The organism is Oceanobacillus iheyensis HTE831 (genome assembly GCF_000011245.1).
GTDB lineage: Bacteria > Bacillota > Bacilli > Bacillales > Amphibacillaceae > Oceanobacillus > Oceanobacillus iheyensis.
Window position 1 is genome coordinate 102,501 of sequence record NC_004193.1, and the last position, 57,671, is coordinate 160,171.

At 39.9% G+C, this 57,671-nt stretch carries 61 protein-coding genes, 9 tRNA genes, 3 rRNA genes, 1 pseudogene and 2 other annotated features (2 of these 76 cut by a window edge); all 74 genes and pseudogenes read left to right on the top strand.

All coding sequences use genetic code 11. The annotated features are described in order from the left end of the window. Positions 1–24 (top strand) — tRNA-Val (locus OB_RS00545); it begins 52 nt to the left of the window's first position. A gap of 1 nt (position 25) precedes the next feature. Continuing rightward, positions 26–101, top strand: a tRNA-Thr gene (locus OB_RS00550). 48 nt (positions 102–149) lie between these two features. Continuing rightward, positions 150–225 (top strand) — tRNA-Lys (locus tag OB_RS00555). A 4-nt stretch (positions 226–229) separates the two neighbouring features. Further along, positions 230–314: transfer RNA gene (locus OB_RS00560), tRNA-Leu, on the top strand. A gap of 17 nt (positions 315–331) precedes the next feature. Further along, positions 332–406 (top strand) — tRNA-Gly (locus OB_RS00565). A 5-nt stretch (positions 407–411) separates the two neighbouring features. After that, a tRNA-Leu gene (locus OB_RS00570) sits at positions 412–500 on the top strand. A 3-nt stretch (positions 501–503) separates the two neighbouring features. After that, positions 504–580: transfer RNA gene (locus tag OB_RS00575), tRNA-Arg, on the top strand. A gap of 1 nt (position 581) precedes the next feature. Then, positions 582–658, top strand: a tRNA-Pro gene (locus tag OB_RS00580). A gap of 19 nt (positions 659–677) precedes the next feature. Continuing rightward, positions 678–753 (top strand) — tRNA-Ala (locus tag OB_RS00585). Positions 754–954: 201 nt separating this feature from the next. Beyond that, positions 955–2,518, top strand: a 16S ribosomal RNA gene (locus tag OB_RS00590). A 235-nt stretch (positions 2,519–2,753) separates the two neighbouring features. Next, positions 2,754–5,675: ribosomal RNA gene (locus OB_RS00595) — 23S ribosomal RNA — on the top strand. A gap of 132 nt (positions 5,676–5,807) precedes the next feature. Further along, a 5S ribosomal RNA gene (gene rrf, locus OB_RS00600) occupies positions 5,808–5,923 on the top strand. Together the 16S, 23S and 5S rRNA genes with 9 tRNA genes alongside form the textbook arrangement of a ribosomal RNA operon. 120 nt (positions 5,924–6,043) lie before the next feature. Then, positions 6,044–6,742, top strand: coding sequence for an MgtC/SapB family protein (locus tag OB_RS00605; protein ID WP_011064492.1), 699 nt, complete (start codon positions 6,044–6,046; stop codon positions 6,740–6,742). A gap of 196 nt (positions 6,743–6,938) precedes the next feature. Further along, entirely contained in the window at positions 6,939–7,406 is a 468-nt protein-coding gene (locus tag OB_RS00610) for a CtsR family transcriptional regulator (RefSeq protein ID WP_011064493.1), read from the top strand. A 22-nt stretch (positions 7,407–7,428) separates the two neighbouring features. After that, complete coding sequence (locus OB_RS00615) at positions 7,429–7,986, top strand: UvrB/UvrC motif-containing protein (RefSeq protein WP_011064494.1); 558 nt, start codon at positions 7,429–7,431, stop codon at positions 7,984–7,986. Then, positions 7,983–9,047, top strand: coding sequence for a protein arginine kinase (locus OB_RS00620; RefSeq protein WP_011064495.1), 1,065 nt, complete (start codon positions 7,983–7,985; stop codon positions 9,045–9,047). Before OB_RS00615 ends, OB_RS00620 begins: the two co-directional genes overlap by 4 nt. A 144-nt stretch (positions 9,048–9,191) precedes the next feature. Next, positions 9,192–11,621, top strand: coding sequence for an ATP-dependent protease ATP-binding subunit ClpC (clpC, locus tag OB_RS00625; protein ID WP_011064496.1), 2,430 nt, complete (start codon positions 9,192–9,194; stop codon positions 11,619–11,621). Positions 11,622–11,814: 193 nt separating this feature from the next. Continuing rightward, complete coding sequence (radA, locus tag OB_RS00630) at positions 11,815–13,188, top strand: DNA repair protein RadA (RefSeq protein WP_011064497.1); 1,374 nt, start codon at positions 11,815–11,817, stop codon at positions 13,186–13,188. An 82-nt stretch (positions 13,189–13,270) separates the two neighbouring features. Further along, positions 13,271–14,362: a PIN/TRAM domain-containing protein gene (locus tag OB_RS00635; protein ID WP_041544400.1), complete on the top strand. Its 1,092-nt coding sequence runs from the start codon at positions 13,271–13,273 to the stop codon at positions 14,360–14,362. A gap of 123 nt (positions 14,363–14,485) precedes the next feature. Next, complete coding sequence (gene gltX, locus OB_RS00640) at positions 14,486–15,955, top strand: glutamate--tRNA ligase (RefSeq protein ID WP_011064499.1); 1,470 nt, start codon at positions 14,486–14,488, stop codon at positions 15,953–15,955. Between the two features lie 71 nt (positions 15,956–16,026). Then, positions 16,027–16,254 (top strand) — a binding site (T-box leader). Between the two features lie 321 nt (positions 16,255–16,575). Continuing rightward, entirely contained in the window at positions 16,576–17,256 is a 681-nt protein-coding gene (gene cysE, locus OB_RS00645; RefSeq protein WP_011064501.1) for a serine O-acetyltransferase, read from the top strand. Next, positions 17,237–18,643 (top strand): cysteine--tRNA ligase, encoded by a 1,407-nt coding sequence (gene cysS / locus OB_RS00650; protein WP_011064502.1) that lies wholly within the window; start codon positions 17,237–17,239, stop codon positions 18,641–18,643. The genes cysE and cysS overlap by 20 nt, the downstream gene beginning before the upstream one ends. Beyond that, complete coding sequence (locus OB_RS00655; protein ID WP_011064503.1) at positions 18,643–19,059, top strand: Mini-ribonuclease 3; 417 nt, start codon at positions 18,643–18,645, stop codon at positions 19,057–19,059. Before cysS ends, OB_RS00655 begins: the two co-directional genes overlap by 1 nt. Then, positions 19,049–19,795 carry a 23S rRNA (guanosine(2251)-2'-O)-methyltransferase RlmB gene (gene rlmB / locus OB_RS00660; protein WP_011064504.1) on the top strand — a complete coding sequence of 249 codons (747 nt, stop codon included), beginning with the start codon at positions 19,049–19,051 and terminating at the stop codon, positions 19,793–19,795. Before OB_RS00655 ends, rlmB begins: the two co-directional genes overlap by 11 nt. Beyond that, positions 19,795–20,304: an NYN domain-containing protein gene (locus tag OB_RS00665; RefSeq protein WP_011064505.1), complete on the top strand. Its 510-nt coding sequence runs from the start codon at positions 19,795–19,797 to the stop codon at positions 20,302–20,304. The genes rlmB and OB_RS00665 overlap by 1 nt, the downstream gene beginning before the upstream one ends. Before the next feature lie 137 nt (positions 20,305–20,441). Continuing rightward, positions 20,442–21,095 (top strand): RNA polymerase sporulation sigma factor SigH, encoded by a 654-nt coding sequence (gene sigH / locus OB_RS00670; protein ID WP_011064506.1) that lies wholly within the window; start codon positions 20,442–20,444, stop codon positions 21,093–21,095. Positions 21,096–21,264: 169 nt separating this feature from the next. Further along, positions 21,265–21,414: a 50S ribosomal protein L33 gene (gene rpmG / locus OB_RS18005; protein WP_011064507.1), complete on the top strand. Its 150-nt coding sequence runs from the start codon at positions 21,265–21,267 to the stop codon at positions 21,412–21,414. Between the two features lie 193 nt (positions 21,415–21,607). Then, a complete protein-coding gene (secE, locus tag OB_RS00675; RefSeq protein WP_011064508.1) occupies positions 21,608–21,781 on the top strand; it encodes a preprotein translocase subunit SecE in 174 nt (57 codons plus the stop codon). Between the two features lie 271 nt (positions 21,782–22,052). After that, positions 22,053–22,589, top strand: a complete 537-nt coding sequence (gene nusG / locus OB_RS00680) for a transcription termination/antitermination protein NusG (RefSeq protein ID WP_011064509.1) — start codon at positions 22,053–22,055, stop codon at positions 22,587–22,589. Positions 22,590–22,749: 160 nt separating this feature from the next. Further along, a complete protein-coding gene (gene rplK, locus OB_RS00685; RefSeq protein ID WP_011064510.1) occupies positions 22,750–23,175 on the top strand; it encodes a 50S ribosomal protein L11 in 426 nt (141 codons plus the stop codon). A gap of 186 nt (positions 23,176–23,361) precedes the next feature. Then, complete coding sequence (gene rplA, locus OB_RS00690) at positions 23,362–24,054, top strand: 50S ribosomal protein L1 (protein ID WP_011064511.1); 693 nt, start codon at positions 23,362–23,364, stop codon at positions 24,052–24,054. A 47-nt stretch (positions 24,055–24,101) separates the two neighbouring features. After that, positions 24,102–24,253, top strand: a sequence feature (ribosomal protein L10 leader region). A 68-nt stretch (positions 24,254–24,321) separates the two neighbouring features. Further along, positions 24,322–24,822 carry a 50S ribosomal protein L10 gene (gene rplJ, locus OB_RS00695; RefSeq protein WP_011064512.1) on the top strand — a complete coding sequence of 167 codons (501 nt, stop codon included), beginning with the start codon at positions 24,322–24,324 and terminating at the stop codon, positions 24,820–24,822. Positions 24,823–24,877: 55 nt separating this feature from the next. Beyond that, complete coding sequence (rplL, locus tag OB_RS00700) at positions 24,878–25,240, top strand: 50S ribosomal protein L7/L12 (RefSeq protein WP_011064513.1); 363 nt, start codon at positions 24,878–24,880, stop codon at positions 25,238–25,240. A 214-nt stretch (positions 25,241–25,454) separates the two neighbouring features. Beyond that, positions 25,455–26,061: pseudogene (locus OB_RS00705) on the top strand (class I SAM-dependent methyltransferase). A gap of 378 nt (positions 26,062–26,439) precedes the next feature. After that, positions 26,440–29,979 (top strand): DNA-directed RNA polymerase subunit beta, encoded by a 3,540-nt coding sequence (gene rpoB / locus OB_RS00710; RefSeq protein WP_011064515.1) that lies wholly within the window; start codon positions 26,440–26,442, stop codon positions 29,977–29,979. 110 nt (positions 29,980–30,089) lie between these two features. After that, on the top strand, positions 30,090–33,701 hold the full coding sequence (gene rpoC / locus OB_RS00715; protein WP_011064516.1) for a DNA-directed RNA polymerase subunit beta': 3,612 nt from the start codon (positions 30,090–30,092) through the stop codon (positions 33,699–33,701). Between the two features lie 378 nt (positions 33,702–34,079). Then, positions 34,080–34,493 (top strand): 30S ribosomal protein S12, encoded by a 414-nt coding sequence (rpsL, locus tag OB_RS00720; protein WP_011064517.1) that lies wholly within the window; start codon positions 34,080–34,082, stop codon positions 34,491–34,493. A 38-nt stretch (positions 34,494–34,531) separates the two neighbouring features. Beyond that, positions 34,532–35,002 carry a 30S ribosomal protein S7 gene (gene rpsG / locus OB_RS00725; protein WP_011064518.1) on the top strand — a complete coding sequence of 157 codons (471 nt, stop codon included), beginning with the start codon at positions 34,532–34,534 and terminating at the stop codon, positions 35,000–35,002. Positions 35,003–35,040: 38 nt separating this feature from the next. Continuing rightward, a complete protein-coding gene (fusA, locus tag OB_RS00730) occupies positions 35,041–37,119 on the top strand; it encodes an elongation factor G (RefSeq protein ID WP_011064519.1) in 2,079 nt (692 codons plus the stop codon). Between the two features lie 109 nt (positions 37,120–37,228). Further along, on the top strand, positions 37,229–38,416 hold the full coding sequence (gene tuf, locus OB_RS00735; RefSeq protein ID WP_011064520.1) for an elongation factor Tu: 1,188 nt from the start codon (positions 37,229–37,231) through the stop codon (positions 38,414–38,416). 462 nt (positions 38,417–38,878) lie between these two features. After that, positions 38,879–39,187, top strand: coding sequence for a 30S ribosomal protein S10 (gene rpsJ, locus OB_RS00740; RefSeq protein ID WP_011064521.1), 309 nt, complete (start codon positions 38,879–38,881; stop codon positions 39,185–39,187). A gap of 28 nt (positions 39,188–39,215) precedes the next feature. Beyond that, a complete protein-coding gene (gene rplC / locus OB_RS00745) occupies positions 39,216–39,845 on the top strand; it encodes a 50S ribosomal protein L3 (protein ID WP_011064522.1) in 630 nt (209 codons plus the stop codon). 26 nt (positions 39,846–39,871) lie between these two features. Next, on the top strand, positions 39,872–40,495 hold the full coding sequence (rplD, locus tag OB_RS00750) for a 50S ribosomal protein L4 (protein ID WP_011064523.1): 624 nt from the start codon (positions 39,872–39,874) through the stop codon (positions 40,493–40,495). Then, the gene (rplW, locus tag OB_RS00755) at positions 40,495–40,782 is read left to right on the top strand and encodes a 50S ribosomal protein L23 (protein ID WP_011064524.1); all 288 of its coding nucleotides are present in this window, start codon (positions 40,495–40,497) and stop codon (positions 40,780–40,782) included. The genes rplD and rplW overlap by 1 nt, the downstream gene beginning before the upstream one ends. 31 nt (positions 40,783–40,813) lie before the next feature. Next, positions 40,814–41,644: a 50S ribosomal protein L2 gene (gene rplB, locus OB_RS00760; RefSeq protein WP_011064525.1), complete on the top strand. Its 831-nt coding sequence runs from the start codon at positions 40,814–40,816 to the stop codon at positions 41,642–41,644. A 58-nt stretch (positions 41,645–41,702) separates the two neighbouring features. Continuing rightward, a complete protein-coding gene (gene rpsS, locus OB_RS00765; protein WP_011064526.1) occupies positions 41,703–41,981 on the top strand; it encodes a 30S ribosomal protein S19 in 279 nt (92 codons plus the stop codon). Between the two features lie 18 nt (positions 41,982–41,999). Then, positions 42,000–42,341, top strand: a complete 342-nt coding sequence (gene rplV, locus OB_RS00770; RefSeq protein WP_011064527.1) for a 50S ribosomal protein L22 — start codon at positions 42,000–42,002, stop codon at positions 42,339–42,341. Between the two features lie 3 nt (positions 42,342–42,344). Then, on the top strand, positions 42,345–42,986 hold the full coding sequence (rpsC, locus tag OB_RS00775; protein ID WP_011064528.1) for a 30S ribosomal protein S3: 642 nt from the start codon (positions 42,345–42,347) through the stop codon (positions 42,984–42,986). An 18-nt stretch (positions 42,987–43,004) separates the two neighbouring features. Next, the gene (gene rplP / locus OB_RS00780) at positions 43,005–43,439 is read left to right on the top strand and encodes a 50S ribosomal protein L16 (protein ID WP_011064529.1); all 435 of its coding nucleotides are present in this window, start codon (positions 43,005–43,007) and stop codon (positions 43,437–43,439) included. Continuing rightward, entirely contained in the window at positions 43,429–43,629 is a 201-nt protein-coding gene (rpmC, locus tag OB_RS00785) for a 50S ribosomal protein L29 (RefSeq protein ID WP_011064530.1), read from the top strand. The genes rplP and rpmC overlap by 11 nt, the downstream gene beginning before the upstream one ends. Before the next feature lie 25 nt (positions 43,630–43,654). Beyond that, positions 43,655–43,918, top strand: coding sequence for a 30S ribosomal protein S17 (rpsQ, locus tag OB_RS00790; protein ID WP_011064531.1), 264 nt, complete (start codon positions 43,655–43,657; stop codon positions 43,916–43,918). 43 nt (positions 43,919–43,961) lie between these two features. Then, positions 43,962–44,330: a 50S ribosomal protein L14 gene (gene rplN, locus OB_RS00795; RefSeq protein ID WP_011064532.1), complete on the top strand. Its 369-nt coding sequence runs from the start codon at positions 43,962–43,964 to the stop codon at positions 44,328–44,330. 34 nt (positions 44,331–44,364) lie between these two features. Then, positions 44,365–44,676: a 50S ribosomal protein L24 gene (gene rplX / locus OB_RS00800; protein ID WP_011064533.1), complete on the top strand. Its 312-nt coding sequence runs from the start codon at positions 44,365–44,367 to the stop codon at positions 44,674–44,676. 26 nt (positions 44,677–44,702) lie between these two features. Then, positions 44,703–45,242 (top strand): 50S ribosomal protein L5, encoded by a 540-nt coding sequence (gene rplE / locus OB_RS00805; protein WP_011064534.1) that lies wholly within the window; start codon positions 44,703–44,705, stop codon positions 45,240–45,242. 29 nt (positions 45,243–45,271) lie between these two features. Further along, a complete protein-coding gene (gene rpsN, locus OB_RS00810) occupies positions 45,272–45,457 on the top strand; it encodes a 30S ribosomal protein S14 (protein WP_011064535.1) in 186 nt (61 codons plus the stop codon). A 29-nt stretch (positions 45,458–45,486) separates the two neighbouring features. Next, positions 45,487–45,885, top strand: a complete 399-nt coding sequence (rpsH, locus tag OB_RS00815; protein ID WP_011064536.1) for a 30S ribosomal protein S8 — start codon at positions 45,487–45,489, stop codon at positions 45,883–45,885. Between the two features lie 31 nt (positions 45,886–45,916). Next, positions 45,917–46,453: a 50S ribosomal protein L6 gene (gene rplF / locus OB_RS00820; protein WP_011064537.1), complete on the top strand. Its 537-nt coding sequence runs from the start codon at positions 45,917–45,919 to the stop codon at positions 46,451–46,453. A gap of 30 nt (positions 46,454–46,483) precedes the next feature. Continuing rightward, on the top strand, positions 46,484–46,843 hold the full coding sequence (gene rplR, locus OB_RS00825; protein WP_011064538.1) for a 50S ribosomal protein L18: 360 nt from the start codon (positions 46,484–46,486) through the stop codon (positions 46,841–46,843). Between the two features lie 23 nt (positions 46,844–46,866). Then, complete coding sequence (rpsE, locus tag OB_RS00830) at positions 46,867–47,370, top strand: 30S ribosomal protein S5 (RefSeq protein WP_011064539.1); 504 nt, start codon at positions 46,867–46,869, stop codon at positions 47,368–47,370. A gap of 13 nt (positions 47,371–47,383) precedes the next feature. Then, positions 47,384–47,566 carry a 50S ribosomal protein L30 gene (rpmD, locus tag OB_RS00835; RefSeq protein WP_011064540.1) on the top strand — a complete coding sequence of 61 codons (183 nt, stop codon included), beginning with the start codon at positions 47,384–47,386 and terminating at the stop codon, positions 47,564–47,566. Between the two features lie 31 nt (positions 47,567–47,597). After that, positions 47,598–48,038 carry a 50S ribosomal protein L15 gene (gene rplO, locus OB_RS00840; protein WP_011064541.1) on the top strand — a complete coding sequence of 147 codons (441 nt, stop codon included), beginning with the start codon at positions 47,598–47,600 and terminating at the stop codon, positions 48,036–48,038. 1 nt (position 48,039) lies between these two features. Continuing rightward, complete coding sequence (secY, locus tag OB_RS00845; protein WP_011064542.1) at positions 48,040–49,332, top strand: preprotein translocase subunit SecY; 1,293 nt, start codon at positions 48,040–48,042, stop codon at positions 49,330–49,332. A gap of 31 nt (positions 49,333–49,363) precedes the next feature. Continuing rightward, positions 49,364–50,011 (top strand): adenylate kinase, encoded by a 648-nt coding sequence (locus OB_RS00850; protein ID WP_011064543.1) that lies wholly within the window; start codon positions 49,364–49,366, stop codon positions 50,009–50,011. 591 nt (positions 50,012–50,602) lie between these two features. Then, entirely contained in the window at positions 50,603–50,821 is a 219-nt protein-coding gene (gene infA, locus OB_RS00860) for a translation initiation factor IF-1 (protein WP_010652072.1), read from the top strand. A gap of 31 nt (positions 50,822–50,852) precedes the next feature. Next, positions 50,853–50,966: a 50S ribosomal protein L36 gene (rpmJ, locus tag OB_RS00865; RefSeq protein ID WP_010095733.1), complete on the top strand. Its 114-nt coding sequence runs from the start codon at positions 50,853–50,855 to the stop codon at positions 50,964–50,966. A 23-nt stretch (positions 50,967–50,989) separates the two neighbouring features. Next, complete coding sequence (gene rpsM, locus OB_RS00870; RefSeq protein WP_011064544.1) at positions 50,990–51,355, top strand: 30S ribosomal protein S13; 366 nt, start codon at positions 50,990–50,992, stop codon at positions 51,353–51,355. A 21-nt stretch (positions 51,356–51,376) separates the two neighbouring features. Continuing rightward, positions 51,377–51,766 carry a 30S ribosomal protein S11 gene (gene rpsK, locus OB_RS00875; protein ID WP_011064545.1) on the top strand — a complete coding sequence of 130 codons (390 nt, stop codon included), beginning with the start codon at positions 51,377–51,379 and terminating at the stop codon, positions 51,764–51,766. A 207-nt stretch (positions 51,767–51,973) separates the two neighbouring features. Then, entirely contained in the window at positions 51,974–52,918 is a 945-nt protein-coding gene (locus OB_RS00880; RefSeq protein ID WP_011064546.1) for a DNA-directed RNA polymerase subunit alpha, read from the top strand. A gap of 45 nt (positions 52,919–52,963) precedes the next feature. After that, positions 52,964–53,317 (top strand): 50S ribosomal protein L17, encoded by a 354-nt coding sequence (gene rplQ, locus OB_RS00885; protein ID WP_011064547.1) that lies wholly within the window; start codon positions 52,964–52,966, stop codon positions 53,315–53,317. A 520-nt stretch (positions 53,318–53,837) separates the two neighbouring features. Continuing rightward, the gene (locus tag OB_RS00890; RefSeq protein ID WP_011064548.1) at positions 53,838–54,677 is read left to right on the top strand and encodes an energy-coupling factor ABC transporter ATP-binding protein; all 840 of its coding nucleotides are present in this window, start codon (positions 53,838–53,840) and stop codon (positions 54,675–54,677) included. Next, positions 54,653–55,522, top strand: a complete 870-nt coding sequence (locus tag OB_RS00895; protein ID WP_011064549.1) for an energy-coupling factor transporter ATPase — start codon at positions 54,653–54,655, stop codon at positions 55,520–55,522. The genes OB_RS00890 and OB_RS00895 overlap by 25 nt, the downstream gene beginning before the upstream one ends. After that, the gene (locus OB_RS00900; protein WP_011064550.1) at positions 55,515–56,312 is read left to right on the top strand and encodes an energy-coupling factor transporter transmembrane component T family protein; all 798 of its coding nucleotides are present in this window, start codon (positions 55,515–55,517) and stop codon (positions 56,310–56,312) included. Before OB_RS00895 ends, OB_RS00900 begins: the two co-directional genes overlap by 8 nt. A 27-nt stretch (positions 56,313–56,339) precedes the next feature. Next, positions 56,340–57,101 (top strand): tRNA pseudouridine(38-40) synthase TruA, encoded by a 762-nt coding sequence (gene truA, locus OB_RS00905; protein ID WP_011064551.1) that lies wholly within the window; start codon positions 56,340–56,342, stop codon positions 57,099–57,101. Between the two features lie 163 nt (positions 57,102–57,264). Beyond that, positions 57,265–57,671, top strand: partial view of a 50S ribosomal protein L13 gene (gene rplM, locus OB_RS00910; protein WP_011064552.1) — the 5' portion only. 31 nt of this gene lie beyond the right edge of the window; 407 of the gene's 438 nt are visible here — the first part of the coding sequence; the start codon lies at positions 57,265–57,267; the stop codon falls past the right edge of the window.

Below are 57,671 nucleotides of genomic sequence, written 5' to 3' on the forward strand. Positions count from 1 at the left end.
GTTCGAGCCCTGCATCCTCCACCACGCCGGCCTAGCTCAACTGGTAGAGCAACTGACTTGTAATCAGTAGGTTGGGGGTTCAAGTCCTCTGGCCGGCACCACTTTTTCTAACAGAATATTAACGAATGGTGAATAAATTTAAGTTGTACGAGCCATTAGCTCAGTCGGTAGAGCATCTGACTTTTAATCAGAGGGTCGAAGGTTCGAATCCTTCATGGCTCACCATTTTGCGGGTGTGGCGGAATTGGCAGACGCGCTAGACTTAGGATCTAGTGTCTTCGGACGTGGGGGTTCAAGTCCCTTCACCCGCACCATTTAGAAATTTGCCAATGCGGAAGTAGTTCAGTGGTAGAACACCACCTTGCCAAGGTGGGGGTCGCGGGTTCGAATCCCGTCTTCCGCTCCAACCCTGCCGGGGTGGCGGAACTGGCAGACGCACAGGACTTAAAATCCTGCGGTAGGTGACTACCGTACCGGTTCGATTCCGGTCCTCGGCACCATTCGCGCCTGTAGCTCAATTGGATAGAGCGTTTGACTACGGATCAAGAGGTTAGGGGTTCGACTCCTCTCAGGCGCGCCATCGGGAAGTAGCTCAGCTTGGTAGAGCACTTGGTTTGGGACCAAGGGGTCGCAGGTTCGAATCCTGTCTTCCCGACCATGAAATATATTTAAATAAAGGGGCCTTAGCTCAGCTGGGAGAGCGCCTGCCTTGCACGCAGGAGGTCAGCGGTTCGATCCCGCTAGGCTCCACCATTTCTTAAAAAACTTTTAAAAAAGTTATTGACAAGATTTGGAGAAAATGTTAAATTTATAAAGTCGCTGTTTTGGAGGCGACAACGAAATTGCTCTTTGAAAACTGAACAAAACAACCAGTACGAAAGAAGAAAAACACCTCGTTTTTCTTAAAAAGAAATGAAGTCAGAAGTTGACTTCTGAAGCACAAGAAACACAACTTTTATGGAGAGTTTGATCTTGGCTCAGGACGAACGCTGGCGGCGTGCCTAATACATGCAAGTCGAGCGCATGAAATTATTTGATTCTCTTCGGAGTTGACGATAATGGAATGAGCGGCGGACGGGTGAGTAACACGTAGGCAACCTGCCTGTAAGACTGGGATAACTCGTGGAAACGCGAGCTAATACCGGATAACACTTTTCATCTCCTGATGAGAAGTTGAAAGGCGGCTTTTGCTGTCACTTACAGATGGGCCTGCGGCGCATTAGCTAGTTGGTAAGGTAACGGCTTACCAAGGCGACGATGCGTAGCCGACCTGAGAGGGTGATCGGCCACACTGGGACTGAGACACGGCCCAGACTCCTACGGGAGGCAGCAGTAGGGAATCTTCCGCAATGGACGAAAGTCTGACGGAGCAACGCCGCGTGAGTGATGAAGGTTTTCGGATCGTAAAACTCTGTTGTTAGGGAAGAACAAGTACTATAGTAACTGATAGTACCTTGACGGTACCTAACCAGAAAGCCACGGCTAACTACGTGCCAGCAGCCGCGGTAATACGTAGGTGGCAAGCGTTGTCCGGAATTATTGGGCGTAAAGCGCTCGCAGGCGGTTCTTTAAGTCTGATGTGAAATCTTACGGCTCAACCGTAAACGTGCATTGGAAACTGGGGAACTTGAGTGCAGAAGAGGAGAGTGGAATTCCACGTGTAGCGGTGAAATGCGTAGAGATGTGGAGGAACACCAGTGGCGAAGGCGACTCTCTGGTCTGTAACTGACGCTGAGGAGCGAAAGCGTGGGGAGCGAACAGGATTAGATACCCTGGTAGTCCACGCCGTAAACGATGAGTGCTAGGTGTTAGGGGGTTTCCGCCCCTTAGTGCTGAAGTTAACGCATTAAGCACTCCGCCTGGGGAGTACGGCCGCAAGGCTGAAACTCAAAAGAATTGACGGGGGCCCGCACAAGCGGTGGAGCATGTGGTTTAATTCGAAGCAACGCGAAGAACCTTACCAGGTCTTGACATCCTCTGAACACTCTAGAGATAGAGTTTTCCCTTCGGGGACAGAGTGACAGGTGGTGCATGGTTGTCGTCAGCTCGTGTCGTGAGATGTTGGGTTAAGTCCCGCAACGAGCGCAACCCTTGATCTTAGTTGCCAGCATTAAGTTGGGCACTCTAAGGTGACTGCCGGTGACAAACCGGAGGAAGGTGGGGATGACGTCAAATCATCATGCCCCTTATGACCTGGGCTACACACGTGCTACAATGGATGGAACAAAGGGAAGCGAACCCGCGAGGTCAAGCAAATCCCACAAAACCATTCTCAGTTCGGATTGTAGGCTGCAACTCGCCTACATGAAGCCGGAATCGCTAGTAATCGCGGATCAGCATGCCGCGGTGAATACGTTCCCGGGCCTTGTACACACCGCCCGTCACACCACGAGAGTTGGTAACACCCGAAGTCGGTGAGGTAACCGTAAGGAGCCAGCCGCCGAAGGTGGGACTAATGATTGGGGTGAAGTCGTAACAAGGTAGCCGTATCGGAAGGTGCGGCTGGATCACCTCCTTTCTAAGGATTATTACGGAATCGTACTTGGTTGTTTGGTTCAGTTTTGAGAGAGCAATCTCTCGATTGAATAAACTTCTTTTACAGAAGTTACTACATTGTACCTTGAAAACTAAATAAGAGTAACAACGACATCAAATTAGAAAGCTGAAGCAACTATTTTTAATAGGAGCTGAAGCTAGATTATTTTTTTGAAACAAGGCTATTAAATTAGCACGCTTATTTACTGAAATAACTTAGTTAAGTGAATAAGGGCGCACGGTGGATGCCTTGGCACTAGGAGCTGACGAAGGACGGGACTAACACCGATATGCCTCGGGGAGTTGTAAGTAAACTTTGATCCGGGGATTTCCGAATGGGGAAACCCACTGTTCGTAATGGAGCAGTACCTATACCTCAATACATAGGGTATAGGGAGCAGACCCGGGGAACTGAAACATCTCAGTACCTGGAGGAAGAGAAAGAAACCTCGATTTCCTGAGTAGCGGCGAGCGAAACGGAAAGAGCCCAAACCAGAAAGCTTGCTTTCTGGGGTTGTAGGACACTCCTTTGGAGTTACAAAGAAATTCTTTAAATGAATCGATCTGGAAAGGTCAGCCGAAGAAGGTAACAGCCCTGTAATTGAAAAGGAATTTCCTCCGGAGTGTATCCTGAGTACGGCGGAACACGTGGAATTCCGTCGGAATCCGGGAGGACCATCTCCCAAGGCTAAATACTCCCTAGTGACCGATAGTGAACCAGTACCGTGAGGGAAAGGTGAAAAGCACCCCGGAAGGGGAGTGAAATAGAACCTGAAACCGTGTGCCTACAAGTAGTCGAAGCCCGTTAATGGGTGACGGCGTACCTTTTGTAGAATGGACCGGCGAGTTACGATCCCATGCAAGGTTAAGTGGAAGACACGGAGCCGCAGCGAAAGCGAGTCTGAATAGGGCGAATATAGTATGTGGTCGTAGACCCGAAACCGTGTGATCTACCCATGTCCAGGGTGAAGGTCAGGTAACACTGACTGGAGGCCCGAACCCACGTATGTTGAAAAATGCGGGGATGAGGTGTGGGTAGGGGTGAAATGCCAATCGAACACGGAGATAGCTGGTTCTCTCCGAAATAGCTTTAGGGCTAGCCTCAAGATGATGAGTACTGGAGGTAGAGCACTGATTGGACTAGGGGCCCCTACCGGGTTACCGAATTCAGTCAAACTCCGAATGCCAGTTACTTAAACTTGGGAGTCAGACTATGGGTGATAAGGTTCATAGTCGAAAGGGAAACAGCCCAGACCGCCAGCTAAGGTCCCAAAGTATACGTTAAGTGGAAAAGGATGTGGAGTTGCCCAGACAACCAGGATGTTGGCTTAGAAGCAGCCACCATTTAAAGAGTGCGTAATAGCTCACTGGTCGAGTGACTCTGCGCCGAAAATGTACCGGGGCTAAACGTATCACCGAAGCTGCGGATTGTTCTTACGAACAATGGTAGGAGAGCGTTCTAAGTGCTGCGAAGTCAGACCGTGAGGACTGGTGGAGCGCTTAGAAGTGAGAATGCCGGTATGAGTAGCGAAAAAAGAGTGAGAATCTCTTTCACCGAATGCCTAAGGTTTCCTGAGGAAGGCTCGTCCTCTCAGGGTTAGTCGGGACCTAAGCCGAGGCCGATAGGCGTAGGCGATGGACAACAGGTAGATATTCCTGTACCACCTCATGATTGTTTGAGCGATGGGGGGACGCAGTAGGATAAGGAATGCGCACCGATGGACGTGTGCGCCCAAGCAGTGAGAAAGTCAGATAGGCAAATCCGTCTGGCAATTTCAAGCTGTGATGGGGAGGGAAATTGAGTACCGAAGTTCCGGATTTCACACTGCCAAGAAAAGCCTCTAGTTAGATCATAGGTGCCCGTACCGCAAACCGACACAGGTAGGCGAGGAGAGAATCCTAAGGTGAGCGGGAGAACTCTCGTTAAGGAACTCGGCAAAATGACCCCGTAACTTCGGGAGAAGGGGTGCTCCTTCATAGGAGGAGCCGCAGTGAATAGGCCCAAGCGACTGTTTAGCAAAAACACAGGTCTCTGCGAAGCCGAAAGGCGAAGTATAGGGGCTGACACCTGCCCGGTGCTGGAAGGTTAAGGGGACGAGTTAGCTCTTCGGAGCGAAGCTTTGAACCGAAGCCCCAGTAAACGGCGGCCGTAACTATAACGGTCCTAAGGTAGCGAAATTCCTTGTCGGGTAAGTTCCGACCCGCACGAAAGGTGCAACGACTTGGGCACTGTCTCAACGAGAGACCCGGTGAAATTATACTATGCGTGAAGATGCGCATTACCCGCGACAGGACGGAAAGACCCCGTGGAGCTTTACTGTAGCCTGATATTGAATGTTTGTGCAGCTTGTACAGGATAGGTGGGAGCCTTTGAAGCGTGAGCGCTAGCTTACGTGGAGGCACCCGTGGGATACCACCCTCGCTGTATGAACATTCTAACCCAGGACCGTGATCCGGTTCGGAGACAGTGTCAGGCGGGCAGTTTGACTGGGGCGGTCGCCTCCCAAAGAGTAACGGAGGCGCCCAAAGGTTCCCTCAGAATGGTTGGAAATCATTCGTAGAGTGTAAAGGCAGAAGGGAGCTTGACTGCGAGACCTACAAGTCGAGCAGGGACGAAAGTCGGGCTTAGTGATCCGGTGGTTCCGCATGGAAGGGCCATCGCTCAACGGATAAAAGCTACCCCGGGGATAACAGGCTTATCTCCCCCAAGAGTTCACATCGACGGGGAGGTTTGGCACCTCGATGTCGGCTCATCGCATCCTGGGGCTGTAGTCGGTCCCAAGGGTTGGGCTGTTCGCCCATTAAAGCGGTACGCGAGCTGGGTTCAGAACGTCGTGAGACAGTTCGGTCCCTATCCGTCGTGGGCGTTGGAAGTTTGAGAGGAGCTGTCCTTAGTACGAGAGGACCGGGATGGACACACCGCTGGTGTACCAGTTGTTCCGCCAGGAGCATGGCTGGGTAGCTACGTGTGGTAAGGATAAGTGCTGAAAGCATCTAAGCATGAAGCCCCCCTCAAGATGAAACTTCCCATCACTTCGAGTGAGTAAGATCCCTCAGAGACGATGAGGTTGATAGGTCCGAGGTGGAAGCGTGGCGACACGTGCAGCTGACGGATACTAATTGATCGAGGACTTATCTAAGTTCTTATATTGATGTCACGTTACTCTTATTTAGTTTTTAGGGTACAATCCTAAAAAAGTGTTGCATTTTGTCTAAGAAATGCATATAATATAACTTGTCCTTATTTTTTTGGACTACATATTATACGAAAGTCTGGTAGCGATAGCGAAGAGGCCACACCTGTTCCCATGCCGAACACAGAAGTTAAGCTCTTCAGCGCCGATGGTAGTTGGGGCTTTGCCCCTGCAAGAGTAGGACGCCGCCAGGCAACGAAAAAGAGTTAAGCATTATTTGCTTAACTCTTTTTGTTATAACTAGATATTCATACGATATAAAATAAAAGCATAATTATATAGTTGGTTAACAAATAAAGAGGGGAGGAAAATGCATGACTTCCTTAGTGGAATATTTAGTAGGAGAAGATTTTTTAGTTATTGCTGGTAGATTATTCATTGCATTAATATTATCTGGGTTAATTGGTTTTGAACGTGAAATTAATAATCATTCAGCAGGTTTTCGAACACATATATTAGTGGGTGTTGGATCTTGTCTAATGATGATTTTATCACTTTTTGGATTTTTGAGTTTTATGGAAATGCATGATAATGTTCAATTTGACCCAGCACGTATTCCTTCTTATGTCATTAGTGGAATAGGTTTTCTAGGGGCTGGAACTATTATAGTATATGGAGGTACAATACGAGGCCTTACTACAGCAGCATCTATTTGGACTGTAGCAGGTATTGGTTTGGTAATTGGTGCAGGTATGTATAGTGTCGCTATTGTAGCTACCCTTATTATTCTTGTGAGTTTAATTTTCCTAAATCAAATAGAAAATCTTTTTCCAAAGTATAAGTCTAGCAACTTCTTAGAAATCATTGCTTCTGATGGATTTCATCTATCTAGAGCTGTAGAAGTAATTGAAAAATATCATTTTACCGTGAAACGGGTTGAGATTCAAACACTTGAAGGTGGACAAAGAAAAATACATGTTTGGACCAATATAAGAAAAAATAACGAATTGATGAATGTATTCGATGAAATATCCAATATGGACTCTGTCCAAAATGTATCTAAACTAAATTAACCTTATATCGTAAGAGATTCTTTAAAAAAGGTCTTTTACGATATAAGGTTTTTGTTTTGATTTTAGTATTATTTGTCTAAAATAAGATATGTAATCTATTTGCAAGTTTATTTAATTAGCGTATAATAAAAATATAGTCAAAGATAGTCAAAGTCAAAAACAAATTTACATCTTTATAAGATATGAGGTGCAAATTATGAGCAATATATCTGACATAATCGAGCAGTATTTAAAGAAAGTTTTACAATCACAAGGAAAAGATGTTATTGAAATTAAACGAAGTGAGATTGCGGATCAATTTCAATGTGTACCATCTCAAATTAATTATGTAATTAATACAAGATTTACAATAGAGAAAGGATATATTGTTGAGAGTAAACGTGGTGGCGGTGGATATATTCGGATAATGCGAATTCAGCATCAAAGTCAGTCTGTATTAATTGATGAGATTATACAATTAATTGGTGACTCTATCCCACAGCGATCAGCAATTGATATTTTGGAAAGATTACTGGAAGAGGATTTAGTTACTGAACGAGAAGCTAAACTGATGGTTTCAGCAATTGATAGAACGACACTTGCGTTTCAATTACCAATTAGAGATGAAATTCGTGCTCGAATTTTAATCTCTATGTTAACAACACTTAAATATTTGAATAAATAATTCATGTAAGGGGGAATGGATTTTGGAATGCCAAGAATGTCATGAAAACCCAGCGACACTTCACTTTAAACATGTAATTAATGGAGAGGAAAGAAAGTTAAGTCTGTGTGAGACGTGTGCAAAGAAAAAAGGTTATGTTACATTTCCTGAAGAAGGGTATTCCCTGCATGACTTACTCACTGGATTATTTAATGTAGAGACATTAAATATGAATTCAACAAGTGCCAATCAAACGAAACAGTTAAAAGAAGTGACATGCTCTTCATGTGGCATGACTTTTTCTGAGTTTAAAAAAATAGGAAAATTCGGTTGTGCTAATTGTTATTCTTCATTTGCACAAAAAGTTGAACCAATATTTCGCAGGGTTCATGCGGGAAATACTAAGCATAACGGAAAGATTCCTAAACGTACAGGAACAAACTTAAAAACTAGACGACAGATTGAAATGTATAAACAAGAATTAAAAAAGTTTATTGATGATGAAGAGTTTGAAAAAGCGGCTGAATATAGAGATAAGATTAAGGCTTTGCAAGCAAAAGCTTCTCAGGAAGATGATTCGAAAGAGGGTGATGATCAATGACATTAGATAAATTTATTGATCAAGCAATTAGCCCTTGGATGCGCGAAGAAGGTCCTGATAAAGACATCGTAATGAGTAGTCGGATAAGACTTGCAAGAAATTTTGCCAACCAAACTTATCCTATATTAGCTAAGGAAGAAAAATTAGTTGAGATTCAAGAATTTATTCGAGATGAATATGCAAATAAATCTTTTCAAACGTATAAAGATTTGCAGTATGTTCCTTTGACAGATTTATCACCAGTTGAAAAAAGTGTGCTAGTAGAAAAACATTTAATAAGTCCACATTTAATAAAACATTCCGATTTTGCTGCTACATTAATTTCGGAAAATGAGCAAGTCTCTATAATGGTTAATGAGGAAGACCATCTTCGCATACAAGTATATTATCCAGGTCTTCAATTAAAAACAGCTTTAGAGCAATCATTCGCATTAGATGATTGGTTAGAAGAAAAAGTGGATTATGCATTTGATGAGACAAAAGGGTATTTAACAAGTTGTCCAACGAATGTTGGAACAGGAATGAGAGCTTCCGTAATGATGCACTTGCCTGCATTGGTTCTTACCAAACAGATTAATCGTCTAATCCCTGCAATAAGTCAATTTGGGTTAGTCGTTAGAGGTATATATGGAGAGGGAAGCGAAGCGCTCGGAAATATATTTCAAGTTTCTAACCAAATCACCTTAGGTAAATCCGAACAAGATATTGTAGATGATCTAGAAAGTGTCGTTCATCAACTTATTGAGCATGAACGAATGGCACGTAATCATATACTAGAAAGAACAGGGAAAAAGTTAGAGGATCGTATTTTCCGATCGTACGGGACACTAGCATATAGCCGTATTATTGACTCTAAAGAAGCATCTAAGTGTATTTCGGATGTTCGACTTGGAATTGACCTGGGATTGATAGACAACACTTCTGGTAACATTCTGAATGAATTAATGGTTCTAACGCAACCAGGTTTCTTACAACATTATGCGAATCGATCTCTACGGCCAGATGAGCGAGATGTTTTACGTGCATCGGTGATTCGAGAGAGATTGAAGCTAGAAGAGTAACGTATGTATAAATGTTTAGAGATAATGAATACAAGGAATAAGTTAGAAGGCTTTTGTTTCTACGTATAATCACATTTAAATATATAGCCGATATTCGACCTACCGATATCGATTAAATCTCAGAATAATAGGAGGAAAATCCTTATGATGTTTGGACGCTTTACAGAAAGAGCACAAAAAGTACTCGCACTATCACAGGAAGAAGCAGTACGTTTAGGACATAATAACATTGGTACAGAACACATTTTGCTAGGACTTGTACGAGAAGGAGAAGGAATTGCAGCAAAAGCTCTACAATCTCTAGGTCTAGAAGTATCCAAAATACAAGAAGAAGTAGAGAAATTAATCGGAGTAGGAAAACAACCTACACAATCGATTCACTATACACCTCGTGCCAAAAAAGTAGTTGAACTTTCTCAAGATGAAGCACGAAAACTAGGTCACTCTTATGTAGGTACAGAGCATATTCTACTTGGATTGATTAGAGAAGGAGAAGGAGTAGCTGCTAGAGTACTTAATAATCTAGGTGTAAGTCTTAATAAAGCAAGACAACAAGTTCTCCAACTACTAGGTAGCAATGAATCACAAGCTGGTCGTCAAGGGCGTTCAGGACAACAGTCAAATGCAAGCACACCAACATTGGATTCATTAGCTCGAGATTTAACAGTTAGTGCCAAAGAGGGCAAAATTGACCCAGTAATTGGTCGCTCTAAAGAAATTGAACGAGTGATTCAAGTGCTTAGCCGTCGTACAAAGAACAATCCTGTTTTGATAGGGGAACCTGGTGTAGGTAAAACGGCTGTCGCCGAAGGACTTGCACAACAAATTATAGACAATGAAGTTCCAGAAACCTTACGTGATAAACGAGTAATGACATTAGACATGGGGACAGTTGTTGCCGGTACAAAATATCGTGGTGAATTCGAAGACCGCTTGAAGAAAGTAATGGAAGAAATTCGCCAGGCAGGTAATATTATTCTATTCATTGATGAGTTACACACGCTTATCGGAGCTGGAGGAGCAGAAGGGGCTATTGATGCTTCAAACATCCTCAAACCATCTCTTGCACGTGGAGAATTACAATGTATTGGTGCAACTACACTTGATGAATATCGGAAATATATTGAAAAAGACGCTGCATTAGAACGACGTTTCCAACCAATTCAAGTAGATGAACCAACATTGGAAGAAACCATTCAAATTCTAAATGGATTACGTGATCGTTATGAAGCGCATCACCGTGTAACCATTACTGACGAAGCGATCGAAGCAGCAGCTTCACTATCTGATCGTTATATTACCGATCGATTCTTGCCAGATAAAGCGATTGACTTAATCGACGAAGCAGGATCAAAAGTAAGGTTACGCTCTTATACTGTTCCACCAAACTTAAAAGAGTTGGAACAGAAACTAGATGAAGTTCGTAAAGAAAAAGACGCGGCGGTACAAAGCCAAGAATTTGAAAAAGCTGCATCTTTACGAGATTCGGAGCAACGTTTCCGCGAAGAATTAGAAACAACGAAAAATCAATGGAAAGAAAAACAAGGGCAAACAGATTCAGAAGTTACCATGGAAGATATTGCTGCAGTTGTGTCTACATGGACGGGAGTACCTGTTTCTAAATTAACAAAAGATGAAACTGATCGACTTCTAAATATGGAAAAAATCCTTCATGACCGCGTTATCGGGCAGTCGGAAGCGGTTAATGCAGTTGCTAAAGCAATACGACGTGCTCGTGCAGGTTTAAAAGATCCAAAACGTCCAATTGGTTCGTTTATTTTCTTAGGACCAACGGGTGTAGGTAAAACGGAACTTGCTCGTGCGTTAGCAGAAGTAATGTTTGCAGATGAAGATGCGATGATCCGTATTGATATGTCTGAGTATATGGAGAGACATGCAACTTCACGCTTGGTTGGTTCACCACCAGGATATGTTGGATACGACGAAGGTGGACAATTAACTGAAAAAGTTCGTCGTAAGCCTTACTCTGTTGTTCTATTAGATGAGGTGGAAAAAGCACATCCAGAAGTATTTAATATTCTTTTACAAGTGCTAGAAGATGGTCGCTTAACTGATTCAAAAGGAAGAGTGGTTGATTTCCGTAATACAGTTATCATCATGACGTCCAATGTTGGGGCAAGCGAATTAAAACGTAATAAATATGTTGGTTTCGCTTTAGATAATGAGGAAAAAGACTATAAAGATATGAAATCAAAAGTGATCGAAGAATTGAAGAAAGCTTTCCGTCCAGAGTTTTTAAATCGTATTGATGAAACAATTGTCTTCCATTCTTTAGAAAAAGAGCATATGAAAGATATTGTGACATTGATGGTACAACAATTACAAAAACGACTAAAAGAACAAGACCTTCACCTATCATTAACAGATAAGGCGATTGAAAAAATAGCTAATGAAGGCTTCGATCCAGAATACGGTGCTCGACCTTTACGTCGATCCATTCAAAAAAATATCGAAGACTTATTGTCAGAAGAGCTATTAAGAGGAGCCATTGAAAAAGAGCAACAGGTTAAAATTGGTTTAAATAATAAAGGTGAATTTATTGTTTTACCATAGAAAAAGGTAATATGATGGAATAGTGATAAAGCTAGAGGATTTGATTCTTCTAGCTTTTATTTCCATTTAAGGGATTTCGATGTCAAAACGCTTGGTTGTGGCATAAATATGGAAGATAAATTTGTAAATTGATAGCTTTCTGTAACCTACTACATAAAAAAATAGGCTACAATAAAGAGAAGGGGTAATAAATTTGGCAAAAAGAAAAACAAAATTTGTATGTCAGGAATGTGGGTATGAATCAGCTAAATGGATGGGGAAATGTCCGGCTTGTCATCAATGGAATACCATGGTGGAGGAAATAGATCCAGCCTCAGTAAAAGGTCGGACAGGCTATGCTACTAGTACGACATCTGCAGGTAAGCCTGAAAAAATCACAGCCATTGAATCCAAAAAAGAACCTAGAATCACTACAAAAATGAGAGAGTTCAACAGAGTTCTGGGAGGCGGCATTGTACTAGGCTCACTGGTTTTAATTGGAGGAGATCCGGGTATTGGTAAATCGACACTTTTACTCCAAATATCCGCTCAGTTAGCAGAAAAAGATATGTCAGTACTTTATGTTTCTGGAGAGGAATCTACTCGCCAAACAAAATTACGAGCAGATCGACTCGATATTACAACAGATCAGTTATATGTTTTATCAGAAACAAATTTATATGATATTAGTAAACAGGTGGAAGAAGTAAAACCTTCCTTTGTGGTTATCGATTCGATACAAACCATATTTAAAGAAGAGGTAACGAGCGCTCCAGGAAGTGTTTCTCAAGTACGTGAATGTACAATGGAGCTTATGAAAATAGCAAAATCAAATGGGATACCTATTTTTATTGTTGGACATGTAACGAAAGAAGGTTCCATAGCTGGTCCTCGGTTATTAGAGCATATGGTAGATGCTGTTCTGTATTTTGAAGGCGAGCGACATCACACATATCGTATATTACGAGGAGTAAAGAACCGTTTTGGTAGTACGCATGAAATGGGAATATTTGAGATGAAAGAAGAAGGATTACGAGAAGTTATGAATCCGTCTGAGATATTCCTAGAAGAGCGGTCAGAAGGGGCAGCAGGATCAACAGTTGTGGCATCGATGGAAGGAACAAGAACGGTATTGGTAGAAATACAAGCATTAATTTCTCCTACTAGTTTCGGAAATCCACGTCGTACCGCAACAGGTATAGACCACAATCGTGTACCACTATTAATGGCTGTTTTAGAAAAGCGTGTGGGCTTGATGCTTCAAAATCAAGACGCATATATAAAAGTTGCTGGCGGGGTAAAGTTAGATGAGCCAGCTATTGACCTTGCATTAGCTGTAAGTATCGCATCTAGCTTTCGAGATCAACCAACAAATCCGAATGATATTTTTGTAGGTGAAGTTGGTTTAACTGGTGAAATTAGAAGGGTTTCTCGAATTGAACAGCGTGTACAAGAAGCTGCAAAATTAGGGTTTAAACGCGTAATATGTCCAAAGAACAATTTGGATGGCTGGAATTATCCTAGTGGAATTGAAGTCATCGGTGTATCAAGTGTACAAGAGGCTTTAGATATTGGATTACGTCATTAATACTACTTTTTATTCTATGAAAAAACCTTATGGGATACTTTTCCAAATAATAGGCAATACTGGAGTTAGGAGGTGAGCGATGGTGCTTAAAAAGATAGTTCATTTATTCTTTATTATATTAGGTGGTACCGTCGGGTATTTATATATACCGGAAATTTTTAGTTTGTTAAACGTAACAGATCCTGCATGGTTGAATTCGCCGATATTAGGTATGATTATTGGTGCTATTATATTCTTCATACTTTCCTACTTATTGGTAGATTATATTGTAGGTTTCTTACGTTGGGTAGAAGATGCACTTATTAAAATCCCAGCCATGGATTTATTCTTTGGAAGTATAGGTCTAATTGTAGGTTTAGTGATAGCGTATTTTATTAACATTCCGCTTCAAGACACAGGAATTCATATCTTGTCACAGGTGTTACCATTTTTCATTATGATTACCTTTGGATATTTAGGGTTCCAAGTTGGTTTTCGCAGACGTGAAGAATTTGTTAGCTTAATGCGTGCTAACAAAAAAGATCGACGTCGTATTCCAGAAGAAAATGCAGCACCGGCTGATAAACCAAAAGCGAAAATTCTAGATACAAGTGTCATCATAGATGGAAGAATTGCAGACATTTGTCAAACCAATTTCCTTGAAGGAACGATAGTTATTCCGCAATTTGTTTTAGGAGAATTACAGCATATTGCCGATTCATCGGATACTTTAAAACGAAATCGTGGTCGTCGTGGCTTGGATATCTTAAATCGTATTCAAAAGGAATTACCGATTCATGTGGAAATATATGAAGGTGACTTTGAGGAAATCCAAGAGGTTGATAGTAAACTTATTAAATTAGCGAAAGTAATCAATGGTATTGTTGTTACGAATGATTTTAACTTGAATAAGGTTTGCGATTTTCAAGGTGTGAACGTTCTGAACATTAATGACTTAGCAAATGCAGTAAAACCAGTTGTATTACCTGGTGAAGAATTACATGTACAGGTTATTAAAGATGGTAAAGAGCAAAATCAAGGTGTCGCCTATTTAGATGATGGAACGATGATTGTCGTAGAAGAAGGCAGAGACTATATAGGGAAAAATATTGAAGTAATTATAACGAGTGTACTGCAAACTTCTGCGGGTCGAATGATATTTGCAAAACCAAAATTACTTGAAAAAGCCCTCTAAAAAGGGTATAACTGATAAAGGACGAAGAAAAGTGATAGCATGAAATATGTTATCACTTTTTCATATAGAACTTATTCGATTATAAGCAAATCCATATTTTATTCCTAAGGGAGGCAACAAGTAATGAGTAAAGAAGTTCGCGTGCGTTATGCACCAAGTCCAACAGGACATTTACATATTGGGAATGCAAGAACTGCATTATTTAATTATTTATATGCAAAACATTTTGATGGAAAGTTTATTATCCGTACGGAGGATACAGATGATAAAAGAAATGTTGAAGGTGGCGAAGAAAGCCAATTAAAATACTTAAAATGGTTAGGTCTACAATGGGATGAAGGCGCTGATATCGGTGGAGAGTATGGCCCTTATCGTCAAACAGAACGCCTTGATATTTACCAAGAGTATCTTAATGAATTATTTGCAAAAAATTTAGCTTATAAATGTTATATGACAGAAGATGAATTAGAAGCAGAACGGGAAGAGCAACGCCAAAATGGACAAGTTCCCAAATATTCTGGAGCTCACCGTGACTTAACACCTGAGCAGATCGAACAATTCGAAGCTGAAGGTCGTCAACCAAGTATTCGTTTCCGAGTTCCGGAGAATACTACGTATACATTCAATGATTTAGTTCGCGGGAAGATTACATTCGAGTCTAGTGATTTTGGAGACTGGGTTATTGTGAAGAAGAATGGAATTCCAACGTATAATTTTGCTGTAGCGATTGATGATCATTTAATGAAAATCAGTGATGTTTTACGTGGGGAAGAACATATTTCGAATACGCCGAAACAAATGATGATTTTTGATGCGTTTGGATGGGAAGCTCCTCGTTATGGACATATGACACTTATTCTTAACGAAGAACGCAAGAAATTAAGTAAGCGTGATGAACATATTCTTCAATTTATAGAGCAATATCGTAATCTTGGTTATTTACCAGAAGCGATGTTTAATTTTATTAGCTTACTTGGATGGTCTCCGGTTGGGGAAGAAGAGATGTTCACACAGGCACAATTGATTGAGATTTTTGATCCAGAACGTCTATCTACTTCTGCAGCAATCTTTGACCAACATAAGCTGAAGTGGATGAATAATGAGTACATTAAAGCAGCGGATCTTGACAGAGTTATTGATCTTGCGTTACCGCATTTAATAAAAGCTGGAAAACTGTCAGAGGACATGGATGATGAAACTCGTCAATGGGCTGAAAATGTGATCTCGCTTTACCGTGAACAGTTACGCTATGGTGCTGAAATCGTTGAACTTACAGAACTATTTTTCCAAAAAGAAATTTCTTATGACGAAGAAGCAAAAGAAGTACTTAACGGAGAACAAGTTCCTGAAGTACTACAAGTTTTCACGGATAAATTGATTCATTTAGAGTCATTTGACAAAGACGCTATAAAAGCGCAATTTAAAGCAACTCAGAAAGAAACTGGCCATCGTGGCAAGAAATTATTTATGCCTATACGTGTTGCGACAACAGGACAAATGCATGGACCTGAACTTCCGTTTGCGATTGAGTTATTAGGTAGAGATATTATACTTAATCGATTGGATAAACTATTGAAAGAAATGGGAGCATAAGAATTCACATTTAGGCAGATTTGTAATATATTAAGCATATAGAAATTCGATAAATAAGAGTTAATCAAATAGATAAAACGTAGAAGAGGGAAAGTAAGACTAATATGTTTACACAGAGAGAACTACATTTGCTGAAAGTAGTTTTGGACAATTAATCTGAAGTGCTCCTCAGAGTCTGTGATGGAAATATATAGTACATCATAGCGGGAACTCTGCCGTTATAAGAGTCAAAGTTGAGAGAAGCAAATGCTAATGAGTTTCTCTAAACAGAGTGGAACCGCGCGAGAGGCGTCTCTGTGTACATCATACACAGAGGCGTTTTTTTATGGTCTACTCATACGGTTCCGTCCAGGACATACGGTGATAAACGGCCGCTTACGCTTTTGTTCTGATCTAGAAAATTATAAAATTTTGGAGCAGTGGATAAACGTACTAAATGTTTTAGCCACGTCCAGCTCCAGCGCCATCACCTATTGTCCTTCCGGATACCTCCTTACGATAAGTCAACATCGATTCGCATCCGCTAATCGTGTTTCCTTTATCTCATACGGTTCCGTCCAGGACATACGGTGATAAACGGCCGCTTACGCTTTTGTCTATGAAGAAAGGAGGATTTTCTTTTGGGTATTTTTAAGATGATGAAAGAGGATATGGATGTTGTATTTGAACAAGACCCTGCTGCTAGAACGTATGTTGAAGTAATGCTTACTTATTCTGGTTTACATGCTGTATGGTCCCATCGCGTTGCCCATTGGTTTTATAACAAGCGATTATTGTTTATTGCACGTGTTATTTCACAAATAAGTCGGTTTATCACTGGAATCGAAATTCATCCCGGAGCGAAGATAGGCCAAAGGTTATTTATTGACCATGGGATGGGAGTTGTCATCGGGGAGACATGTGAAATAGGCAATAATGTTACCATTTTTCAAGGTGTAACGCTTGGTGGTACAGGTAAAGAAAAAGGCAAACGTCATCCAACGCTAAAGGATAATGCCTTGATTGCAACTGGTGCAAAAGTACTCGGCGCGATTACGATTGGTGAAAACTCTAAAGTTGGTGGTGGATCAGTCGTGCTAAAGGATGTTCCAGATAACTCAACGGTTGTAGGTGTTCCCGGGCAAGTGGTCGTTCAAGATGGAAAAAGAGTAGGAAGAGACCTTGATCATCATAAATTACCAGATCCTGTCTTTGATAAATGCGCCCAATTACAAACACAAATTGATGAGCTAAAAGCGGAAATGGCTTCGATGAAAGAGGAAAAAAGGAGGGTCTTAGAAAATGACCATACAAATATATAATACATTAACAAGACAAAAAGAAATATTTAAGCCACTAGAAGAAGGTAAGGTTAAAATGTATGTATGCGGTCCGACTGTATACAACTATATTCATATTGGTAATGCAAGACCCGCAATTGTGTTTGATACTGTTCGCCGGTATTTGGAATATAGAGGATTTGATGTAGATTATGTATTAAACTTCACGGACGTAGATGATAAAATCATAAAAACTGCAAAAGACGTTGGTGAAGAAGTTCCAGTGCTTGCGGATAGATTTGTGAATGCGTATTTAGAAGACGTAGGAGCACTTGGTGTAAAAAAAGCTACAAAGAATCCAAGAGTAATGGATACGATGGATGATATTATTGCTTTTATTTCAGCCTTAATTGAAAAAGGCTATGCGTATGAAGCGGATGGAGACGTATATTTTAAACCAAGATCCTTTGACACGTATGGCAAATTATCTCATCAATCTATTGATGAACTGCGTTCTGGAGCGCGAATTCAAGTAGGAGAGAAAAAAGAAGATCCACTTGACTTTGCATTATGGAAGCAAGCAAAAGACGATGAAATTGCTTGGAAATCTCCTTGGGGTGAAGGAAGACCAGGTTGGCATATTGAATGCTCGGCAATGGTGAAGAAACATTTAGGAGATACGATTGATATCCACGCTGGTGGACAGGATTTAACTTTCCCACATCACGAAAATGAAATAGCACAATCAGAAGCAATGAACGGGGAGACTTTTGCAAACTATTGGATGCATAATGGGTATATTAATATTGATAATGAGAAAATGTCGAAGTCACTTGGTAACTTTGTACTTGCTAGAGACTTAATCCAAGCACATGATCCAAGAGTTTTACGCTTCTTTATGTTATCTGTTCATTATCGAAATCCGATTAACTTCACTGAAGCTCTACTTGAAAGTGCAAAAACAAGCTTAGAGCGTATTCAAACAGCTTATCATAATTTATCTCATCGACGCGATTCAAGTTTAAATCTAACTAATGATGATGCTAAATGGCTGCAGTTGGTATCAGCAGCAATGAGCAAATTTGAACAAGATATGGACGATGATTTCAATACAGCGAATGCAATTTCGGTTTTATTTGATTTATCGAAAGAAGCGAATGTTTACCTACAAGAAAACCAAACTTCTACTGAAGTTATAGATGCATTCCAAGATGCGATTTCACAGATTCTAACAGTATTAGGAATTAATATTTTAGAAGATGAAGAAACATTACTTGATGAAACCATTGAAGCGTTAATTAAAGAAAGAAATGAAGCACGGAAAAATCGTAATTTCGCTAGAGCGGATGAGATTCGTGATATGCTCAAAGAAAAAGGTATCGTACTCGAAGATACTCCACAAGGTGTGCGTTGGAAAAGAGGTAAGTAATGAAACCGAATGATGTGAAGCAGCTAAAGAGCCTTGCACTTGCTTATATAGGTGATTCTATATTTGAATTATATATTCGAGAATATCTATTAGAGCGTGGTACGGTAAATCCTAATAAGTTACATCAGTCCGCAACATCGTATGTCGCGGGAAAAACACAGGCAATGGTTATTTTATATTGGTTGGATGTTGACGGATTTCTTACGGAAGAAGAACAAAAAGTTGTTGCCCGTGGAAGAAATGCTAAATCAGGTTCGGTACCAAAGAATATAAGTGTCCAAACGTATCGGTATAGTACTGCGTTTGAGGCACTTATTGGGTATCACTATATGATGAAAAACGAGGATCGATTAGAAGAACTTATTCAAAATGCAATTCAGTACGCGGAAGAAAGGAGAGATAGCCGTGGACAATGAAGTCATTATGGGAAGGAATCCTGTTATGGAAGCTCTGAAATCTGGGCGGTCAGTAAATAAAGTGATGGTTACAGAACAAATACAAGGTTCCACTTTTCAAAAAATTAACCAACTAGCAAGAGAGGCTGGAACAATTGTACAAAAAGTTCCACGCTCTAAGTTAGATCAGATGGAATTAGGAAATCATCAAGGGGTGGTAGCATATGTAGCTTCGTATACGTACGCCTCGTTAGACGATTTATTTGACCGAGCTAATGAACGTGGCGAGGATCCTTTCTTTATCTTATTAGATGAATTAGAAGATCCACACAATTTAGGCTCAATATTACGAAGCGCAGATGCGACAGGTGTACATGGAGTTATTATTCCTAAACGACGCTCAGTCGGATTAACCGCAACGGTTGCAAAAACTGCCGCTGGCGCGATAGAACATATCCCAGTTGTGCGAGTAACCAATATGTCTAATACTATTGATGAATTAAAAGAACGAAATGTTTGGATTGTTGGAACAGAAGCGGAAGCAGACCAAGACTATCGACAATTAGATGGATCATTACCTATTGGTATTGTAATTGGTAACGAAGGGAAAGGAATGAGTCGTCTCGTTCGAAAAAAATGTGACTGGACAGTGGGCTTACCTATGGTCGGACAAGTATCCTCACTCAATGCATCGGTAGCTTGCGGACTTTTGCTTTATGAAGTATACCGTAAACGTCATCCTCTCGGAGATCAGTAATGAAAGAAGTCTTGATTGTTGATGGATATAATGTAATTGGAGCTTGGGGAGAATTGCAACGATTGAAAGAGAAAGAAATTGGACAGGCAAGAGATCGACTCATCGAAGTGTTAGCGGAATATCAAGCCTTTACTGGAAAGCATGTTATTCTCGTCTTTGATGCTTATTATGTACGTGGTGTAGAAAATAAACAACAAAAATTTAACATTGAGATTATTTATACCAAAGAAAAAGAGACAGCGGACGAATGTATCGAAAAACTAGTTAAAGAAGTGAAAAACATCCAAACTCAAGTTTATGTAGCAACTTCGGATTATGCTGAACAACGAACTATTTTCGGACAAGGCGCACTACGCAAATCCGCACGAGAGTTACTTATTGAAGTGCAGGATATGGATAGAGAGATTCATGTTAGTTTAGAAGTTCATCGAAAAACAAAACCGCAAGCTAAAATAAAAATTGATAAAGAAATCATGGAAAAGTTTGAACAAATGCGAAGAGGAGAATAATAGCTTGTATGCTCGTCAAAATTAAACAATTCGACAAATTATGACTATTTCCTGGTTTAGGTCAAGTTGACGGTTTTAAAACGCTTCCTGTATAATATTTCCTATACTATAGAAGCGGAATTTGCAGGAGGCGATCTTTGGTGAATATCGGGCAAATAGACACGACCAACAAGGGATTAGAGCAGCTTGATGATACTGATTTGCTACAATTCATTCGTCAAGGGAATAGTCACGCGCTAGACCTCCTTATACAACGGTACATTAGTTTTGTACGAGCAAAAGCACGAACGTATTTTCTTGTAGGTGCGGATAAAGAGGATATTATCCAAGAAGGGATGATTGGTCTATATAAAGCTATACGTGATTATGATGTGGACAAGCTATCCTCTTTTAAAGCATTTGCTGAATTATGTGTCACAAGACAAATTATCACGGCGATCAAAACAGCCACACGTCAAAAACATATTCCATTAAATTCATATGTATCTTTGGACAAGCCGATTTATGATGAAGAATCAGATAGAACTTTGTTAGATATAATAGGTGGATCCATTGATGTAGATCCACAAGAATTATTGATCAGTCAAGAAGATTATGGGACGCTAGAACATAAATTATCGAAATTATTAAGCGACTTAGAAAAGAAAGTATTGCAATTATATTTAGACGGACGCACCTATCAAGAGATTTCAGAGCATTTAAATCGTCATGTAAAGTCGATTGATAATGCCCTGCAGCGAGTGAAACGAAAATTAGAGCAACTAATGGAATCAAATGGAGTTTCTTTGTAAATATAAAAAAACTTTACGACAGAAATCGACAACAAGAATCTGAAAATTACGGGAAGATTTTACTGTTTCTTGTAACAGAAGCGATAGATTGTTGTGATGCCGTTGACATAATTCATGCTAGGTGCTACAGTAATATAGTCTATAAAATCCCTTTATAAGGGGTGGAATAATGAGTAAAAAAATAACATTGGCATGTGCTGTATGTTCAAGCAGGAATTATTCGACAAACAAGAATGTATCCAATCAATCTACAAGATTAGAAGTAAAAAAGTTCTGCAAAACATGCGGAAAACATACACTACATCGCGAGACGAAATAAAATAATGAGTTTAACTTTAACATTAAAAACTATTTGCGAGATTCACCTCCAATTACGAGAAAACAAGTTTTATGTAGGAGTGAATAGCGGAATAGTCAATCTGTTTTATTCAGCTAAATCATTAGGGTGTTGAATCCTGACAGGTGAGCTTTCGTTTTTATATTGAATCGTGTGGGTTCGGGGGGTACAATAAATGTTTAAGTTTTTAAGAAATGTATCTAGAGAGATGAAAAAGGTAAGTTGGCCGAAAGGAAAGGAACTTAGAAATTACACTGTTGTTGTTATTTCTACAGTAATTTTCATGGCTGTGTTCTTTTTTGTTGTAGATTTAGGGATTTCTCAACTTTTAAATGCATTTTTTGAATAATTAAGCTATAATAAGGTATACTGTACTAAGCGCATATAATTTAAACTAAAAACCCGGCTTTTGCGGGTTTTTTAATATTGGAAGAAAATAATTTCTAAAAGACTAACATTTAGTGTGTATGTGAAAACTAATAGCAAGGGAGGGAAGAGGTTAGGACAAACATTTTATTAGAAAGATGAATGATAGCTAGAATAAGCGGAGTATATTACTACAGCGGGTTTTTAAAACCTATTCATTCTGTTTCTAGCTTTGTCTCAACCTCTAAATGAAGATGGAGAAAAACTGGTACGTCGTTCATACTTACTCAGGGTATGAAAATAAAGTGAAAATGAATCTAGAAAAACGTGTTGAATCAATGGGGATGGAAGATAAAATATTTCGAGTGATAGTCCCAGAAGATGAAGAAGCGGAGATCAAAAACGGCAAGAAAAAAATGGTCAAGAAAAAATCATTCCCAGGCTATGTTTTAACAGAAATGGTAATGACGGATGACTCTTGGTATGTCGTGCGTAATACACCAGGTGTAACTGGATTCGTAGGTTCTAGCGGACATGGCGCAAAACCAACTCCGTTAATGCCTGGCGAAATTGATGTAGTATTAAAACGTATGGGTGTATCTGAACCAACTGTACAAGTAGATTTCGAGATAAAAGAAAACGTTCGTGTTACCGATGGACCGTTTACCGACTTTACAGGTTCAATCGAACATATAGATACGGACAAGCAGAAAATTAAAGTACATGTAAATATGTTTGGTAGAGAAACTCCGGTAGAACTAGATTTTTCACAAGTAGAAAAACTATCATAAACTCCCATCACTCAAAGCTTGCATTTTTTCAAAATACATGCTAAAATTCTTATGTTATTCATGTGCCGCCAAGTTGGTGCACATGGTAAATTTGAGTGGGAGGGTTTCCCAAATCTTATAACCCTATTACCACATCACGGACTTTAAGGAGGTGTGTCTCGTGGCTAAAAAAGTAATTAAATTAGTTAAATTGCAAATCCCAGCTGGTAAAGCTAACCCAGCACCGCCAGTAGGACCAGCACTAGGTCAAGCAGGTGTTAATATTATGGGATTCTGTAAAGAATTCAACGCTCGAACACAAGATCAAGCGGGTATGATTATCCCTGTTGAAATTACGGTATTCGAGGACCGTTCATTTACATTTATTACTAAGACTCCACCAGCAGCAGTGCTATTGAAAAAAGCAGCTGGAATTGAGTCTGGTTCAGGTGAGCCAAACAAAAACAAGGTTGCTTCTGTTAAACGCGATCAAGTGAAAGAAATCGCTGAAACAAAAATGCCTGATTTAAACGCAGCTGACGTTGATGCGGCAATGCGTATGGTAGAAGGTACTGCACGCAGTATGGGAATCACGATTGAAGACTAATTGATTCCGCTATTCAATCAATATGACTTGATTGAAATTTACAATAAGAGGTTGCGGCTGGATAACATCCGCAGCCTTATTCGTGAGATGCTAACAAGGTATTTGTGTTAGTGTGCTTGATAAAAGCCTTGTGCTTTTATAAGTGGGAGGTACAACCGTTATAACCACAATAGAGGAGGAAATAAAATGGCAAAAATCGGTAAGAAGCATCAAGAAGCGTTAAAGCTTGTTGATCGCTCTAAATCATATGAAATTAAAGAAGCTGTTGAATTAGCAAAAAAAGCAGCTAAAGCAAATTTTGATGAAACTGTAGAAGCGGCATTCCGTCTTGGCGTGGATCCGAAGAAAGCAGACCAACAAATTCGCGGTGCTTTTGTTTTACCACACGGCACTGGGAAAACACAACGTGTATTGGTATTTGCTAAAGGTGAAAAAGCGAAGGAAGCAGAAGCTGCTGGCGCTGATTATGTAGGTGAAGGAGACTACATCAACAAAATCAACCAAGGTTGGTTTGAGTTTGATGTAATCGTAGCTACACCTGATATGATGGCTGAAGTAGGGAAACTTGGCCGTGTACTTGGACCAAAAGGTTTAATGCCAAACCCTAAAACTGGTACAGTAACGTTTGAAGTTGAGAAAGCTGTTAACGATATTAAAGCTGGTAAAGTAGAATATCGTGTAGACAAGTCAGCGAACATTCACGTTCCAATCGGAAAAATTTCTTTTGATGATCAAAAATTAGTGGATAACTTTGTTGCACTTACAGAGCAGTTAGTAAAAGTGAAGCCTCAATCTTCTAAAGGTATATACATGAAGAACGCTTCTATTACTTCTACTATGGGACCTGGAATTAAAGTAGACGTTTCAAACTTCCGTTAATTGGTAGTTGACTTTTATTGAAACGTTCGATATACTGATTTCGGTAATAAAAAGAATACGTTATACCGTAGACAGCGGGGGCTTTATAGCTTAATAATCCTGCCGAGGTGTTTATGATGAAGGTAGTTTCGCGTTAAAAGCATTGCTATCTGCCATATATAAGCTCTCATGTCTACATGGGAGCTTTTTACATTTCTTACTACTTTTGTATGAATGTGTAAAGCACAAAAGAACGGTGTAATGAGGAATTTAATAGGAGGTGGAACAATGTCAGGAATCATTGAGAAAAAGAAACAAGTGGTTGAAGAAATCGCTGAAAAATTCCGTGCTAGCCAAACAGCTGTAGTTGTTGACTATCGTGGTCTTGACGTAGCAGAAGTTACAGCACTACGTAAAGAACTTCGTGAAGCTGGTATCGAATTTAAAGTTTACAAAAACACAATGACTCGTCGTGCGGTTGAAGCTGTAGAACTTACAGATTTAAACGATACATTAACTGGACCAACAGCTATCGCGTTCAGTAATGATGATGTCGTAGCGCCAGCGCGTATCTTGAATAATTTCAAGAAAGATCATGAGGCATTGGAAATCAAAGGTGGCGTAATTGAAGGACAAGTCGCTACACTTGATCAAATCAAAGATCTTGCAGACCTACCGAACTACGAAGGTATGGTTTCTATGTTGCTTAGCGTGCTTCAAGCTCCAGTTCGTAACTTCGCTTATGTTACTAAAGCTGTTGCTGAGCAAAAAGAAGAGCAAGGTGCTTAATTCACCAATCGGTTTACAAATAAAAATTAATTACAATTAATAGGAGGATTCAATCATGACTAACGAAGAAATGATTAGCGCAATTAAAGAAATGTCTGTATTAGAACTTAACGACCTAGTAAAAGCTATTGAAGAAGAATTTGGAGTAACTGCTGCTGCACCAGTTGCTGCTGCAGGTGCTGCTGGCGGAGCTGTTGAAGAAGAAAAAACTGAATTTGACGTTGTTCTTACAAGTGCTGGTGCATCTAAGATCAAAGTTGTTAAAGCAGTACGTGAAATCACTGGTCTTGGCTTAAAAGATGCTAAAGACTTAGTAGATAACGCTCCTAAGCCAATTAAAGAAGGCGTTTCTAAAGAAGAAGCTGAAGAAGTTCAAGGTAAACTTGAAGAAGCTGGAGCTTCTGTAGAAGTTAAATAAGGAAACTTAAATAAAGTGGGAGCTCGCCGTTTGTTGGCGGGCTCTTTATCACGAAGCCTCCTTATGTTATAAAGGGAGTAGAAATAGAAGGAAACCACCGTTATAGAAGAAAAAGCACATGCTAGTCAGCTAGGATATTTTTCGGTTTATCGGTGGTTTGTTTTTTAAGTTAAAGAATCTCCAACAAACTTTTCATAGTAAAGTAGGTGCCTATATGTCAGAGCATTACTTTTCCAACAATCCTCAGTCAAAAACTTCACCGAGAACGTGGATGTATGAATTTGCGAGGTCGAACCTTTCATTTCACTAGTGATGTAGGTGTCTTTTCAAAGAATGATATTGATTTTGGTTCTCGTCTTCTTATTGAACAATTTCAAGAGCCTCAAATTAATGGAGATATACTTGATGTAGGATGTGGTTATGGGCCAATCGGGCTTTCGCTTGCAGCTGAATTTGAAGATCGTGCAGTTTCGATGGTTGACATCAATGATCGGGCGGTAGAGTTAGCGAAACGGAATGCGAGTGTAAATAATATAACCAATGTAACCATACAAACAAGCGATATATATAGTGCTATCGGTGAAACACTTCGCTTTGCTGCGGTAGTTACAAATCCGCCGATACGTGCGGGTAAAAAAGTCGTGCATCAGATTTTTGAAGGTGCAAAGGATTTACTGCTCCCGAACGGAGAATTATGGGTGGTTATACAGAAAAAACAAGGAGCTCCGTCTGCTAAAGATAAGCTAAATGAAGTGTTCGGTAATGTAGAGATAGTGAAAAAGGATAAAGGATATTATATTTTTAAAGCGCAAAGAGTTTGACCATCACTACCTGGTATGCTAAGATAGGAAGATGGTAGAATGAGGATACTCTTGTCAATGGGTATATTCATTAAAAGTAAATGTATATTTTGATCGTTAGAGGTAAAACTGATAGAATCGGAAAAAATACTGACCGGTTCATTGTTTTCTATAGTTTACCAAAATTTTAGCAATCTGTACAATCGGATTATGGTTGTATCAGAATTATTGCTCGAATGAGATCATCTGGATAGCATGAAATTCAGAGGTTTACTTGTTACATGTTGTTAGTTTCAAAGAACATATCTGACTAATTTAGTTCAGTAGGTTCTTTTAAATATGATTCACATTTTTATAGTGAAATACTTTTAAAAATGTAAGATTTAAGGGGTGAAGCAGTTGACAGGTCAACTAGTTCAGTATGGACGGCACCGCCAACGCAGGAGCTATGCGCGTATCAACGAGGTGTTGGAATTACCAAACCTAATCGAAATCCAAACCGCTTCTTATGATTGGTTCTTGGAAGAGGGTTTACGAGAGATGTTTCAGGATATTTCTCCAATCGAAGACTTTACGGGAAATCTATCGCTTGAATTTGTTGATTATAGTTTAGGTGATCCAAAGTACCCTGTAGATGAAGCGAAGGAAAGAGATGTAACGTACAATGCTCCACTTCGCGTGAAGGTTCGTTTAATTAATAATGAAACCGGTGAAGTGAAGGAACAAGAAGTATTTATGGGTGATTTCCCACTTATGACAGAAACGGGAACATTCATTATCAATGGCGCGGAACGAGTTATCGTATCGCAGCTTGTGCGTTCTCCGAGCGTATATTATAACGAGAAGATCGACAAGAATGGAAAAAGAGGTATTGGTGCAACAGTCATTCCAAACCGCGGTGCGTGGTTAGAATTTGAAACAGATGCAAAAGATATCGCTTATGTTCGTATAGATCGTACTCGTAAGTTACCAATCACTGTACTATTACGTGCACTAGGATTCGGTACAGATCAAGAAATCACAGATTTGCTAGGTGAGAATGAATATTTACGTAATACATTAGAAAAAGACAATACAGAGAATGCTGAAAAAGCTCTATTAGAAATCTATGAGCGTTTACGCCCTGGAGAACCACCAACTGTAGAAAACGCAAAGAGCTTACTAGTATCTCGTTTCTTCGATCCAAAGCGTTATGACTTAGCGCATGTTGGACGTTATAAAATGAACAAGAAACTTCATATGAAGAATCGTTTGTTCAATCAAATCTTAGCTGAACCAATTGTTGATCCAGAAACTGGAGAAGTAATTGCGGAAAAGGGAGAAAAATTAGAACGAAAGTTACTAGATAAAATCCTCCCTTATTTAGAGCGTGCGGAAGACCGTTTTGGAGAATCAGTTCTATCCCCTCACGAAGGTGTGTTAGAAGATGAAATCACGATTCAGTCTGTTAAGATTATTGATCCGACAGATCCTAATGGAGAAAGAGAACTTACTGTAATTGGTAACGGTGGAGTTACAAACGATGTTAAAAACATCACTCCTGCCGATATCTTATCTTCCATTAGCTATTTCTTCAATCTACTTCATGAAGTTGGAGGAACAGATGATATTGACCATTTAGGTAATCGTCGCTTACGTTCTGTTGGGGAATTATTGCAAAATCAATTCCGAATTGGATTATCTCGTATGGAACGTGTGGTTCGTGAAAGAATGTCTATCCAAGACACTTCTAGCGTTACACCACAACAACTAATCAATATCCGACCGGTTATTGCGTCAATTAAAGAATTCTTTGGTAGCTCACAGCTATCTCAATTTATGGATCAAACAAATCCACTAGGTGAATTAACGCATAAACGTCGTCTATCTGCCCTAGGACCAGGTGGTCTTACGCGTGAGCGTGCAGGCTTTGAAGTTCGAGACGTTCACTATTCCCACTATGGTCGTATGTGTCCGATCGAAACGCCGGAGGGTCCGAATATCGGGTTGATAAACTCGTTATCTAGTTATGCGAAAGTGAATAAATTTGGTTTCATTGAGTCTCCTTATCGTCGTGTAGACCCTGAAACTGGTAAAGTAACAAATAAAATTGATTACCTTACTGCGGATGAGCAAGACAACTATATTGTTGCCCAAGCAAACTCTCCGTTAGATGAAGATAGTCGTTTCCAAAACGAAGAAGTAATCTCACGTTTCCAAGAAGATAACATCGTAGTTTCACGCGATAAGATCGATTACATGGACGTATCACCGAAACAGGTTGTTTCTGCTGCGACAGCATGTATTCCATTCTTGGAAAACGATGACTCAAACCGTGCACTAATGGGTGCGAACATGCAACGTCAAGCAGTTCCATTGATGAAACCACAAGCTCCTATCGTAGGAACTGGTATGGAGTATGTTAATGGGAAAGATTCAGGTGCTGCGGTAATTTGCCACCATGATGGTGTGATTGAACGCGTTGAAGCGAAAGAGGTTTACGTTCGTCGCATCTCTATTGTTGATGGTAAAGAGGTCGAAGGAGACTTGGATCGTTACGGATTACAAAAATATAAACGTTCCAACCAAGGAACGTGTTATAACCAGCGTCCAATTGTTAGTCAAGGAGATCGCGTAACAAAAGGCGAAGTTCTTGCAGATGGACCTTCTATGGAAGATGGCGAACTTGCACTAGGCCAGAACGTTTTAGTTGGTTTCATGACTTGGGAAGGTTATAACTATGAGGATGCCATCATCATGAGTGAACGTCTTGTAAAAGACGATGTATATACTTCTATTCATATTGAAGAATTTGAATCGGAAGCTCGTGATACAAAATTAGGACCTGAAGAAATTACAAGAGATATTCCTAATGTTGGTGAAGATGCTCTGAAAAATCTTGATGAGCACGGTATTATTCGTGTTGGTGCGGAAGTAACAGATGGAGATATTCTTGTAGGTAAAGTAACGCCAAAAGGTGTAACAGAGCTTTCTGCAGAAGAACGTTTATTACATGCTATCTTTGGTGAAAAAGCTCGAGAAGTACGTGACACATCTCTTCGTGTTCCACACGGCGGTGGCGGTATCGTTCTTGATGTGAAGATATTCAACCGTGAAGACGGTGACGAGTTACCACCAGGTGTGAACCAACTCGTACGTGCTTATATCGTACAAAAACGTAAAATCCATGAAGGGGATAAGATGGCAGGTCGTCACGGTAACAAAGGTGTTATCTCCAAAATCTTACCGGAAGAAGATATGCCATATCTACCAGATGGAACACCAATCGACATTATGTTGAACCCACTAGGTGTACCTTCTCGTATGAATATCGGACAGGTGTTTGAGCTTCATTTGGGAATGGCTGCAAGACAGCTTGGTATACATGTGGCCAGCCCAGTATTCGATGGTGCGCGTGAGGAAGATGTTTGGGAAACGCTTGAAGAAGCAGGCATGCCTCGTGATGCAAAAACGGTCTTATATGACGGAAGAACTGGTGAAGCATTTGATAACCGTGTATCCGTAGGTGTTATGTATATGATTAAACTTGCGCACATGGTTGATGATAAGCTACACGCTCGTTCAACTGGACCATACTCACTTGTTACACAGCAGCCACTTGGCGGTAAAGCGCAATTTGGTGGACAGCGTTTTGGTGAGATGGAGGTATGGGCACTCGAAGCATATGGAGCTGCTTATACACTACAAGAAATCCTTACCGTTAAATCGGATGATACAGTTGGTCGTGTGAAAACATACGAAGCAATTGTTAAGGGTGACAATGTTCCAGAACCTGGTGTTCCAGAATCCTTTAAAGTATTAATTAAAGAGCTTCAAAGTCTTGGAATGGATGTAAAAATGCTTTCCAGTAATGAAGACGAAATTGATATGCGTGAATTAGAGGAAGAGGAAGTTCAGGCTGCAACGAAGTTAAATATTGATGTCGAAGAAAGTGAATAAAACAATTAGCACAGAAGGTTTTAGGACGACAATCCGAGAACCTTTCTGTTGCTTTCTATAAATATCTGATCCAGTGGTAAAATCGCACATTAAAAAGGGAGGATTGCCCCTTGTTGGATGTAAATAATTTTGAGTACATGAAAATAGGTCTCGCATCACCTGAAAAGATTCGTTCTTGGTCATACGGTGAAGTTAAAAAGCCGGAAACGATTAACTATCGTACATTGAAGCCAGAAAAAGACGGTCTTTTCTGTGAGCGTATTTTTGGACCACAGAAGGACTGGGAATGTCATTGTGGTAAATACAAGCGCGTCCGTTATAAAGGCGTTGTTTGTGATCGTTGTGGAGTAGAAGTAACAAAAGCGAAAGTACGTCGTGAACGAATGGGACATATCGAGTTAGCCGCTCCTGTGTCACACATTTGGTATTTCAAAGGAATCCCGAGTCGTATGGGATTAGTATTGGATATGTCACCGCGTGCGCTAGAAGAAGTTATTTACTTTGCAGCATATATCGTTACAGATCCAGGAAGTACACCACTCGAGAAAAAACAATTGCTTTCTGAAAAAGAATTCCGTTCTTATTATGATAAGTACGGCAATACATTTAAAGCGCAAATGGGTGCAGAAGCGATCCGTAAACTTCTTCAAGATATTGATCTTGAAAAAGAAGTTGATGCTTTAAGAGAAGAATTGAAATCTGCGCAAGGACAGCGTAGAACAAGAGCAATCAAACGTTTAGAAGTTATGGAAGCATTCCGTAATTCTGGTAATGAATCTAGCTGGATGATTTTAGACGTTCTTCCAGTAATTCCTCCAGAAATACGTCCAATGGTTCAATTGGATGGTGGACGTTTTGCGACTTCTGATTTAAATGATCTATATCGTAGGGTGATTAATCGTAATAATCGTTTGAAGCGTCTTCTTGATTTAGGTGCTCCTAGCATCATCGTTCAAAACGAAAAACGTATGCTACAAGAAGCTGTAGATGCGTTGATTGATAATGGTCGTCGTGGCCGTCCTGTTACAGGACCAGGAAACCGCCCATTAAAATCTCTTTCCCACATGTTGAAAGGGAAGCAAGGTCGTTTCCGTCAAAATCTACTTGGTAAGCGTGTTGACTACTCCGGTCGTTCCGTTATCGTCGTAGGACCTCATTTGAAAATGTATCAATGTGGTTTACCAAGAGAGATGGCACTAGAATTATTTAAACCATTTATTATGAAAGAGCTTGTTTCTAGAGGATTAGCTCATAATATTAAATCAGCAAAACGTAAGATTGAGCGTGTACACCCAGATGTATGGGATGTGCTGGAAGATGTTATTAAAGAACATCCAGTACTTCTAAATCGTGCACCTACACTTCACCGTCTAGGAATTCAGGCGTTTGAGCCAACACTTGTAGATGGGCGTGCAATTCGTCTGCATCCACTTGTATGTACTGCTTATAACGCAGACTTTGATGGTGACCAAATGGCGGTTCACGTACCACTTGGTGCGGAAGCACAAGCAGAAGCGCGAATCTTAATGTTGGCTGCCCAAAATATTCTAAATCCAAAAGACGGTAAACCAGTAGTTACACCATCACAGGATATGGTATTAGGTAACTATTACCTAACATTGGAGCGCGAAAATGCTATCGGTGAAGGGTCTTACTTTAAAGATACAAACGAAGCATTAATTGCATACCAAACTGGTTATGCTCACCTGCATACTCGTGTTGCTGTTCAAGCGTCAAGCTTAAATAACAAAACATTTACAGAAGAGCAAAACAATAAATTGTTACTAACTACTGTAGGTAAATTAATCTTTAATGAGATTCTTCCGGATTCATTCCCGTATATCAATGAGCCGACACAGTTGAATCTTGAAGAAAAAACACCAGAGAATTACTTTGTTGATCCAGGTACTTCCATTAAAGAAGAGATCCAAAGTCGTGAACTTGTCAAACCATTTAAAAAAGGTTTCTTAGGAGATATCATTGCTGAAGTCTTCAAACGATTCCAGATCACAGAGACTTCAAAAATGCTTGACCGTATGAAAGACTTAGGATTTAGTTATTCTACGAAAGCAGGAATGACAGTTGGTATTTCTGACATCGTTGTACTTGCTGAAAAACAAGGTATTTTAGATGAAGCTCAAACTAAAGTGGATAAAGTACTCAAGCAGTTCCGTCGTGGTTTAATTACTGAAGAAGAACGTTATGATCGAGTAATTGCTATTTGGTCTGAGGCTAAAGACGTTATTCAAGATAAATTGATGGGATCCTTGAGTAACCGAAACCCTATCTTTATGATGAGTGATTCAGGTGCTCGTGGTAACGCATCTAACTTCACGCAGCTTGCTGGTATGCGTGGATTGATGGCCGATCCAGCTGGTAAAATCATCGAAATACCAATTAAATCAAGTTTCCGTGAAGGCTTAACTGTAATGGAATACTTTATTTCCACACACGGTGCGCGTAAAGGTCTTGCCGATACAGCACTGAAAACAGCTGACTCAGGTTACTTGACTCGTCGACTTGTTGATGTTGCACAAGACGTAATCATTCGTGAAGACGATTGTGGAACAGATCGAGGTTTGACTGTTTCAGCATTAGAAGAAGGTTCGGAAGTAATCGAACCGCTAATCGATCGTTTGATTGGAAGAACTTCTTTTGAAAATGTGAAGCATCCAGAAACTGGAGAAGTGATAGTTGAAAAGAACGAACTCATTTCTGAAGATCAAGCGAAAACAATTGTTGAGTCTGGTATACAAGAAGTGATTATTCGCTCTGCGTTTACTTGTAATACGAAGCACGGCGTGTGTCAAAAATGTTATGGCCGTAACTTAGCAACTGGTTCTGATGTAGAGGTTGGAGAAGCAGTAGGGATTATCGCTGCACAATCTATCGGTGAGCCAGGAACGCAGCTTACAATGCGTACATTCCACACAGGTGGGGTTGCTGGAGATGACATCACACAAGGTTTACCTCGTATCCAAGAGTTATTTGAAGCGCGAAATCCGAAAGGGCAAGCGGTAATAACTGAAATAGATGGTACCGTACTTGAATTTAAAGAAGTAAAAGATAAACAAGAAATAGTTGTTCAAGGTGAAGTAGAACAACGTAGTTACGCAGTACCTTATAATGCAAGAATGAAAGTATCCATCGGAGACACTGTAGAAGCTGGTCAAGAGTTAACAGAAGGGTCCGTAGATCCGAAAGAACTCTTACAAATTAAAGGTGTTGAAGGGGTACAGGATTACTTGCTTAAAGAAGTACAACGAGTATATCGTATGCAAGGGGTAGAAATTGGCGATAAACACGTTGAAGTAATGGTTCGCCAAATGTTGCGTAAGATTCGCGTCGTATCTTCCGGAGATACTGAAGTATTACCTGGATCCTTACTTGAATTACATCAATTCAAAGAAGCGAACCATAAAGTGTTAATGGAAGAAGGAGAACCAGCAACTGGACGTCCAGTTCTACTTGGTATTACAAAAGCATCATTAGAAACTGACTCCTTCTTATCTGCTGCATCATTCCAAGAAACAACACGTGTTCTTACAGATGCTGCAATAAAAGGAAAACGTGATGAGCTACTAGGTCTGAAAGAGAACGTTATTATTGGTAAGCTTGTGCCAGCCGGTACCGGAATGCCTCAATATCGCAATCTCGAATCAGGATTAGATATGCCAGAATCTGCTGAAGAATCTTCAGAAGAAGAAACACAAACAGTTTAGTATTTAATTTGCTAATATGATGTTTTAAGGTAAGCAAACGGAAGCACCAAAAAAATACCTTTTAGATATTGACATTAAAAATCTAGAATGGTACTATATTCAAGGTGCTTCCGATTATGCTTACAAAGTATTTTCGGGTGCAAAAAGTGTAATCGGAACTTACGGATTACCAGAAACACTATTTGTATTATTAGACTAATCAACGAAGTGACTACATGGTGATTGATACAAAGAGATATAAAGTTTTTGTGTATATAATACGCAGAGACGTTATTTTTTCCCTAAAGATGAACCACCTGGATGTGTGGTATTACAAATCATGATTCTACAGTCACCAATTGATTAATCACATAAATGTAATGAAGGGAGGACAAAAACATGCCTACTATTAATCAGCTAGTGCGTAAAGGCCGTGTCAGCAAAACAAAAAAATCTGACTCTCCTGCACTTAACAAAGGCTACAACAGCTTTAAGAAGAGAATGACTGATCAAAACGCTCCTCAAAAGCGTGGTGTATGTACTCGTGTTGGTACGCTTACTCCAAAGAAACCAAACTCTGCACTTCGTAAATATGCACGTGTGCGTTTGTCTAACAACATGGAAGTAACTGCATACATTCCTGGAATTGGTCACAACCTTCAAGAGCACAGCGTTGTACTAATCCGTGGCGGTCGTGTAAAAGACTTACCGGGTGTGCGTTACCATATTGTACGTGGAGCGCTTGACACTGCAGGTGTTGAAGGCCGTAAACAAGGGCGTTCCAAGTACGGAACGAAAAGACCTAAAAAGTAAGTAAAAATTAATCATCTAGAAGAAAGGAGGATGTAACGATGCCTCGTAAAGGACCAGTACCAAAACGTGATGTATTGCCAGATCCGCTTTATAAATCTAAGTTAGTAACTCGCTTAATTAACCAAATTATGGTTGATGGAAAGCGTGGAAAAGCACAAAAAATTCTTTATAATGCGTTTGAATTAGTCGCTGAAAGAAGTGGACAAAACGCTATGGAAGTTTTTGAGCAAGCTATGAAAAACGTAATGCCTGTACTTGAAGTTCGTGCACGCCGTGTAGGTGGGTCTAACTATCAAGTACCAGTAGAGGTTCGCCCAGAACGTCGTCAAGCATTAGGACTACGCTATATTGTTAACTATTCACGCTTACGCGGAGAGAAAACAATGGAAGAACGTCTTGCTAATGAAATTCTTGATGCTTCTAACAACACAGGAGCTGCTGTTAAGAGACGCGAAGATATGCATAAAATGGCAGAAGCGAACAAAGCATTCGCTCACTACCGTTGGTAATTTTAAAAAAAGCTTTCAATTAGGAAGGAGAAGAATACATGGCTAGAGAGTTCTCCTTGGAAAAGACGCGTAATATTGGTATTATGGCCCACATTGATGCGGGTAAAACAACCACTACTGAGCGTATTCTTTTCTATACAGGACGCATTCACAAAATTGGTGAAACTCACGAAGGTGCTTCTCAAATGGACTGGATGGAGCAAGAGCAAGAACGTGGTATTACAATCACTTCTGCTGCGACAACAGCTGCTTGGAGAGACCACCGTATTAACATCATCGATACTCCGGGACACGTAGACTTCACTGTAGAAGTTGAGCGTTCCCTGCGTGTACTTGATGGTGCGGTGACTGTACTAGATGCACAATCTGGGGTGGAGCCACAAACTGAAACAGTATGGCGCCAAGCAACAACTTATGGTGTTCCACGTATCGTATTCATCAATAAAATGGATAAAACAGGTGCGGACTTCTTGTATTCTACAGGTACATTAAAAGAGCGCCTAGGTGCTAATGCACATCCGATTCAGATGCCAATTGGTGCTGAAGATGAGTTTCACGGAATCATTGACTTAATCACAATGGATGCTTACTTCTATTTAGATGATTTAGGTCAACGTTCCGAAACACGTGAAATTCCTGCTGAGTACAAAGACGAAGCAGAAGAGTTACGTGCAAGCTTAATCGAAGCTGTTGCAGAAACTGACGAAGAACTTATGATGAAATATCTTGAAGGAGAAGAAATCTCCAACGATGAATTGAAAACTGCTATTCGTCAAGCAACTCTTAATGTTGATTTTTATCCAGTACTTTGCGGTTCAGCATTTAAGAACAAAGGTGTTCAGTTAATGCTAGACGCAGTACTTGATTATCTACCTGCACCAACAGATGTACCTCCAATCGAAGGTATCATCCCTGGTACAGAGGAAAAAGTAACTCGTCCATCTTCTGATGATGAGCCTTTCTCTGCATTAGCTTTCAAAGTAATGACAGACCCTTATGTAGGTAAACTTACATTCTTCCGTGTGTACTCTGGAACATTAGATTCTGGTTCATACGTGAAAAACTCAGTAAAAGATAAGCGTGAGCGTGTAGGACGTATTCTACAAATGCACGCTAACTCTCGAGAAGAAATCTCTAGAGCATATTCAGGTGAAATTGCTGCAGCAGTTGGTTTGAAAGATACTTCTACAGGGGATACTCTTTGTGATGAGAAGAACCTTGTTATCTTAGAGTCTATGGACTTCCCAGAACCAGTTATCTCTGTTGCGATTGAACCAGAAACTAAAGCTGACCAAGATAAAATGGCAATTGCTTTATCTAAGTTAGCTGAAGAGGATCCAACTTTCCGTACTGAAACTAACCCAGAAACTGGTCAAACAATTATCTCAGGTATGGGTGAACTTCACCTTGATATCATTGTTGACCGTTTGAAGCGTGAGTTTAAAGTAGGAGCTCAAGTAGGGGCACCTCAAGTTTCTTATCGTGAAACATTCCGTGGTTCTGCTGAAGTCGAAGGTAAATTCGTACGTCAGTCTGGTGGACGCGGACAATTCGGTCACGTTTGGGTTAAATTCGAACCAAACGAAGAAGGCGCTGGATTTGAATTTGAAAACAAAATTGTTGGTGGTGTAGTTCCTCGTGAATACATTCCGGCAGTTCAACAAGGTATCCAAGAGTCTATGGAAAATGGGGTTCTTGCAGGATATCCGTTGATCGATATCAAAGCAACACTTTATGATGGTAGCTACCATGATGTCGACTCAAACGAGATGGCATTTAAAGTTGCAGCATCTATGGCGCTAAAAGCTGCTAAAAACAAATGTAAACCAGTTCTTCTTGAACCAATGATGAGAGTTGAAGTTGTTGTTCCTGAAGAATACATGGGAGACATTATGGGTGACGTAACATCCCGTCGTGGACGCGTAGAAGGTATGGAAGCACGCGGTACAGCACAAGTTGTTAAAGCGTTCGTACCACTTTCAGAAATGTTTGGTTATGCAACTGCCCTACGTTCGAACACACAAGGTCGCGGTGTTTACACAATGCACTTTGATCACTACGAAGAAACACCGAAAAGCATTACTGAAGAAATTATTAAGAAAAATGCTGGTGAATAATTGATTTTTTTATCAATCTAAAGTATAACTTTTAGTAAAGGCTGAGAAATACAAATCTGTATTTCTTGCCACTAATACAAATGGTATTTAATTAAAGGAGGAACTATAAATGGCTAAAGAAAAATTCGATCGCTCCAAAAGTCACGTTAACGTTGGTACTTTAGGACACGTTGACCATGGTAAAACTACATTAACAGCTGCTATCACTACTGTACTTGCAAAACACGGCGGTGGAGAAGCACGTGCGTATGACCAAATTGATGGTGCGCCTGAAGAAAGAGAACGTGGTATCACAATCTCAACTGCACACGTAGAGTATGAAACTGAAACTCGTCACTATGCACACGTTGACTGCCCAGGTCACGCTGACTATGTTAAAAACATGATCACTGGTGCTGCACAAATGGACGGAGCTATCCTTGTAGTATCTGCTGCTGATGGCCCAATGCCACAAACTCGTGAGCACATCCTTCTATCTCGTAACGTTGGGGTACCTGCTTTCGTAGTATTCCTTAACAAAACAGATATGGTTGACGATGAAGAGCTACTTGAATTAGTAGAAATGGAAGTTCGTGACCTATTAACTGAGTACGATTTCCCTGGTGACGATCTACCAGTAATCAAAGGTTCTGCACTTAAAGCTCTAGAAGGCGTTGCAGAATACGAAGAAAGAATTCTTGAGTTAATGGCTGCAGTTGATGAGTATATCCCAACTCCAGAACGTGACAAAGAAAAACCATTCATGATGCCAGTTGAGGATGTATTCTCAATCACTGGTCGTGGAACAGTTGCAACTGGACGTGTTGAGCGTGGAGAAGTTAAAGTTGGAGATGAAGTTGAAATCATCGGTCTTGCTGAAGATGCAAGCAAAACAACTGTAACTGGTGTTGAAATGTTCCGTAAGCTTCTAGATTATGCTGAAGCTGGAGATAACATTGGTGCACTTCTTCGTGGGGTTTCTCGTGAAGACATCAACCGTGGTCAAGTATTAGCTAAACCAGGTTCAATCACTCCACATACTAACTTCAAAGCTGAAGTTTATGTATTATCAAAAGAAGAAGGTGGACGTCATACTCCATTCTTCTCTAACTACCGTCCACAGTTCTACTTCCGTACTACGGACGTAACTGGTGTTATTGAATTACCAGAAGGAACTGAAATGGTAATGCCTGGTGATAACATTGAAATGACAGTAGAACTTATTTCTCCAATCGCGATTGAAGACGGAACTCGTTTTTCAATCCGTGAAGGTGGACGTACTGTAGGTTCTGGCGTTGTTTCTTCTATCCAAAAATAAGTAATTAAAATAAAAACAGACAATGGAATTCCATTGTCTGTTTCTTTATGTGTGTTTTCTTTCCTAACCTATACGAATAATACTTACTGTTGTTTATATCTCATTATGAAAATATATGACTAAATAGAAATGGAAAACAAAAATTTATAAGTGTAGAAACTGACTTATGAATAAGTAAAATTTAAGAGGGAATTAAAGGGTTCGGCGTCCCAAATAAAATGCTTGATAACCTCTTGCATTTACTTATGAAACTATGTATAATATAAAAATGTGCAAACTTATAGGTATTCATTTATTAAGCTTGCATTGATCAATAGTTTTTAGTATACTATTAATGTTGGTCATTTGGTGCGTTGATGCGGAAGGTTGTTGGCACACCCGGCCCCTTTGCCATGGCGAGGGTGTCGAGAAATTTCCGCGGAGAATGTCTATATGAATATGGGCGACAAAGGAGGGAAAATAATGGCAAAAGAGAAAATCAGAATCCGTTTAAAAGCATATGATCACCGTATTTTAGATCAATCTGCTGAAAAAATCGTGGATACTGCGAAACGTTCCGGTGCGAAAGTGTCTGGTCCGATTCCATTACCAACTGAGAAATCTGTTTATACAGTTTTGCGTGCGGTACACAAGTACAAAGACTCTCGTGAGCAATTTGAGATGCGCACACATAAACGTTTAATCGATATTCTCGAGCCTACACCAAAAACTGTTGATGCGCTAATGCGTCTAGACTTACCATCTGGTGTAGATATTGAAATTAAATTATAATTCGTTCTTAATATAGGAGGTGTAACGGATGACGAAAGGAATCTTAGGTCGTAAAATCGGCATGACTCAGCTATTCTCTGATAATGGAGAGCTAATTCCAGTAACAGTAATTCAAGCTGAGCCAAATGTTGTATTGCAAAAGAAAACATTAGAAAATGATGGTTACGAAGCGTTACAAATCGGTTTTGCTGATAAAAAGGAATCACGTACTAATAAAGCGGAAAAAGGTCATGCTGAGAAAGCAGGCACTGCCCCTAAGCGCTACGTTCGTGAAATCCGTGGCGCAGAGGTTAATAGCTTTGAAGTTGGGCAAGAGATCAAAGTCGACATCTTTGAGTCTGGAGAAAAAATCGATGTAACTGGTACATCTAAAGGGAAAGGTTTCCAGGGTGTAATTAAGCGTCATGGTCAACAACGTGGACCAACTACACACGGTTCTCATTTCCATAGAGCTCCAGGTGCAATGGGTGTAATTGATCCAATGCGTGTATTCAAAGGTAAAAAACTACCAGGTCACATGGGTTCTGAACAAGTAACGATCCAAAACCTTGAAGTTGTAAGTGTAGATACGGATAAGAATCTACTACTAATTAAAGGTAACGTGCCTGGCGCGAAAAAATCTTACGTTAAAATCACAAGTGCAGTAAAAGGTAACTAATCACACAAACGAAGGGAGGATATGTCATGCCTAAAGTAGCACTTTTAAAACAAGACGGAAGCAATGTAGGAGACATCGAGTTAAACGATTCAGTATTCGGTATTGAACCAAACACTCATGTACTACATGAAGCAGTAGTTATGCAACGCGCATCATTACGTCAAGGTACTCACGCTGTTAAAAACCGCTCTGAAGTACGCGGTGGCGGACGTAAACCATGGCGTCAAAAAGGAACTGGTCGTGCACGTCAAGGTTCAACTCGCTCACCACAATGGGTAGGCGGAGGAACTGTGTTTGGACCAACTCCACGTAGCTATAGCTACAAACTACCAAAGAAAGTACGTCGTTTAGCATTAAGATCTGCTTTATCTTCTAAAGTAAATGAAGAAAGTTTACTTGTTTTAGAGAACATCTCTATTGATGCTCCAAAAACAAAAGAAATCGTAAATATCTTGAAAGGTCTTCAAGTAGACGCGAAAGCACTTATCGTTCTTTCTGAGAAAGACGAAACTGTAATTCGCTCTGCTAACAACCTACAAAATGTTACAGTATTAACTGTTGAAGAACTAAACATTCTTGACTTGCTTATGCATGACAAGCTGATCATCACAAAAGATGCAGCTGAAAAAGCAGGGGAGGTGCTCGCATAATGAAAGATCTACGCGATGTAATTAAACGCCCTGTCATCACGGAACATTCCGCTGACTTAATGGCAGAGAAAAAATATACGTTTGAAGTATCTCCAAAAGCAAACAAAACTGAAATCAAAGATGCAGTAGAAACGATCTTTGGTGTTAAAGTTGAAAAAGTAAACACAATGAATCAAAAAGGTAAATTTAAGCGAATGGGCCGTTACGGTGGATATCGTCCAAATCGCAAAAAAGCTGTAGTTCAACTAACAGCTGACAGCAAAGAATTAGATTTCTTTGAAGCTTAAAAATTATACACATTGAGAAGGAGGGACAACGATGGCGATTAAAAAATTCAAACCAACCTCTAACGGTAGACGTAATATGTCTGTGTCAGATTTCGCAGAGATTACTACAGATACTCCAGAGAAATCCCTACTAAGCCCAATCAGAAAACGCGGCGGACGTAACAACCAAGGGAAATTAACGGTTCGTCATCAAGGCGGCGGTCATAAACGTCAATACCGTATCATCGATTTCAAACGTGATAAAGATGGTATACCAGGACGCGTTGCTACAATCGAATATGATCCAAATCGTTCAGCGAACATTGCTTTAGTTCACTATGCTGACGGTGAAAAGCGTTATATCATTGCTCCTAAAGGAATTAAAGTAGGGCAAGAAATCGAGTCTGGCGAAAATGCTGATATTAAACTAGGAAATGCATTACCACTTGGAAGCATCCCAGTAGGTACTGTTATCCATAATATCGAATTAAAACCAGGTCGTGGTGGACAGATTGCACGTTCTGCTGGTGCAGAAGCACAGATCTTAGGACGTGAAGAAAAGTACACTCTTGTAAGACTTTCTTCAGGAGAAGTTCGTTTAATCTTAACTACTTGCCGTGCTACAATTGGCCAGGTTGGTAATATTGAACATGAACTAGTACGTGTAGGTAAAGCTGGACGCTCTCGTTGGAAAGGAATTCGTCCAACTGTACGTGGTTCTGTTATGAACCCTAACGATCACCCACACGGTGGTGGTGAAGGACGTGCGCCAATCGGACGTAAATCACCAATGTCACCATGGGGCAAACCAACACTTGGTTACAAAACGCGTCAGCGTAATAAACCATCTGATAAGTATATCGTTCGTAAACGTAAAAAATAAACTAAAGTAACGGACGGGAAGAATTACCCGTCTCGAAACCCGGGAAGGAGGCTTATCCATGGGTCGTAGCTTGAAAAAAGGACCTTTCGCAGATGACCATTTGATGAAGAAAATTGAAGTGTTAAACACAGACGACAAGAAACAAGTTATAAAAACATGGTCTCGTCGCTCTACAATTTTCCCAACATTTGTAGGTCATACTGTTGCAGTTTATGATGGACGCAAACATGTGCCGGTTTATATTACAGAAGATATGGTCGGTCATAAATTAGGTGAATTCGCACCAACTCGTACGTACAGAGGACACGCTGGTGACGATAAGAAAACAAAACGCTAATGAGAGGAGGTACTAGGCATGCAAGCTAAAGCCGTTGCGAAATCAGTTCGTATTGCTCCTCGTAAGGTTCGTTTAGTAGTAGATCTAATTCGAGGAAAAGAGGTTGGCGAAGCAATCGCTATTTTAAATCATACACAGCGTGGAGCTTCTCCAGTCGTAGAAAAAGTATTAAAATCTGCAATCGCAAATGCAGAACACAACTATGAAATGGACGCAGATAGTCTCGTCATTTCTGAAGCATTCGTAAATGAGGGTGCTACATTGAAACGTTTCCGTCCACGTGCTCAAGGACGCGCAAGCAGAATTAACAAGCGCACAAGCCACATTACAGTAGTGGTAACTGAAAAGAAGGAGGGATAGTCAGTGGGTCAAAAAATAAATCCAACGGGTCTTCGCGTAGGTATCATTAAAGACTGGGAGTCTAAATGGTATGCTGGTAAAGACTATGCAGACTTGCTACATGAAGATATTAAAATCAGAGAATATCTTGAAAATCGTTTAAGCACAGCTGCTGTTTCTTCTATTGAAATCGAGCGTGCTGCAAACCGTGTAAACATTACGATCCATACTGGTAAGCCAGGAATGGTAATCGGTAAAGGCGGTTCTGAAGTAGAAGCTTTACGTAAATCATTAAACAACTTGACTGGCAAACGAGTTCATATCAATATTGTTGAAATCAAAAAAGTTGATTTAGATGCAACATTGGTTGCTGACAGTATTGCTCGTCAATTAGAAAATCGTATTTCATTCCGTCGTGCTCAAAAGCAAGCTATCCAACGTGCAATGCGTGGAGGAGCAAAAGGAATTAAAACACAAGTATCCGGACGTCTTGGCGGTGCAGATATCGCTCGTGCGGAACATTACAGTGAAGGTACAGTGCCACTTCATACTTTACGTGCAGATATTGACTATGGTACAGCAGAAGCTGATACTACGTACGGTAAACTAGGCGTTAAAGTATGGATTTATCGTGGAGAAGTCCTTCCAACTAAAACTGATAAGTAAAGGAGGGGGCTACTTACTATGTTAATGCCTAAACGTGTTAAATATCGTAGACAACATCGTGGTAAAATGAGAGGCCAAGCAAAAGGTGGAACTACCGTTGCTTTTGGTGAGTATGGTTTACAAGCTACTGAAGCTTCTTGGATTACAAGTCGCCAAATCGAGGCTGCTCGTATCGCAATGACTCGTTACATGAAACGTGGTGGTAAAGTTTGGATTAAAATTTTCCCAGACAAACCATACACTGCAAAACCATTAGAAGTTCGAATGGGTTCTGGTAAAGGTGCTCCTGAAGGATGGGTAGCAGTAGTAAAACCAGGAAAAATTATGTTTGAAATCGCAGGAGTATCGGAAGAGGTTGCTCGTGAAGCATTACGTCTTGCTTCCCACAAACTACCTGTTAAAACTAAGTTCGTAAAACGTGAAGAAATTGGTGGTGAAAGCAATGAAGGCTAATGAAATAAGAGATCTAACCACTGCCGAAATTGAACAAAAAGTAAAATCTTTAAAAGAAGAGTTATTTAATTTACGTTTCCAACTAGCTACTGGCCAATTGGAAAACACTGCACGCATCCGTGAAGTTCGTAAATCAATTGCTCGCATGAAAACTGTTATTCGCCAACGCGAATTAAGCGTAAATAACTGATTCTACAGAGAGGAGGTTAGCCTCAATGACTGAACGTAATGATCGTAAAGTTTATACTGGCCGTGTCGTTTCTGACAAAATGGATAAAACAATAACTGTTTTAGTTGAAACGTATAAATTCCATAAGTTGTATGGAAAACGTGTTAAGTATTCTAAAAAATTCAAGACACATGATGAAAACAACGTTGCTAAAAATGGTGATGTAGTTCGTATCATGGAAACTCGTCCGTTATCAGCTACAAAACGTTTCCGTTTAGTAGAAGTTACGGAAGAAGCGGTAATTATATAATTAAAGTTCGCTCGGAAGGATTCCGAAGGGAGGTCACAGCGTTATGATTCAACAAGAAACTCGTTTAAAAGTTGCAGATAACTCTGGTGCTCGTGAAGTATTAACCATCAAAGTATTAGGTGGATCTGGTCGTAAAACTGCTAACATTGGTGATGTAATTGTTTGCACGGTGAAACAAGCAACACCAGGCGGCGTTGTCAAAAAAGGTGAAGTTGTTAAAGCAGTTATCGTTCGTTCTAAATCTGGTGCACGTCGTAAAGATGGTTCATACATTCGTTTTGATGAAAATGCTGCCGTAATTATTCGTGACGATAAAAGTCCAAGAGGAACTCGTATCTTCGGACCGGTTGCACGTGAATTACGTGATGCTCAATTCATGAAAATCGTATCTCTAGCTCCAGAAGTTTTATAAGAAAGAATTACCTTGTCAAGGAGGTGCGTAAAGCATGCATGTAAAAAAAGGTGATAAAGTTAAAGTACTATCCGGGAAAGACCGTGGTAAGGAAGGTACTGTATTAGAAGCATTTCCGAAGAATGAGCGCGTATTAGTAGAAGGTGTCAACATGGTTCAAAAACACGCGAAACCTTCTCAAGAAAATCCACAAGGTGGAATTCTTAACATCGAAGCTCCAATTCATGTTTCTAATGTATTACCAGTTGATCCGAAATCCGGTGAACCAACTCGTGTTGGATACGAAGTGAAAGACGGCAAAAAAATCCGCATCGCTAAAAAATCCGGTGAAGCATTAGATAAATAAGTTGTCTGTGAAAGGAGGGCTACACTATGAACGAATTGAAACAGAAATATCAAGATGAAATCGTGTCATCTTTAATGGATAAATTTAATTACAATTCCGTAATGGAAGTACCAAAAGTCGAAAAAATCGTTATCAACATGGGTGTTGGTGATGCTGTTCAAAACTCTAAAGCATTAGATAGTGCTGTAGAAGAACTTTCTCTAATTTCTGGTCAAAAACCAATGATCACTCGTGCGAAGAAGTCTATCGCTGGTTTCCGTCTACGTGAAGGAATGCCAATCGGTGCTAAAGTAACTCTTCGTGGTGAGCGTATGTATGAGTTCTTGCAAAAACTAGTTGCAGTTTCTCTACCACGTGTTCGTGACTTCCGAGGTATCTCTAAGAAGGCTTTCGATGGTCGTGGAAACTACACTCTAGGTGTGAAAGAACAATTGATTTTCCCAGAAATTAATTATGATAAGGTAAGCAAAATTCGTGGTATGGATATCGTTGTAGTAACAACTTCCAACACTGACGAAGAAGCTCGTGAACTTTTAGCTCAGCTAGGCATGCCTTTCCAAAAATAAGCTAAAAGCTAATACAAGGAGGGAAAATTGTGGCTAAAAAATCAATGATTGCGAAACAAAAGCGCCCGCAAAAATTCAAAGTACAAGAGTACACTCGTTGCGAACGTTGCGGACGTCCACATTCAGTAATTCGTAAATTTAAACTTTGCCGTATTTGTTTCCGTGAACTTGCCTATAAAGGTCAAATTCCTGGTGTCAAAAAAGCAAGTTGGTAAACCCCGATTCGGGAAGGAGGTAATTAGTAATGGTTATGACAGATCCAATTGCAGATATGCTTACTCGTATTCGTAATGCAAACATGGTAAAACATGAGAAGCTAGAGCTTCCTGCTTCAAATATAAAAAAAGAGATCGCCGATATCCTTAAGCGTGAAGGGTTTGTTAAAGATTACGAGCTAATCGAAGACAACAAACAAGGTGTATTGCGTATCTTCTTAAAATATAGCGCAAATGAAGACAAAGTAATTTCAGGTATCAAACGTATTAGTAAACCAGGTTTACGTGTTTATGCCAAAGCTGATGAAGTTCCACGTGTACTTAACGGCTTAGGTATTGCAATCGTATCAACATCTAACGGTCTGCTTTCTGACAAAGAAGCACGCTCTCAAGCTGTTGGTGGCGAAGTACTAGCGTACGTTTGGTAATCACTAATTTTTAATTGAGGAGGTGCTAGGTATGTCTCGTGTAGGATTGAAACCTGTAGAGATTCCTGAAGGTGTAGAGCTTAAACTCGACAACAACACGGTTACTGTTAAAGGACCTAAAGGCGAATTAAGTAGAGAACTACATCCTGATATGAAAATCAATATTGAAGATAATGTACTAACAGTTGAACGTCCGAGTGATCATAAAGAACACCGTGCTTTACACGGTACAACTCGTAGCTTGATTAACAATATGGTAATTGGTGTAAGCAAAGGTTTTGAAAAATCATTGGAAATTATCGGTGTTGGTTACCGCGCGCAAAAGCAAGGTGACAAAACTGTAATTAATGCTGGTTATTCTCACCCTGTAGAACTTGAAGCAATCGACGGTATTGAAATCGAAGTTCCGAAAAACACACAAATTACTGTAAAAGGTATCGACAAAGAATTAGTAGGTGCAATTGCAGCGAACATTCGTGCAATCCGTCCACCAGAACCTTACAAAGGTAAAGGTATTCGTTATACGGATGAATATGTACGTCGTAAAGAAGGTAAAACTGCTAAGTAAGCTTAGTTAGGCGAGAAAGGAGTGACCGAGATGATTACAAAACCTGACAAAAATGTCATTCGTAAAAAACGTCATAATCGTGTACGTAGAACACTTTCAGGAACAGCTGAACGTCCTCGTTTGAATGTATACCGTTCTAATAAGAACATCTACGCTCAATTGATCGATGATAACGCTGGTGTTACTGTTGCAAGTGCTTCTACAGCTGATAAAGAGTTAGCTATCGGCGGAGGAAACGTTGAATCTGCTAAGCAAGTCGGCGCAGCGATTGCGAAACGTGCTATCGATAAAGGTTACAAATCAATTGTTTTTGATCGTGGAGGATATTTATATCACGGCCGCATCAAAGCATTGGCAGAGGCTGCCCGCGAGGAAGGTCTTGAATTTTAAAAGATAAAGGAGGTAACCATTGTATGAACACTAACATTGATCCGAACAAATTAGATCTTGAAGAACGCGTTGTTACGGTAAACCGTGTCGCAAAGGTTGTTAAAGGTGGACGTCGCTTCCGCTTTGCAGCACTTGTTGTTGTTGGTGACAAAAACGGTCATGTAGGTTTTGGTACTGGTAAAGCACAAGAAGTACCTGAAGCTATTAAAAAAGCTGTAGATGATGCGAAGAAAAACTTAATCTCTGTACCAATCGTTGGTACTACAATTCCACATGAAATTCATGGACAGTTTGGTTCTGGTAACGTATTAATGAAACCAGCTGCAGAAGGTACTGGAGTTATCTCTGGTGGACCAGTTCGTGCAATCTTGGAATTAGCAGGTGTAGGTGATATCCTAACTAAATCATTAGGGTCTAACACACCAATCAATATGATCCGTGCTACTTTAAACGGATTAACAAACTTAAAAACAGCTGAAGACGTAGCGAAATTACGTGGAAAGTCTGTTGAAGAACTGTTAGGATAAGGAGGGAAACACTATGTCTAAAAAATTGGAAATAACCCTCAATCGCAGTGTCATCGGTGGCACTGGTGTTCAAAAGAAGACAGTCGAAGCTTTAGGGTTAAAGAAAATTCGTCAATCCGTTGTACGTGAAGATACTCCAGCCGTTCGTGGTATGGTAAACAGAGTGTCCCACTTATTGACAGTTAAAGAAGTTTAATTAATCATTAGTGTAAAGAGGAGGTGCTCGCATGAAACTTCATGAATTGAAGGCAGCAGAAGGAACTCGTAAAGAGAGAAATCGTGTTGGTCGAGGCATGTCTTCTGGTAACGGAAAAACTTCCGGCCGTGGACACAAAGGACAAAAAGCACGTTCAGGCGGCGGTGTACGTCCAGGATTCGAAGGTGGTCAAATGCCTTTATTCCAACGTCTACCTAAACGCGGATTCACCAATGTGAATCGTAAAGAGTACGCAATTGTTAACCTTGATACGTTAAATCGTTTTGAGGAAGGCACTGAAATCACACCAGAGCTATTACTAGAAACAGGTGTCGTTAGTAAACTAAATGCTGGAATTAAGATTCTTGGTAAAGGTACTTTAGAAAAGAAACTAACAGTAAAAGCTCATAAGTTCTCCGCTTCTGCAAAAGAAGCGATTGAGACAGCGGGCGGTCAATCTGAGGTGATTTAATTTGTTTCGTACACTCTCCAATTTTATGCGCGTAGCTGATATTAGAAATAAGATCATTTTCACATTATTAATGTTGATTGTATTCCGAATTGGTACATTTATTCCAGTGCCGTTCACGGATAAAGCTGCAATCGACTTTATGAACGAGCAAAATGTATTTGGCTTCTTAAACACATTTGGTGGTGGAGCCTTGCAAAACTTTTCTATCTTTGCGATGGGGATAATGCCTTATATTACAGCATCCATCATCATGCAGCTACTGCAAATGGATGTAGTACCTAAGTTTGCAGAATGGAAAAAACAAGGGGAAATGGGACGTAAGAAAATTGCTCAAGTAACTCGTTACGGGACAATTGTTCTTGCATTCGTTCAAGCAATTGCGATGTCAGTCGGCTTCAATGCGATGGCAGGCGGCATGTTGATTGCAGACCCTAATGTTATGAAGTTCTTAACGATCGCGATCGTGCTAACTGGCGGTACGGCATTCCTTATGTGGATGGGTGAGCAAATTACAGCACATGGAGTGGGTAATGGTATATCTATCATTATCTTCGCTGGTATCGTAGCCGCTGTTCCTAACGGTGTTGGACAGTTATACTCCCAGTATTTCTCTAATCCTGGAAATGACTTGTTTATTAACATCGTTATTGTTGCGCTAATTGCTCTTGTAGCAGTTGCGGTAACTGTTGGGGTTATATTTGTAAACCAAGCATTGCGTAAGATTCCGGTTCAATATGCTAAAAAGCTAGTGAATCGTTCTCCAGTAGGTGGCCAATCTACTCACCTACCAATTAAGGTGAATGCTGCAGGGGTTATTCCAGTAATCTTTGCAATTGCATTTATGATGGCACCGACGACAATTGCTGGTTTCTTTGAAGGAAATCAAGTAGCAGATTTCATCACTAGAACATTTGATTATACTTCCCCTGTGGGAATGATCATCTATGTAGCGATGATAATTGCTTTCACATATTTCTATACATTTGTTCAGGTGAATCCAGAGCAAATGTCTGAGAATCTACAAAAACAAGGTGGATATATTCCAGGAATTCGTCCGGGTCATAACACGGAAGAATACTTGACTCGCGTAATTAACAGATTAACTTTTGTTGGCGCACTGTTCTTAGCGGTTGTCTCTGTATTCCCGATGATCTTAGGTAGTCTTGCGAATCTACCTTCTGCAGTACAAATTGGCGGCACAAGCTTACTAATCGTTGTAGGTGTTGCATTACAGACAATGAAGCAATTAGAAGGACAGCTCGTGAAGCGTCACTACAAAGGATTCATTAAGTAATTAAGAAGCCAACAAAAGCGAGGGGAAGCAATTGAATTTGATTTTGATGGGCTTACCTGGTGCTGGTAAAGGCACACAGGCTGCGAAAATTAATGAAAAGTATAACATCCCTCATATTTCAACAGGAGATATGTTCCGATTAGCTATTAAAGAGGGTACTGAACTCGGTAAAAAAGCAAAGGAATTTATGGATCAAGGTGACCTTGTTCCAGACGAAGTTACTGTTGGGATTGTTAAGGAACGCCTAGCGATGGACGATTGTGCAAATGGTTTCCTTTTAGACGGATTCCCTCGCACAACTCGACAAGCAGAAGAATTACAAAATCTACTGTCTGACCTAGGTAAGTCAATAGATTATGTCATCCATGTGGATGTACCAGAAGAAAAATTGGTAGAGCGTTTAACTGGACGGAGAATTTGTCCGACATGCGGAACAGCTTATCATGTGGTGTATAATCCTCCAAAAGAGGAAGGCATCTGTGATAAAGATGGCTCCCAGTTAATTCAGCGAGATGATGACCAACCAGAAACAGTTAAAAACCGTTTAGCTGTTAATATAGAGCAAACACAACCATTACTTGATTTTTATCAAGATAAAGGTTATCTTGTGAAAGTGAACGGAGATAGAGATATCAATGTTGTTTTCCAAGATATTGAATCCATTTTAGAGAAAAAATAGTTCACTTATTTAGTAATATTCAGTTTAGATGCATTTCTAGTACTGAAAAGTTATAATGAAATAAGTAATGTGTATTGCTTTGGAAATAGTAACAGAAATGATTGGTTATTCAACCTTGATATAGATACTAACGATTGCCTAAGTGATGGTTAGCGCTGATATACGATGACAAATCGATTCCGAGTAGGGTCAGTTTGTACGTATGAAGCAGGAACTGATTTTAGGTCAGCACACAATTCATTATATGAATGTGAACGACCGGTTTGTCCTGCTGCTGGCCGACGGGGATAGCGTGAAGTCGATCGACCATATAAAGAAGATGGAGCAGCACAGAACTTTAAGTTCGTGTTCAAAAAAGGATAAAAAAAGACCAAGAGTTCGAGGCGGCGTAGCTTTGAGTAACGAAAAAGCAAGCCAACAAAGAATTTCGAAGTGTCATTTTTACCAGGCTTTTTGAACAACCTCTTTAGAGCTGTGTTTCCCCGTGAAACCATACAGCCTTCTAGAAACTGGTCGTGTCACAAATAGGAAGTTACGGTTTGTCCTAATGTAGATAAGGTTGTGACTGATTTGAAGAAGGGAGATCACACGATGGCGAAAGATGATGTTATTGAAGTAGAAGGTACAGTAACAGATACATTGCCAAATGCGATGTTTAAAGTTGAGCTTGAGAATGGCCATACAGTATTGGCGCATGTATCTGGTAAAATCCGTATGCACTTTATTCGCATTTTACCAGGCGATAAAGTAACGGTTGAACTTTCTCCGTATGATTTAACCAGAGGACGAATTACGTACCGTTATAAATAAACGAGCTCCGATATAAAAGGAGGTAATTTTGATGAAGGTAAGAGCATCAGTAAAACCAATTTGCGAGAAATGCAAAGTCATCAAACGCAAAGGTAAAGTAATGGTGATTTGTGAAAATCCGAAACACAAGCAAAAACAAGGCTAATAAACAGGAGGTGCTACTAAGCTATGGCACGTATTGCAGGTATTGATATTCCACGTGATAAACGTGTAGTAATTTCTTTAACTTATATCTATGGAGTAGGAAAAACTACTGCACAACAAATCCTTAAAGAAGCAGGCGTTTCTGAGGACACTCGTGTACGTGACTTAACCGAAGATGAGTTAGGTAGAATCCGTCAAGCAGTTGATCAATACAACACTGAAGGTGATTTACGCCGTGAAGTGTCACTAAACATCAAACGTTTGATCGAAATCGGTTCTTATCGCGGAATTCGTCACCGTCGCGGATTACCAGTTCGTGGTCAAAAAACAAAGAACAACTCTCGTACTCGTAAAGGCCCACGTAAGACAATGGCTAACAAGAAAAAGTAATGTAAGGAGGTAAGCTAACGAATGGCACGTAAAACGAATACACGTAAACGTCGTGTGAAAAAGAATATAGAATCTGGTATTGCTCATATCCGTTCTACTTTTAACAATACTATTGTTACAATTACGGATACTCGCGGTAATGCTATTGGATGGAGTTCAGCTGGTGCATTAGGCTTTAAAGGTTCTAAGAAATCAACTCCTTTCGCAGCTCAAATGGCAGCTGAAACAGCAGCTAAGTCTGCTATCGAAAATGGAATGAAAACTTTAGAAGTAACTGTTAAAGGCCCTGGTGCGGGACGTGAAGCTGCAATCCGTTCTTTACAGGCTGCTGGTCTAGAAGTTACAGCTATTGTAGATGTAACTCCAGTACCTCATAATGGTTGCCGTCCACCAAAACGTCGTCGTGTTTAATTATACCGTATAGAATTTGTCACCCTGTCTATAATGGATGATAGAGCTTATCGGTTTATAAGTTATATGAATTTAAATAACGACATCCGAGACAGATCGTACGAAAGAAATACAGGTAGCGCAGAAACGCCAACTGCCTTATTTGAGGAATTTCGGTTAGACCATATGTCTAGCCGGGGTTTCGACGTTTTAAAGGAGGGTTATGGAATGATCGAAATCGAAAAGCCAAAGATTGAAACGGTTGAAATTAGCGAGAATGCTACATTTGGAAAATTCGTGGTTGAACCGCTTGAACGTGGATATGGTGCCACACTTGGAAACTCCTTGCGTCGTATCTTATTATCCTCACTGCCAGGTGCTGCTGTAACCACAGTACAAATTGATGGAGCTTTACATGAGTTTTCAACAGTTGATGGTGTTGTAGAAGATGTTACAACTATTATCCTCAACCTTAAGAAACTAGCTCTTAAAATTTATTCTGAAGAACCAAAAACATTAGAAATTGATGTTCAAGGTGAAGGTGCTGTAACTGCTGCAGATTTAACGTATGACAGTGATGTGGAAGTAATGAACCCGGATTTGCATATTGCAACGCTTAATAGCAAAGGCAATCTTCATATGAAGCTAATTGCAGAGCGAGGCCGTGGTTATCGTCCAGCAGAAGAGAATAAAAATGATGATCAACCAATCGGTGTCATTCCGATCGACTCCATCTTCACACCTGTTTCGCGCGTGACTTATCAAGTGGAAAACACTCGTGTAGGTCAAGTGGCAAACTATGATAAATTAACAATGGATGTATCTACGGATGGAAGCATTCGTCCTGAAGAAGCAGTTTCTTTAGGTGCTAAAATCATCACAGAACATCTTAATATTTTTGTAGGTTTAACAGATGAAGCACAAAATGCCGAAATCATGGTGGAAAAAGAAGAGGATCAAAAAGAGAAGGTTATGGAAATGACCATCGAAGAACTTGATCTATCTGTTAGATCTTACAACTGCTTGAAACGTGCTGGAATTAACACGGTTCAAGAGCTTGCGAATAAATCAGAAGAAGATATGATGAAAGTTCGTAATTTAGGACGTAAATCTTTAGAAGAAGTAAAAGTAAAATTAGAAGACCTAGGATTAGGTCTACGAGATGATGACTGATCGAACCAGTCACCTTTAGAGTTTCGAAAAAGGGAGGGATAGTCCGTGGCTAGAAAGTTAGGACGTAAAACAGACAGTCGTATGGCTCTTCTTCGCAACCTTGCATCTGATTTGATCATTCATGAACGTATTGAAACAACAGAAGCAAAAGCGAAAGAGTTAAGATCGATTGTAGAAAAAATGATTACGCTAGGAAAACGTGGCGATTTACACGCTCGTCGTCAAGCTGCAGCATTCTTATACAACAAAGAAACAGATGAAGACAACAACGTTATTCAAAAGTTATTTGATGATGTTGCTGCACGCTATGAAGACAGACAAGGTGGATACACACGCGTTCTTAAACTTAATGAACGCCAAGGCGATGGTGCTAAAATGGCAATCATCGAATTGGTTTAATCTACTCTACATGCGGCAAGGGGCAGGACTCAATCTCTCTCAGAGGTTAATCCAAGCCCTTTTTTTGTAGATTCAAATAGTACAAGCAAGACTCAAGGGATAAACGAAGAGGTTAAGTATAACTAGTATAAGTACCATATTTTGTTTATTAGCCCTTTTGCTTATGACCTTGTGGTACTAATGATTTGCGAGGGAATATGGAATAACAAAATCCACTGATTAATGTTTTAGCTTTGGCTTTGATTCGTCTTCATACAGTTTGTTGTGGCTGGTGACGGTTAAAAGTAAGCAATGACTCTATTACCTAAAGAGTTACATAATAGCATCATCTTATATAGTAGGAACAAATTTACAAACTATTAAAGGTTGACCACCCCAAGCTTTTTGTGACTAACCTCATATATGTCATTCCACAGATTAATTCCCCGATGTTATAATAAATACCGGACGCATAGAAGATAGTAGTGCTAGTAGAGTAAAAGCATCATATGGTTGCTGAGGTATTAGAGGAGGCTTATAGATGAGTCGTAAAATAGTAGAGTTTAGAAATGTGTCGTTTCGTTATGACGAAGAAGGACCATGGGTATTAAAAAATTGCTCTTTTGAAATTTATGAAGATGAATGGCTAGCTATTATTGGCCATAATGGTTCTGGAAAATCAACGATCGCCAAGCTTTTAAATGGATTGTTGTTCCCGCAAGAAGGGGAAATTTATATAGATGGTATCAAAGTAGATGAAAATTCGATATGGGATATACGAAAAGAAGTAGGTATGGTATTCCAAAATCCTGACAACCAATTTGTTGGTGCAACTGTTCAAGATGATGTTGCTTTTGGGATGGAGAATCGAGGAATTCCTAGAGAAATCATGAAAAAGAGAATTGATGAAACCTTACAAGCTGTTCGTATGCAAGATTATTTGTTAACCGAACCGCATCGTTTGTCAGGTGGACAAAAACAGCGTGTCGCTATTGCAAGTGTATTAGCGATCTCACCCAAGATACTGATATTAGATGAAGCGACTGCCATGTTAGATCCGGTGGGTCGAAAAGAAATCATGCAAACCGTTAACTCGATTCAAGATTCACAAGGACTATCTCTAATTACAATTACACATGATTTAAAAGAAATAACTCGAGCTGATCGTGTAATTGTTTTAAATAATGGAGAACGTTGGGATGAGGCAACCCCAAGCCAATTATTCAAAAGAAAAGATGCACTGCGAGAAATCGGATTGGATGTTCCGTTTGTTGCGCATTTAAGTGATGCGTTTCGTAACAATGGAATCACAATTGAACATTCACCGTTAAGTCATGAACAACTGTTGGAGGAACTATGGACATATCATTCAAAAATGTAAGTTATATATATCAAGAAAATACTCCTTTTGAACATCGAGCTATAGAGGATTTAAGCTTTACCATTGGATCAGGATCCATAGTAGCCATTATTGGTCATACAGGTTCGGGTAAATCTACATTGATACAGCATTTGAATGGTTTAACCATTCCATCTCGTGGCGAAGTTCGGGTTGGGGATTTTGTACTTAATCAAGATGGAAAACCAAAAGATATCCGCAATCTACGCAGTAAAGTGGGAGTTGTGTTTCAATATCCTGAGCATCAATTATTTGAGGAGACGGTACAAAAGGATATTGCATTTGGGCCACAGAATTTTGGTGTTAACGAGCAAGAAATCAAGGAACGCATTGCTTCAATATTGCCTTCGGTGGGCCTATCTGATTCGGTGCTAGAGCGGTCCCCATTTGATTTAAGTGGGGGACAGAAGCGTCGTGTGGCCATTGCTGGAGTACTAGCCATGAAACCACAAGTGTTAGTACTAGACGAGCCTACTGCAGGTCTGGACCCACGTGGACAGAAAGAAATGATGACTATGTTCGACCACATACATCATGAGCAAAATTTAACTACTATATTTGTTACACATAATATGGAAGATGCACTCAAGTACGCTGATAAAGTAATTATCCTTAATAAAGGACAGAAATTTATGGAGGGCAAGCCTCTCGAAGTGTTGAGACAACGGGAAAAGCTTCAACAAGTTCAATTGGATACGCCAGAAGTAATTGACTTCATCGATAAATACAATCATCGTTTTCATGATAATCTCATTTATCAAAACGAGTCTATTGTTGATATAGCTGCAGAGATGAAGCGTCGATTGGACGGTGGTCAACATGAATAATGCTTTAATTATTGGGCAATACGTTCCAGGCAACTCCATCGTGCATCGTTTAGATCCACGTACCAAAATAACGATCGTATTCTTTTTTGTTTTTATCGTGTTTTTTGCCAATAATGTTCCGAGTTACAGTTTATTAACGGTGTTTGCACTTTTATGTATGTTTTCCTCACGAGTACCAATACGATTTGTCGCAAAAGGATTAATACCAGTTTGGTTTTTAATTGTTTTTACATTTATTCTACACTTATTCGTGACAAAGGAAGGTACGTTGCTTTTTGAGTTTTGGTTTATAGAAATCTATTCAGGTGGGCTTATTCAAGGTTTTGCGATTTCTTTACGATTCTTTTTATTGATATTAGTAACGTCATTACTAACACTAACGACGACGCCTATTGAGATTACAGATGCTGTAGAAGATATGCTTGCCCCATTGAAAAAAGTAAGGTTTCCCGTACATGAACTAGCGTTAATGATGTCTATTTCATTGCGATTTATCCCAACGTTAATGCAAGAGACAGATAAAATCTCACGTGCACAAGCATCACGTGGTGTTGACTTTCGTACAGGCCCGATTAAAGATCGTGTGATGGCGGTTATTCCTTTACTTGTTCCGTTATTTGTAAGTGCATTTAAGCGTGCAGAAGAGCTTGCAATGGCGATGGAAGCACGCGGCTATCAAGGAGGCGAAGGTCGTAGTAAATTACGTGAACTAACGATTGGACCTAAGGATATTAGTATTATGGTTAGCTTTGCAATTGTCATAATAGCTTTATTCTTACTGAGAAAGTAGATTAGGGAAAGAAAGAGGTTGAAGTAAGTGGAAAGATTAAAATGCACCGTATCGTATGATGGATCTGATTTTGCCGGATTCCAAGTACAACCAGATCACAGGACGGTACAAGGTGTCTTGGAAAAAGCATTGTACAACATGCATAAAGGTAAATCAATACGGATTCAAGCATCCGGTAGAACGGATACAGGTGTGCATGCTGTTGGACAAGTAATTCACTTCGACAGTCCACTGGAAATCCCTGAACGAAATTGGAAACAAGCACTAAATACATTACTACCGGATGATGTGCGAATTCAAAAGGTAGAAAAGAAAACAGAAGAATTCCATGCTCGATATAGTGTGAAAGAAAAAGAATATCACTATTTTGTCTTAAATGAAGAGGATCCTAATGTCTTTCAGAGAGGATATGTTTACCACGAACCTAGAAAACTGGATCTCGAACGAATGCAAGAAGCCTGTCAGTATCTAGAAGGTACACATGATTTTACGAGTTTTTCTTCAGCAAAGTCATCAGTAAAAGGATCAAAAGTTCGTACGTTATATCACGTATCTTGTCACCAAACAGGTACTAATATTGAATTTATCTTTCGGGGAAGCGGCTTTTTATATAATATGGTACGTATCATGATGAGTGTACTTATTGATGTTGGTAAAGGGAAGCGAAACCCAGAAGATATTATAGATTTGTTAGCGAGCAAAAACCGTCAACAAATAGGAAAAACAATGGCTCCACAAGGCTTGTATTTATGGCGAGTATCCTATGAAGAAAATGGCAATAATGTGTAATAAATTATTTCACCGGCAGCTTGACTTTTACGGCTAATCGTTATATTATGGTATATGGCATTTTATTTCTAAACCATGATTAGCCCCGGAATCTAATTATGTTAGAATATAAATATTGACAACGAATTTAAATGAATGATTGATATATGGAGGGAAAAATATCATGCGCACAACTTTCATGGCGAATGAAGCGAATATTGAACGCAAATGGCTTGTTGTGGATGCTGAAGGACAACGTCTTGGTCGTTTAGCAAGTGAAGTAGCATCTATCCTTCGTGGAAAGCATAAAGCTACTTACACACCACACGCTGATACAGGAGATAATGTCATCATTATTAATGCTGACAAAATCGAATTAACTGGTAACAAAATCAACGATAAAATGTACTATCGTCACTCTAACCACCCAGGTGGATTAAAAGAGCGTAACGCTTACGAAATGCGTACTAAATACCCAGAGCAAATGCTTGAAATCGCGGTTAAAGGTATGCTTCCAAAAGGACCTCTAGGACGTAAAATGGGCAAGAAATTGCACGTTTACAGAGGAGCAGAGCACAACCATCAAGCGCA

Bases quoted from the DNA above. Each gene is read 5' to 3' on its own strand.
- OB_RS00605 (WP_011064492.1), top strand. From the start codon at position 6,044: ATGACTTCCTTAGTGGAATATTTAGTAGGAGAAGATTTTTTAGTTATT.
- OB_RS00610 (WP_011064493.1), top strand. From the start codon at position 6,939: ATGAGCAATATATCTGACATAATCGAGCAGTATTTAAAGAAAGTTTTA.
- OB_RS00620 (WP_011064495.1), top strand. From the start codon at position 7,983: ATGACATTAGATAAATTTATTGATCAAGCAATTAGCCCTTGGATGCGC.
- clpC (WP_011064496.1), top strand. From the start codon at position 9,192: ATGATGTTTGGACGCTTTACAGAAAGAGCACAAAAAGTACTCGCACTA.
- gltX (WP_011064499.1), top strand. From the start codon at position 14,486: ATGAGTAAAGAAGTTCGCGTGCGTTATGCACCAAGTCCAACAGGACAT.
- cysS (WP_011064502.1), top strand. From the start codon at position 17,237: ATGACCATACAAATATATAATACATTAACAAGACAAAAAGAAATATTT.
- OB_RS00655 (WP_011064503.1), top strand. From the start codon at position 18,643: ATGAAACCGAATGATGTGAAGCAGCTAAAGAGCCTTGCACTTGCTTAT.
- OB_RS00665 (WP_011064505.1), top strand. From the start codon at position 19,795: ATGAAAGAAGTCTTGATTGTTGATGGATATAATGTAATTGGAGCTTGG.
- rpmG (WP_011064507.1), top strand. From the start codon at position 21,265: ATGAGTAAAAAAATAACATTGGCATGTGCTGTATGTTCAAGCAGGAAT.
- secE (WP_011064508.1), top strand. From the start codon at position 21,608: ATGTTTAAGTTTTTAAGAAATGTATCTAGAGAGATGAAAAAGGTAAGT.
- nusG (WP_011064509.1), top strand. From the start codon at position 22,053: ATGGAGAAAAACTGGTACGTCGTTCATACTTACTCAGGGTATGAAAAT.
- rplA (WP_011064511.1), top strand. From the start codon at position 23,362: ATGGCAAAAATCGGTAAGAAGCATCAAGAAGCGTTAAAGCTTGTTGAT.
- rplJ (WP_011064512.1), top strand. From the start codon at position 24,322: ATGTCAGGAATCATTGAGAAAAAGAAACAAGTGGTTGAAGAAATCGCT.
- rplL (WP_011064513.1), top strand. From the start codon at position 24,878: ATGACTAACGAAGAAATGATTAGCGCAATTAAAGAAATGTCTGTATTA.
- rpsL (WP_011064517.1), top strand. From the start codon at position 34,080: ATGCCTACTATTAATCAGCTAGTGCGTAAAGGCCGTGTCAGCAAAACA.
- rpsG (WP_011064518.1), top strand. From the start codon at position 34,532: ATGCCTCGTAAAGGACCAGTACCAAAACGTGATGTATTGCCAGATCCG.
- fusA (WP_011064519.1), top strand. From the start codon at position 35,041: ATGGCTAGAGAGTTCTCCTTGGAAAAGACGCGTAATATTGGTATTATG.
- tuf (WP_011064520.1), top strand. From the start codon at position 37,229: ATGGCTAAAGAAAAATTCGATCGCTCCAAAAGTCACGTTAACGTTGGT.
- rpsJ (WP_011064521.1), top strand. From the start codon at position 38,879: ATGGCAAAAGAGAAAATCAGAATCCGTTTAAAAGCATATGATCACCGT.
- rplC (WP_011064522.1), top strand. From the start codon at position 39,216: ATGACGAAAGGAATCTTAGGTCGTAAAATCGGCATGACTCAGCTATTC.
- rplD (WP_011064523.1), top strand. From the start codon at position 39,872: ATGCCTAAAGTAGCACTTTTAAAACAAGACGGAAGCAATGTAGGAGAC.
- rplW (WP_011064524.1), top strand. From the start codon at position 40,495: ATGAAAGATCTACGCGATGTAATTAAACGCCCTGTCATCACGGAACAT.
- rplB (WP_011064525.1), top strand. From the start codon at position 40,814: ATGGCGATTAAAAAATTCAAACCAACCTCTAACGGTAGACGTAATATG.
- rpsS (WP_011064526.1), top strand. From the start codon at position 41,703: ATGGGTCGTAGCTTGAAAAAAGGACCTTTCGCAGATGACCATTTGATG.
- rplV (WP_011064527.1), top strand. From the start codon at position 42,000: ATGCAAGCTAAAGCCGTTGCGAAATCAGTTCGTATTGCTCCTCGTAAG.
- rplP (WP_011064529.1), top strand. From the start codon at position 43,005: ATGTTAATGCCTAAACGTGTTAAATATCGTAGACAACATCGTGGTAAA.
- rpmC (WP_011064530.1), top strand. From the start codon at position 43,429: ATGAAGGCTAATGAAATAAGAGATCTAACCACTGCCGAAATTGAACAA.
- rpsQ (WP_011064531.1), top strand. From the start codon at position 43,655: ATGACTGAACGTAATGATCGTAAAGTTTATACTGGCCGTGTCGTTTCT.
- rplN (WP_011064532.1), top strand. From the start codon at position 43,962: ATGATTCAACAAGAAACTCGTTTAAAAGTTGCAGATAACTCTGGTGCT.
- rplX (WP_011064533.1), top strand. From the start codon at position 44,365: ATGCATGTAAAAAAAGGTGATAAAGTTAAAGTACTATCCGGGAAAGAC.
- rplE (WP_011064534.1), top strand. From the start codon at position 44,703: ATGAACGAATTGAAACAGAAATATCAAGATGAAATCGTGTCATCTTTA.
- rpsH (WP_011064536.1), top strand. From the start codon at position 45,487: ATGGTTATGACAGATCCAATTGCAGATATGCTTACTCGTATTCGTAAT.
- rplF (WP_011064537.1), top strand. From the start codon at position 45,917: ATGTCTCGTGTAGGATTGAAACCTGTAGAGATTCCTGAAGGTGTAGAG.
- rplR (WP_011064538.1), top strand. From the start codon at position 46,484: ATGATTACAAAACCTGACAAAAATGTCATTCGTAAAAAACGTCATAAT.
- rpsE (WP_011064539.1), top strand. From the start codon at position 46,867: ATGAACACTAACATTGATCCGAACAAATTAGATCTTGAAGAACGCGTT.
- rpmD (WP_011064540.1), top strand. From the start codon at position 47,384: ATGTCTAAAAAATTGGAAATAACCCTCAATCGCAGTGTCATCGGTGGC.
- rplO (WP_011064541.1), top strand. From the start codon at position 47,598: ATGAAACTTCATGAATTGAAGGCAGCAGAAGGAACTCGTAAAGAGAGA.
- infA (WP_010652072.1), top strand. From the start codon at position 50,603: ATGGCGAAAGATGATGTTATTGAAGTAGAAGGTACAGTAACAGATACA.
- rpmJ (WP_010095733.1), top strand. From the start codon at position 50,853: ATGAAGGTAAGAGCATCAGTAAAACCAATTTGCGAGAAATGCAAAGTC.
- rpsM (WP_011064544.1), top strand. From the start codon at position 50,990: ATGGCACGTATTGCAGGTATTGATATTCCACGTGATAAACGTGTAGTA.
- rpsK (WP_011064545.1), top strand. From the start codon at position 51,377: ATGGCACGTAAAACGAATACACGTAAACGTCGTGTGAAAAAGAATATA.
- OB_RS00880 (WP_011064546.1), top strand. From the start codon at position 51,974: ATGATCGAAATCGAAAAGCCAAAGATTGAAACGGTTGAAATTAGCGAG.
- OB_RS00890 (WP_011064548.1), top strand. From the start codon at position 53,838: ATGAGTCGTAAAATAGTAGAGTTTAGAAATGTGTCGTTTCGTTATGAC.
- OB_RS00895 (WP_011064549.1), top strand. From the start codon at position 54,653: ATGGACATATCATTCAAAAATGTAAGTTATATATATCAAGAAAATACT.
- OB_RS00900 (WP_011064550.1), top strand. From the start codon at position 55,515: ATGAATAATGCTTTAATTATTGGGCAATACGTTCCAGGCAACTCCATC.